This is a genomic window from Amycolatopsis sp. NPDC049691, from assembly GCF_040675005.1.
In the GTDB taxonomy this organism is placed as follows: Bacteria; Actinomycetota; Actinomycetes; order Mycobacteriales; family Pseudonocardiaceae; genus Amycolatopsis.
In genome coordinates this window covers 1-57,671 of the sequence record NZ_JBFANX010000028.1, presented here as the reverse complement: position 1 = coordinate 57,671, position 57,671 = coordinate 1, and the positions used below count along the sequence as shown (strand labels likewise).

43 protein-coding genes and 1 tRNA gene (1 of these 44 running past the window's edge) are annotated in these 57,671 nt (G+C 70.0%); 26 read left to right on the top strand and 18 right to left on the bottom strand.

The window, feature by feature from the left end:
- From AB0J40_RS41460 to AB0J40_RS41445, 4 genes are all read left to right on the top strand, one after another.
- Window positions 1-441, top strand: the 3' end of a protein-coding gene (locus tag AB0J40_RS41460) for an AbfB domain-containing protein (RefSeq protein WP_364465057.1). Its footprint begins 1,593 nt before the window's first position; 441 of the gene's 2,034 nt are visible here — the last part of the coding sequence; its start codon lies off the left edge, out of view; the stop codon is at window positions 439-441.
- Window positions 442-521: 80 nt separating this feature from the next.
- Window positions 522-4,697, top strand: a complete 4,176-nt coding sequence (locus AB0J40_RS41455; protein ID WP_364465055.1) for a polymorphic toxin-type HINT domain-containing protein — start codon at window positions 522-524, stop codon at window positions 4,695-4,697.
- Window positions 4,698-4,762: 65 nt separating this feature from the next.
- Window positions 4,763-5,440 carry a contact-dependent growth inhibition system immunity protein gene (locus AB0J40_RS41450; protein WP_364465053.1) on the top strand — a complete coding sequence of 226 codons (678 nt, stop codon included), beginning with the start codon at window positions 4,763-4,765 and terminating at the stop codon, window positions 5,438-5,440.
- Window positions 5,441-5,537: 97 nt separating this feature from the next.
- Complete coding sequence (locus tag AB0J40_RS41445) at window positions 5,538-6,131, top strand: C39 family peptidase (protein ID WP_364465051.1); 594 nt, start codon at window positions 5,538-5,540, stop codon at window positions 6,129-6,131.
- On the opposite strand, the gene AB0J40_RS41440 is transcribed toward AB0J40_RS41445, so the two are convergent.
- Window positions 6,128-7,399, bottom strand: coding sequence for an alpha/beta hydrolase (locus AB0J40_RS41440; RefSeq protein ID WP_364465049.1), 1,272 nt, complete (start codon window positions 7,397-7,399; stop codon window positions 6,128-6,130). The two genes, AB0J40_RS41445 and AB0J40_RS41440, sit on opposite strands and share 4 nt — an antisense overlap.
- Window positions 7,400-7,412: 13 nt before the next feature.
- Window positions 7,413-7,985 (bottom strand): helix-turn-helix domain-containing protein, encoded by a 573-nt coding sequence (locus tag AB0J40_RS41435; protein WP_364465047.1) that lies wholly within the window; start codon window positions 7,983-7,985, stop codon window positions 7,413-7,415.
- A 116-nt stretch (window positions 7,986-8,101) separates the two neighbouring features.
- Between AB0J40_RS41435 and AB0J40_RS41430 the strand changes: the two genes are divergently transcribed.
- Window positions 8,102-8,920 carry a helix-turn-helix transcriptional regulator gene (locus tag AB0J40_RS41430; RefSeq protein WP_364465045.1) on the top strand — a complete coding sequence of 273 codons (819 nt, stop codon included), beginning with the start codon at window positions 8,102-8,104 and terminating at the stop codon, window positions 8,918-8,920.
- Between the two features lie 13 nt (window positions 8,921-8,933).
- Window positions 8,934-9,116, top strand: a complete 183-nt coding sequence (locus tag AB0J40_RS41425) for a DUF397 domain-containing protein (protein WP_364465043.1) — start codon at window positions 8,934-8,936, stop codon at window positions 9,114-9,116.
- Here AB0J40_RS41425 and AB0J40_RS41420 read toward each other — a convergent pair.
- The 4 genes from AB0J40_RS41420 to AB0J40_RS41405 form a co-directional block, all read right to left on the bottom strand.
- Window positions 9,094-9,597 (bottom strand): hypothetical protein, encoded by a 504-nt coding sequence (locus tag AB0J40_RS41420; protein WP_364465041.1) that lies wholly within the window; start codon window positions 9,595-9,597, stop codon window positions 9,094-9,096. The two genes, AB0J40_RS41425 and AB0J40_RS41420, sit on opposite strands and share 23 nt — an antisense overlap.
- A gap of 87 nt (window positions 9,598-9,684) precedes the next feature.
- Window positions 9,685-12,219, bottom strand: a complete 2,535-nt coding sequence (gene otsB, locus AB0J40_RS41415) for a trehalose-phosphatase (protein ID WP_364465039.1) — start codon at window positions 12,217-12,219, stop codon at window positions 9,685-9,687.
- A gap of 40 nt (window positions 12,220-12,259) precedes the next feature.
- Window positions 12,260-13,699: a trehalose-6-phosphate synthase gene (locus tag AB0J40_RS41410; RefSeq protein WP_364465037.1), complete on the bottom strand. Its 1,440-nt coding sequence runs from the start codon at window positions 13,697-13,699 to the stop codon at window positions 12,260-12,262.
- A gap of 82 nt (window positions 13,700-13,781) precedes the next feature.
- Window positions 13,782-15,113 carry a threonine/serine exporter family protein gene (locus AB0J40_RS41405; protein ID WP_364465035.1) on the bottom strand — a complete coding sequence of 444 codons (1,332 nt, stop codon included), beginning with the start codon at window positions 15,111-15,113 and terminating at the stop codon, window positions 13,782-13,784.
- A gap of 336 nt (window positions 15,114-15,449) precedes the next feature.
- Here AB0J40_RS41405 and AB0J40_RS41400 point away from each other — a divergent pair.
- A tRNA-Thr gene (locus AB0J40_RS41400) sits at window positions 15,450-15,522 on the top strand.
- A 78-nt stretch (window positions 15,523-15,600) separates the two neighbouring features.
- Here the strand turns inward: AB0J40_RS41400 and AB0J40_RS41395 are convergent.
- Window positions 15,601-16,947 (bottom strand): tyrosine-type recombinase/integrase, encoded by a 1,347-nt coding sequence (locus AB0J40_RS41395; protein WP_364465033.1) that lies wholly within the window; start codon window positions 16,945-16,947, stop codon window positions 15,601-15,603.
- Between the two features lie 442 nt (window positions 16,948-17,389).
- Between AB0J40_RS41395 and AB0J40_RS41390 the strand changes: the two genes are divergently transcribed.
- Window positions 17,390-17,866, top strand: a complete 477-nt coding sequence (locus AB0J40_RS41390; RefSeq protein WP_364465031.1) for an NUDIX domain-containing protein — start codon at window positions 17,390-17,392, stop codon at window positions 17,864-17,866.
- On the opposite strand, the gene AB0J40_RS41385 is transcribed toward AB0J40_RS41390, so the two are convergent.
- Together AB0J40_RS41385 and AB0J40_RS41380 are read right to left on the bottom strand one after the other, a co-directional pair.
- The gene (locus AB0J40_RS41385) at window positions 17,854-18,375 is read right to left on the bottom strand and encodes an HD domain-containing protein (protein ID WP_364465029.1); all 522 of its coding nucleotides are present in this window, start codon (window positions 18,373-18,375) and stop codon (window positions 17,854-17,856) included. The two genes, AB0J40_RS41390 and AB0J40_RS41385, sit on opposite strands and share 13 nt — an antisense overlap.
- Window positions 18,376-18,460: 85 nt before the next feature.
- A complete protein-coding gene (locus AB0J40_RS41380; protein ID WP_364465027.1) occupies window positions 18,461-19,699 on the bottom strand; it encodes a hypothetical protein in 1,239 nt (412 codons plus the stop codon).
- Window positions 19,700-20,088: 389 nt separating this feature from the next.
- Between AB0J40_RS41380 and AB0J40_RS41375 the strand changes: the two genes are divergently transcribed.
- Window positions 20,089-20,571 (top strand): hypothetical protein, encoded by a 483-nt coding sequence (locus AB0J40_RS41375; RefSeq protein ID WP_364465025.1) that lies wholly within the window; start codon window positions 20,089-20,091, stop codon window positions 20,569-20,571.
- A 210-nt stretch (window positions 20,572-20,781) separates the two neighbouring features.
- On the top strand, window positions 20,782-21,054 hold the full coding sequence (locus AB0J40_RS41370) for a DUF1883 domain-containing protein (protein ID WP_364465023.1): 273 nt from the start codon (window positions 20,782-20,784) through the stop codon (window positions 21,052-21,054).
- A gap of 30 nt (window positions 21,055-21,084) precedes the next feature.
- On the opposite strand, the gene AB0J40_RS41365 is transcribed toward AB0J40_RS41370, so the two are convergent.
- The gene (locus tag AB0J40_RS41365) at window positions 21,085-21,282 is read right to left on the bottom strand and encodes a hypothetical protein (protein ID WP_364465021.1); all 198 of its coding nucleotides are present in this window, start codon (window positions 21,280-21,282) and stop codon (window positions 21,085-21,087) included.
- A gap of 142 nt (window positions 21,283-21,424) precedes the next feature.
- On the bottom strand, window positions 21,425-21,766 hold the full coding sequence (locus AB0J40_RS41360; protein ID WP_364465019.1) for a hypothetical protein: 342 nt from the start codon (window positions 21,764-21,766) through the stop codon (window positions 21,425-21,427).
- A gap of 300 nt (window positions 21,767-22,066) precedes the next feature.
- Between AB0J40_RS41360 and AB0J40_RS41355 the strand changes: the two genes are divergently transcribed.
- On the top strand, window positions 22,067-22,777 hold the full coding sequence (locus AB0J40_RS41355) for a hypothetical protein (protein WP_364465017.1): 711 nt from the start codon (window positions 22,067-22,069) through the stop codon (window positions 22,775-22,777).
- A gap of 58 nt (window positions 22,778-22,835) precedes the next feature.
- The gene (locus AB0J40_RS41350; RefSeq protein WP_364465015.1) at window positions 22,836-23,558 is read left to right on the top strand and encodes a hypothetical protein; all 723 of its coding nucleotides are present in this window, start codon (window positions 22,836-22,838) and stop codon (window positions 23,556-23,558) included.
- A gap of 76 nt (window positions 23,559-23,634) precedes the next feature.
- On the opposite strand, the gene AB0J40_RS41345 is transcribed toward AB0J40_RS41350, so the two are convergent.
- Both AB0J40_RS41345 and AB0J40_RS41340 read right to left on the bottom strand, forming a co-directional pair.
- The gene (locus AB0J40_RS41345; protein ID WP_364465013.1) at window positions 23,635-24,441 is read right to left on the bottom strand and encodes a serine peptidase; all 807 of its coding nucleotides are present in this window, start codon (window positions 24,439-24,441) and stop codon (window positions 23,635-23,637) included.
- Complete coding sequence (locus AB0J40_RS41340; protein WP_364465011.1) at window positions 24,438-28,397, bottom strand: AAA family ATPase; 3,960 nt, start codon at window positions 28,395-28,397, stop codon at window positions 24,438-24,440. Before AB0J40_RS41340 ends, AB0J40_RS41345 begins: the two co-directional genes overlap by 4 nt.
- 577 nt (window positions 28,398-28,974) lie before the next feature.
- Between AB0J40_RS41340 and AB0J40_RS41335 the strand changes: the two genes are divergently transcribed.
- The 7 genes from AB0J40_RS41335 (at window position 28,975) to AB0J40_RS41305 (ending at window position 41,162) form a co-directional block, all read left to right on the top strand.
- A complete protein-coding gene (locus tag AB0J40_RS41335) occupies window positions 28,975-31,395 on the top strand; it encodes a vWA domain-containing protein (protein WP_364465009.1) in 2,421 nt (806 codons plus the stop codon).
- 10 nt (window positions 31,396-31,405) lie between these two features.
- A complete protein-coding gene (locus AB0J40_RS41330) occupies window positions 31,406-34,585 on the top strand; it encodes a tubulin-like doman-containing protein (protein ID WP_364465007.1) in 3,180 nt (1,059 codons plus the stop codon).
- Window positions 34,582-37,389, top strand: coding sequence for a hypothetical protein (locus AB0J40_RS41325; RefSeq protein WP_364465005.1), 2,808 nt, complete (start codon window positions 34,582-34,584; stop codon window positions 37,387-37,389). Before AB0J40_RS41330 ends, AB0J40_RS41325 begins: the two co-directional genes overlap by 4 nt.
- Before the next feature lie 135 nt (window positions 37,390-37,524).
- A complete protein-coding gene (locus tag AB0J40_RS41320; RefSeq protein WP_364465003.1) occupies window positions 37,525-38,346 on the top strand; it encodes a CPBP family intramembrane glutamic endopeptidase in 822 nt (273 codons plus the stop codon).
- Window positions 38,343-39,509: a histidine kinase gene (locus AB0J40_RS41315; RefSeq protein WP_364465001.1), complete on the top strand. Its 1,167-nt coding sequence runs from the start codon at window positions 38,343-38,345 to the stop codon at window positions 39,507-39,509. The genes AB0J40_RS41320 and AB0J40_RS41315 overlap by 4 nt, the downstream gene beginning before the upstream one ends.
- Complete coding sequence (locus AB0J40_RS41310) at window positions 39,506-40,150, top strand: response regulator transcription factor (protein WP_364464999.1); 645 nt, start codon at window positions 39,506-39,508, stop codon at window positions 40,148-40,150. The genes AB0J40_RS41315 and AB0J40_RS41310 overlap by 4 nt, the downstream gene beginning before the upstream one ends.
- Before the next feature lie 148 nt (window positions 40,151-40,298).
- Window positions 40,299-41,162, top strand: a complete 864-nt coding sequence (locus AB0J40_RS41305; RefSeq protein ID WP_364464997.1) for an alpha/beta hydrolase — start codon at window positions 40,299-40,301, stop codon at window positions 41,160-41,162.
- Window positions 41,163-41,189: 27 nt separating this feature from the next.
- Here the strand turns inward: AB0J40_RS41305 and AB0J40_RS41300 are convergent, their stop codons facing one another.
- Together AB0J40_RS41300 and AB0J40_RS41295 are read right to left on the bottom strand one after the other, a co-directional pair.
- A complete protein-coding gene (locus tag AB0J40_RS41300; RefSeq protein ID WP_364464995.1) occupies window positions 41,190-41,348 on the bottom strand; it encodes a hypothetical protein in 159 nt (52 codons plus the stop codon).
- Between the two features lie 128 nt (window positions 41,349-41,476).
- Complete coding sequence (locus tag AB0J40_RS41295; RefSeq protein WP_364464993.1) at window positions 41,477-43,669, bottom strand: NB-ARC domain-containing protein; 2,193 nt, start codon at window positions 43,667-43,669, stop codon at window positions 41,477-41,479.
- 370 nt (window positions 43,670-44,039) lie between these two features.
- Between AB0J40_RS41295 and AB0J40_RS41290 the strand changes: the two genes are divergently transcribed.
- The 3 genes from AB0J40_RS41290 to AB0J40_RS41280 all read left to right on the top strand — a co-directional run bounded on the left by AB0J40_RS41290 (window position 44,040) and on the right by AB0J40_RS41280 (window position 47,499).
- A complete protein-coding gene (locus tag AB0J40_RS41290) occupies window positions 44,040-45,020 on the top strand; it encodes a hypothetical protein (protein ID WP_364464991.1) in 981 nt (326 codons plus the stop codon).
- A 261-nt stretch (window positions 45,021-45,281) separates the two neighbouring features.
- Window positions 45,282-46,670, top strand: coding sequence for a TIR domain-containing protein (locus AB0J40_RS41285; protein WP_364464989.1), 1,389 nt, complete (start codon window positions 45,282-45,284; stop codon window positions 46,668-46,670).
- The gene (locus AB0J40_RS41280; RefSeq protein ID WP_364464987.1) at window positions 46,645-47,499 is read left to right on the top strand and encodes an ion transporter; all 855 of its coding nucleotides are present in this window, start codon (window positions 46,645-46,647) and stop codon (window positions 47,497-47,499) included. The genes AB0J40_RS41285 and AB0J40_RS41280 overlap by 26 nt, the downstream gene beginning before the upstream one ends.
- Here AB0J40_RS41280 and AB0J40_RS41275 read toward each other — a convergent pair.
- Window positions 47,488-48,177 (bottom strand): TioE family transcriptional regulator, encoded by a 690-nt coding sequence (locus AB0J40_RS41275; protein ID WP_364464985.1) that lies wholly within the window; start codon window positions 48,175-48,177, stop codon window positions 47,488-47,490. The genes AB0J40_RS41280 and AB0J40_RS41275 overlap by 12 nt on opposite strands.
- Window positions 48,178-48,206: 29 nt before the next feature.
- Here AB0J40_RS41275 and AB0J40_RS41270 point away from each other — a divergent pair, with 29 nt between their 5' ends.
- Window positions 48,207-49,172: an erythromycin esterase family protein gene (locus AB0J40_RS41270; RefSeq protein ID WP_364464983.1), complete on the top strand. Its 966-nt coding sequence runs from the start codon at window positions 48,207-48,209 to the stop codon at window positions 49,170-49,172.
- Window positions 49,173-49,195: 23 nt separating this feature from the next.
- Here the strand turns inward: AB0J40_RS41270 and AB0J40_RS41265 are convergent, their stop codons facing one another.
- Complete coding sequence (locus AB0J40_RS41265; RefSeq protein ID WP_364464981.1) at window positions 49,196-51,520, bottom strand: chitobiase/beta-hexosaminidase C-terminal domain-containing protein; 2,325 nt, start codon at window positions 51,518-51,520, stop codon at window positions 49,196-49,198.
- 267 nt (window positions 51,521-51,787) lie between these two features.
- Between AB0J40_RS41265 and AB0J40_RS41260 the strand changes: the two genes are divergently transcribed.
- Together AB0J40_RS41260 and AB0J40_RS41255 are read left to right on the top strand one after the other, a co-directional pair.
- The gene (locus AB0J40_RS41260; RefSeq protein ID WP_364464979.1) at window positions 51,788-53,020 is read left to right on the top strand and encodes a S53 family peptidase; all 1,233 of its coding nucleotides are present in this window, start codon (window positions 51,788-51,790) and stop codon (window positions 53,018-53,020) included.
- A gap of 87 nt (window positions 53,021-53,107) precedes the next feature.
- Complete coding sequence (locus AB0J40_RS41255; RefSeq protein ID WP_364464977.1) at window positions 53,108-53,731, top strand: hypothetical protein; 624 nt, start codon at window positions 53,108-53,110, stop codon at window positions 53,729-53,731.
- Here AB0J40_RS41255 and AB0J40_RS41250 read toward each other — a convergent pair.
- Entirely contained in the window at window positions 53,720-56,527 is a 2,808-nt protein-coding gene (locus tag AB0J40_RS41250; protein ID WP_364464975.1) for an alpha-L-fucosidase, read from the bottom strand. The two genes, AB0J40_RS41255 and AB0J40_RS41250, sit on opposite strands and share 12 nt — an antisense overlap.
- Before the next feature lie 153 nt (window positions 56,528-56,680).
- On the opposite strand from AB0J40_RS41250, the gene AB0J40_RS41245 reads away from it, so the two are divergent.
- Entirely contained in the window at window positions 56,681-57,562 is an 882-nt protein-coding gene (locus tag AB0J40_RS41245; protein WP_364464973.1) for a sigma-70 family RNA polymerase sigma factor, read from the top strand.
- Window positions 57,563-57,671: the final 109 nt, after the last annotated feature.

Sequence of the window (57,671 nt, the reverse complement as noted above, 5' to 3'; positions counted from 1 at the left end):
GACGAGGTGACCGACGGTTCCCTGCGGTACCGCGACTACACGAAGGGCCGGCTCGTCTGGTCCACCGCCACGGGCGCGAAGGAGCTGGAGGGCAACATCCTCGCCAAGTACATCGAACGCGACCTGCCGCACTCGGCCGCCTTCGGCGCGCCGACCATCGATGAGACGTCCACCCCGGCGGGCGGCGGCCGGTACAACCACTTCGCCGGCGGCGGGTCGATCTACTGGACGAGCACGACCGGTGCGCACCCCGTTTCCGGCGGCGTCAAGGACCGCTGGCGGGCACTGGACTGGGAACGCTCCTACCTGGGCTTCCCGGCGGCCGACCCGGCCGAGACGGCCACCGCGATCTGCCAGAACTTCCAGGGTGGCTCGGTCTCCGTCCGGAAGTCCGACGGCGTCGTGACCGACAGCCGCTCGCGCTGTGTCGGAACGGCCTAGCGGCCCGCACTGATCCGTCGACCGAACAGCGGGGCCCGGCACCTCCGGGTGCCGGGCCCCGCGACGTCTTGGGGAGAGCCGTGAACCTGAAGAGATCCGCGGTGGCGGGCGCGCTGGCCGTCACCATGCTGGCCGGGCTGCTGCAGCCGTCCGCCGCCGCGCCGCACCCGCTCGCGGCGGCGCCGGTCGCCGCCCAGGCCGCCGATGACCCGGCGCCGCCGGACGACCACCCGCCCGAGGAGCTGTACCAGCCGTGGGACGGCCAGACCGGCGTGCCGGACTGGGGTGATCCGCGGTTCCGGCAGCTCGTCGCCGACAACGCCGAGCTGGCCGAGGACCTCGAGGTCCGGGACGCCGCGAAAGCCGCGTTGGCCGCGGGCGGCCCGGCGATCATGGCGTTCCTCGACACCGGTCTCGTCGACGCCCAGCACCGCGCCGCCGAGCGCAAGGCCCGCGAAGCCGCGGCCGACCGCGCCCTCATCGAGCCGATGCGCGGCACCGGCGGGCCCTACTTCAACGCCGAAGTCGACCGCGTGCTGGCCGGCAGCGACTCCGACCGCAGGCTCTTCCTCGCCTACGGCAAGGACGTCGCCAAGCAGCGCGACGACCAGGTCAGCCAGGACGCGCAGACCAGGGCGGCACAGAACCGCTCCCGCGTCCAGCTCCTCACCGGCGCCGGCGGACCGGCCGTGAAGGCGGCCGCCGAGCAGGCTCTCCTCGGCGGCGACGCCGCGATCGAAGCCTTCCTGGCGACCGGCTACCTGACCGCGGCCAAGGCCGACGCCGACGCCCGTGAACAGCAGATCGAGGCCGAGCGGGCCCGGATCAAGGCCGCCGAAGACCTCTCCGACCTGGCCAAGCGCGCGGCGCGGGCGGCGCAGGCGCGGCACGACCTGCTCGTCGCGCACGGCAACGGCGTCCACGCGCTCGAGCGGGCCGCCAACGCCCTCGTCTCGGCCGGTACCGAAGCCCGCCGCGCCGAGCAGATCCTGGTGGCGAACAAGGCGGGCGGCCAGCACCCGCCGTCGGCGTTCGACGACGTGAAGAACGAGGTGGCGCGCCAGCTCGGCTACGCCCGGCAGGCCGCGACCGACGCCCAGCAGGCGGCGGCGACCGCGCAGGTCCAGGCGGGCATCCTGGTCGACACCGGCCTGACCTACGGCGTCCAGTGGGCACAGATGGCGACGGGCATGGCGGACGCGGCCCAGGCCGCGGTGTCCGCGTCCGAGACCGCGCAGCACGCGATCGACGCGACGGCCTACACCGACCAGGCCCGCAACGCGCAGGAAGAGGCGGAACGGCACGCCGAGGAAGCGAAGCAGTGGCGGCTGCACGCCGAGGAGCACGCCCGCGCGGCGGCCAAGATCGCCGACGCCGCCAGGGTCCAGGCGGACGCCGCGAAGGACGCGGCCGCCCGCACCAAGGCCGCGCGGGTCGTGGCCGAACAGGCGGAAAGCCAGGCCTGGGCCGCGGCCGAACGGACGAAGAACGCCCGGATCACCGCGGAGCGCGAAGCGGCCAACGCGGCCGCAGCGCGGGCGACGGCCGAACGCGAGCGCGGCAACGCCCACTCGGCCCGCCTCCGCGCGGACCAGCAGGCGGCGACCGCCCACTCGGCGCGTCGCGAAGCCGACCGGCAGGCCGGGATCGCGTCCGACGCGCTCGACGACGCCAACATCCAGGACGGCATCACCGCGGACCTCGAAACCAAGGCTCGCGGCGAAGAGGACAACGCACACCGTGCCCGGGACCGTGCGTACGCGGCCGAAGCGGCCCAGCTGGCCTCGGATGCCCGGGCGGCCGCTCTCGAAGCGGGCGCGGCCGCGGCCCGGGGTGGGGCCTACGAGCAGCCGGCCCGTGACGCGGCGACCCGCGCGCGTCAGGACGCCGGCACGGCCCGGACCGCGGCGACGGCGGCGCGCGGAGCGGCGAACACCGCGACCGGCGCCGCGGCGGGTGCGCGGGCGTCGGCCACCGAAGCGACCCGTGCGGCGGCCCGTGCCCGGGCGGCCGCGCAGGCGGCGCAGGCCGCGGCGGCCCGCGCCGACGCGGCGGCACGCCAGGCCGAAGCCGAAGCCGCGGCGACGCACGCCGCCGCGTTGCGGGCCGAATCCGCGGCGGCGGACGCCACGGCGAACGAGGCCAAGGCGGCCGAGGCCGCCCGGTCGGCCACCGCGTTGGCGGAGCAGGCGTCCGGCGAGGCGATGCAGGCGCTCTTCGCGGCCGACCGCACCAAGGCGGAGGCCGACGCGGCCGCGAACGAAGCCGTGTCCGCGGCCACCCAGGCGAACCTCGCGGTCAACGCCGCGCTGGCCGCCCGCTCGTCGTCGCAGGCCATCACCGACCCGGCCAACACCGCGATCACCGTCGCGACGCCGTTCAGCGGGACCGACATCGCGGCGGACTTCACCGTCCTGGTCGCCCAGCAGGCGAAGCTGGTCGGCGACCAGCAGGCCCAGGCGGCCAAGACCCGCGCGGACGAGGCCCTCGTCGCGGCGCAGGCGGCGGCCGACGCGGCGGCCAGGGCGGCGGGCGAGATCAAGCCGGCCTACGACGCTTCCGCGGCGGCCGCGCGGTCCGCGTCGGCGGCCGCGAACTCGGCGGCCGAAGCCCAGCGGGCCGCCGCGGACGCGGCCGTCGACGGTGCCGCGGCCCGGGCCGCGAGTGGCCGGGCCGCCCAGGCGGACGCGCAGGCGAAGGCCGACGCGGTCCGGGCCAGGACCGCGGCCAACGCGGCGGGCAACGACGCGGCGATCGCGGGCCGGGCGGCTTCGGCGGCGGAAGGTGACGCGGCCGCGGCGCGATCGGCGGCGAGCCGGGCCGAGGGCGACGCCGCGGCCGCGCGGGACGCGGCGAGCCGGGCGGAGGACAGCGCGACCAAGGCGGAAGCGGCGGCCGACGACGCCCGGATCCACGCGGACAACGTCGCGCAGGCGGCGAAGAACGCGCTGGACAGCTCGATCGAGGCCGGGAAGGCGGCCGACCGCGCGGAGGAAGCGAAGCGCAAGGCCGACCAGGACGCGGCGGACAAGGCCGCCGACGAGGCTGCGCAGGGCCGGGTCCCGTTGCCGGGGCCCGATTCGGTCCAGGAGATCGACTACGGGCACGGCCTGGTGCTGTTCGTCGACCCCGAAACCGGCATCTACTACCTGAACGGTGTCGGACTGGGCAAGGACTCGCCCGACCTGCGGAAGCTCATCCCGATCCTGCTGCAGCTGCTGGCCGGCGACGGAGAGAAGTACTTCCCCACCGAGAACCCGTGGGCGGATCCGCGGACGGGCATGTTCTACCTCCTGGTCGACGCCTGCCGGGAGAACTCGGACCTGTGCAACAGCACTTTCGAGGCGGCGGTGCTGGGCATGGGCGCCGGTGGGCCGGATCCCGCGGGCAACGACGACCCGATGGCGTTCCTGCTCCTCGCGTCGTTCGCGGACTTCACGATCGGCCCGGGCGGCAAGTGGAAGGCCAAACCGCCCCGTGGGGTGCCGACCGGCGTCGCGTGCAACTGCTTCCCGGCGGGGACGACCGTCGCCACCGAACACGGTCAGGTGCCGATCGAGCGGGTCGCGGTCGGCGACCGCGTCTGGGCGCGTGATCTCGCGACCGGGCGCTCGGAGCTGCGCGGTGTGGTCGGCCTGTTCTCCAAGCACGCCGACGAGATCCTCACCGTCACCACGACGGCGACATCGCTGCAGGTCACGCCGCAGCACCCGTTCTGGGTGGTCGGAAAGGGCTGGACGGACGCCGGCGAGCTGCGGGCGGGCGACCGGCTGACCACGCTCGGCGGCGAAGAGCAGGCGATCACCGGGATCACGAGCGCCCGGGAACCGACCACGGTCTACAACTTCGAGGTCGAAGGTGATCACAACTACTACATCACCGACGCGCAGCTGCTCGTCCACAACTGCAACCTCAAGTACCACGAAGCCGCCGGCGGCCACGCCATCGAGAAGCACGTGGGCCGCACGGACGCCCAGCTCGCAGCGCGCAAGATCAGCCGATCGTCGACGTTCAACGACCTCCCCACGGCGGAGCGGATCACGCAGAAGAACCTCGACGCGAACGCCGAGAAGATCGCGAACTGGAAGAAGGGCACCGACCCCGACGTGCAGATCACGACATCGGTCGATGGTTCCGAAGGACGGATCCTCCTCAGGAACGGGAGCCGCGAGAAGCCGACGAGAACCATCGCCTGGCTGATCCGGAACCCGAGCCTGCCGGACGGCTACTACATCATGACCAGTTACCTGGACTGACCGCGGTGTTCTGAGAGGGTTGCCGGGACCACCCGGTCCCGGCAACCCGTTCCGATGGAGTTTCGATGATCGTGAAGTGCACCGCCGAGTCCGGCGGGCAGCGGGTGGCGCCCGCCTACGGCTTGACCTACGTCCTGCCGCCGGAGTTCCGGCTGACCAGGGGACGGGAGTACGAGGTCTACGGGTTCGCGCTGTTCGAGAAGGGCCCGGCCGTCCTCGTCCGCAACGACGACCGCTATCCGGAGTGGTACGCGACGAGCGTGGTGGAAGTGCTCGGCAGCGCGGTGCCGGACGGGTGGCGAGCCGGTCGCGGAGCGGGGTACGAGCTGGTCCTCACCTACCCCGAACTGGCCGCTTCCGAGACCGCGATGGCCGAGCTGGTCGAACTGCGGCAGGACGCCCTGCGGACCTTCGCCCGGCAGGTGCAGTCCCGCACGAGTGCGCTCTCGGTGGCGGCGACACCTCCCTTCGCCACGCTCGTCGACCTCGCCGGGCACTTCCACCAGGACTACGACGTGGTCGCCGACACGGTTCTCGGTGTCGTCGACGACTACGCCGCGGGCCGGCCCGAGGCGGTGCGGGCCGTCCTGGCGGAGCTCGACGCCCTGTTCGCCGCCGGGATGGACGAGGTCGTCGCGCACCGGATCTGGCTCGTCGAGGGCTGGGCCAGCTACGACCCCGCCCGCGATGGGCTGACCTGCCTCGAGTGGCTCGGCCAGGTCCGCGACCACCTTTCGGCGTGATCCATCCGGGGTGGGGTGAGAGACGGGCCGCACCCCGCGCCGCAATCATCCTCGTGAGGCGCCAACTCATTGGCGCCACATCTGGGGAAGGATCGTCATGCGTAGATTCCGCGCCGGTTTCGTCGCGCTCGTCGCCACTTTCGGGCTCGTCGGGCTGCCCGCAGTTGCCCAAGCCCGCACCGAAGCCGTCCTCAACATCCAGTACCAGGTCCAGGAAACCGGGTACTGGTGCGGCCCGGCCGCGACGCGGATCGCCATGTCCGCGCGGACTTCGAACCTGCCGAGCCAGGCCACGCTCGCGGCCCAGCTCGGCACCACCACCAACGGCACCGACTGGATCGGGCAGGTCACCGGCGTCCTGAACGCCGACCTCGGCACCTCCTGGTACGAGACCAAGGAAATGCCGAACGACCCGCCCACCCAGGCCCAGCGCGATCTGCTCTGGCGGGACATCACCCTCGACATCGACAACGGCTACGCGATCGTCGCCAACATCGTCGCGCCCGCGAACAACCACCCGCCCGGCTACCCGAACTACACGATCTACCACTACTTCACGGTCATCGGGTACGACAGCTCGGACATGACCGTCAAGATCGCCGACCCGGCGAGCTTCGGCGGGAACCAGATCTACTGGCTCAGCTTCGACCAGCTCGCGACGCTGATCCCGCCGAAGGGCTACTCCGCCTAGATCCCCAGCAGTCCCCAATACAGAGCCCAGGGGATGAACACCACGCCGCCGGCCAGTGCGACGGCCAGGCGTGGGGTTCGGTGCCGCCACCACGTCACCGCCGTGGCGATGGTGGCGGCCACCGCGCCCAGGGACAGCAGCTGCAACGCCAGCCACGGCAGCGGCCGGCCCAGGACGACCGGGCCCAGCCCCTTGCCCATCGTCGTCTGGATCAGCACGTCGACGACCACGAACCCCATCACCGTCAGCAACCCGGTCACGCCCAGCCACCGGGTGCCACGGCGCAGAGCGAAACCGAACGCCACCAGCAAGAACAGCAGCACCGCCAGCTGGAGCCACGTCGACTCGTACCAGGCCAACGGCGTCACCGGAGTGCTCGGACGGTCCTGCGCAGGCGGCGCGTCAGCCGAAGAAGCAGCGGGCAGGTCGTGCACCCACGTGCCCACCAGTTCCAGGTAGCCCGGTGCATAGCCGGGCAGCTTGTCGTAGCCGTCCGTCGTGCGGCGCAGCTGGTGCTGCGCGTCCGGGAAGACCCGCAACGTGTACTTGCCCAGGGACTCCCGGAAGATCCGGACGGCTTCGCCCGGCGGCGTCAGGACGTCTTTCGCGCCCCACAGCCCGAGTACCGGCTGGCGCAGGCTCTTCAGCACCGGCACGGGGTCGTAGTGCGCCTCCGGGAAGATCCCGCCGCCGACGAGCTGGCGCATCATCGTCGACGACGCCATCCGCACCATCGACCCGGTCATGTCGAGCTGCCGCAGCTGGTTCTCGATCGCCCACGCCTGTTGCCGCGACGGCTCGACGCCGTTCGCCCCCAGTGTCACCACGAAAGCCACGTCGGCGGACCGTGAAGCCGCCAGCGGCGCCACCCAGCCGCCTTCGCTCAACCCCCAGACGCCGACCCGCGACGGGTCCACTTCCGGCCGTTTCCGCAACGCCTCGACGGCCGCCAGCGCGTCGTCCGCCAGCGTCGAATACGAGCGCGAGAACTGCGAGTACCCCTCGGTTCGCTTGTCGTAGATGAGTGTCGCTATCCCTTGCCGCGCAAAGGCTTCCGCCTGGTCGCGGTAGTCCTCACGGCTGTGCGCCCCCGAGCCGTGGACCATCACCAGGCCCGGCAGTTTCGTTCCCCCTGGTGGGGCGACGACGCTGCCGTGCAGCGTCACGCCGCCGTTCGTGAAAGTCACGTCCGAGCCGTCGGCGGCCGAAGCCGGCGGCGCGGAAAGCGCCAGGATCACCCCGGCCAGTAGTAGTGCCCCTCTTCGCATGTGAGATCCCCTGTCATGTCGTTTCCCCTGGGTCCGGGAACGCGAGCAGGCGCACGAGCACGCGCCGCGCTTCCGGTGACCGGTCGTCCTCGGGCCGCCAGTACCGGCGGAACAGCTCCATGTAGTCGTCCCAGAACTGCTTCAGTTCGTCGGCGGTGAGCCAGGTGCCGCCACGCGCGTAGAGCAACGCGTCCGGCCAGTCGCCGGGCAGTTCCTCGCGCGTTTCCGCGAACCGGTTCAGCTTGTCGAGGTCGTCCTCGAACCCCTGGCGCTGCATGTCGTCGAACAGCACGCGGGATTCGGCGCTCTGCGAGCTGCGGCGTGGCCAGCGGATGTCCCGCGGCTTCGTCCGCCACCACCGTTCCTTGCCCTTGGCCAGTTCCGGGACGTCCTCGACGAACCCGAACCGCGCCAGCTCCCGCAGGTGGTAGCTGGTCGCGCCGGTGTTCTCGCCGAGCGTCTGCGCGAGCTTCGTGGCTGTCGCCGGCCCCGCGGACAACACTCCGAGTATCCGCCGCCGCAACGGGTGCGTGACGGCCTTGAGGGCGTCCGGGTCCAGTTCTTCCGGTGGTGGAGCGCTGGTCATGACGCCACTGTAGCCGTGCAAAGGAAGTTGTGCAAAGAAATCTATGCACGCGGGAATCCCAGATCGTCGGACCCGGGCCTTACTATCCGTGCCCATGTGGTTCCGAGGGGTCAGCCGTGGGTGAGCCGAACCTGCCCGCCCGGCAGCTGGGGCGTCAGCTGAAGCGCATGCGTGAACGGCTCGGCATGACGCAGGACGAAGCCGGCGCGCCGCTGCGCATGTCGACGAGCAAGATGTCCCGCATCGAGATGGGGTACCTGCCGCCGTACCACGACTTCCGCGCCCTGCTGGACCGGTACGGCGTGATCGTCTCCGACTGGGACGAGTACATCGCCGCCTACGACCGCGCCAAGGAGAAGGGCTGGTGGCACCACTACGGGGTGGGCAATCGCGGCTTCCTGCCCATCGAGGCCGAGGCGAGCGCGGTGAAGGTCTTCCAGTTCGGCTACATCCCCGGGTTGCTGCAGACCGAGGCGTACATGCGCGAGGTCTTCGCGGCGGGGCGGAAGCAGCTTAAGCCGAAGGTGCTGGAGAACGAGGTCGCGGTGCGCCTGCGGCGGCAGCTGCGGCTCACCGAGGAGCCCACCCTCAAGTACCACGCCATCATCGACGAGCACGCCCTCCGGAAGCCGGTCCTCGGGCGGGCGGACCAGGAGGAACAGTTGCGACACCTGGTCGGCCGCGCGCGGCTGCCGAACGTGACCTTGCAGGTGGTTCCGGAAGATGTCGGCGCCTACGACGGGCAGAACGGCAACCTCATCATCGCGAGCTTCGAGGACGCCGAAGAACCGGATGTGGCCTATGTCGAGCACATCTTCGGCTCGATTCACGTTGAAAAGGAGGGGGAGGTATCCGCTGCTAAGCTGGCGTTCAAGGATTTCGCCGATCGGGCCCTGGACGAGGAGGATTCGATCGCGCTGATCGAACGGCTCTGAGCGGGAGGCTGCGGTGTCCACTGTAGACAAGCGGTGGTTCAAGAGCAGCTACAGCACCAGTGGCCAGGGCAGCGACTGCGTTGAAGTGTCCCTCGGCGAGCGAGTGGGCGTGCGGGACTCCAAGGCACCGCACGGCGAACTGCACCTGAGCCCCGCCGCCTGGTCGGCTTTCCTCACCAAATCGGGTGATCACTGAACTTCCGCAGCGTCTGCACCGACGGCCGCACGAAGAACATCCCGGCCACGTAGCCCAACGTGGCGAAGGCGAACGTCGCCACCGTCGTGAGCAGGTCCGGCCGCACTCGGAACACGATCGAGACCGCGAACAGCCCGAGGATCAGCACGAGCGTCAGCGCGTACGTGAACACGAGCGCGGTGCGCGCCGTCGCGGCGGTCGCGACCACCAGGTAGTCACCGCGCAGGCAACGCCGTGCCGAGAGCACCAGCACCGCGATCCCCAGCACACCCAGCGGCGGCAGCACCGCCTCGGCCTTCCCGATCAGCGAGGCCGGCAACGCGTGGCCGTGGGCGAGGCTCTCCAGGAACGCGGTGAGGGCGACCAGCAGGACCATCGCGGCGATCATCGAGCACCCCACGACCACCGAACCCCACCGCACCCGCTCGGCGAACCGGGGCGGCAGCGGGACGAACTCGACCTGACCGGAAGTGCCCTGCATCCACCTCACCTCCGAACGCCGTGAAGGCCACCATAAGGAACTCGCGGTTCCGCACGGTGGCCTTCACGAAGATTCAGACCGAAAGGGCTAACTGGCCGCCAGCAAGTTGGCGCACCGGATCAGCCCGATGTGCGAATAGGCCTGCGGATGATTGCCGAGGGACCGTTCGGCGATGGGGTCGTACTGCTCGGGCAGCAGCCCCGTCGGGCCGGCGGCCGCGACGATCTGGTCGAACAGCTCCTGCGCCTCGGTGCGCCGCCCGGTGAGCAGGTACGCCTCGATCAGCCACGCCGCGCAGATGTGGAAACCGCCCTCACCACCGGGAAGGCCGTCGTCGCGGCGGTAACGGTACACAGTGGACCCACTGCGCAGCTCCGCCTCGATCGCCGTCACCGTCTGCTGGAACCGCTCGTCGGCCGGGTCGATCAGGCCGGTGAGCCCGACGAACAGCGAGGCCGCGTCGAGGTCCGTGCCGTCGTAGGCCGTGGTGAAGGCCTGGACCTCGTCGTTCCACCCGTGCGTGAGGACATCGTGCTTGATCTCCTCGCGCAACCCGTGCCAGTTGCCCGGGATCTCGCGGCCGTACTGCTCGCCGAGCTTGATCGCGCGGTCGATGGTCACCCAGCACATGACGCGGGAGTAGACCCGGTGGCGCGGCACGTGCCGCTCCTCCCAGATCCCGTGGTCGGGCTCGTTCCAGCGCCGCGTCACGGCCTCCGCCATCGCGCGGACCAGCTGCCAGTCTTCGTCGCGCAGGTCGCTGCGCGCCGCGGCCAGCGTGCCGACCAGCTCGACGACCGGGCCGAAAACGTCCAGCTGCACCTGGTGGTTCGCCAGGTTGCCGACGCGAACCGGGCGGGAACCGGCATAACCGGGCAGCGACTCGATGACCGCTTCGGCGCCGATCACGCTGCCCGCCAAGGTGTACAGCGGGTGCAGCCGCTCCGGGCCGGCCAGCGTGGCGAGCACGCCGTGCAGCCACCGCAGGTACCCCTCGGCCTCCTCGATCGAGCCCAGGTGCACGAGCTCCCGCACGGTCATCGCGGCGTCGCGGATCCAGCAGTAGCGGTAGTCCCAGTTGCGGACGCCGCCGATCTCCTCCGGCAGCGACGACGTCGCCGCGGCGAGCACGCCACCGGTGTCGGTGTTGACCAGGCCGCGCAGGGTCAGCGCCGAGCGCAGCACCAGGTCGGTCTGCACCTTGGGCAGCTGCAGCTTCGCCGTCCACTCGCTCCAGTAGCGGCCGGCGCGGTCGCGTCGCTCCACTTCGGACAGTTCGTGCGGCCCGAGGTCCGTGGTGCCGCAGCGCAGCTCCAGCACGACCGGCTGGGTCGGCGTCGGCTGCACCAGCGCGCTCGCCGTGTCGTGCATGCCGTCGGAGGTGATGGTCCACTCGACGCCCGGCGAGTACAGCACGAACGGCTCCGACGTGCCGAGGACCCGCACGCCGCCTTCGACGATCTCCAGCTTCACCGGCACGCCGCCGAACTCGGGGCGCGGCGCGAACTTGACGCTCGCCACCGCCTCGCCCGAGATCACGCGGACGAGGTCGGTCCGGTGCTGCGGGCTCTCCGGCTCGAGGTAGTCGGTGACGAGCAGGCGCGACCAGCGGGTCTCGACCGTCATCGTGTTCGGCAGGTAGCGCTGGCCGAGCGGCAGGCCGTTGCGGTGCGGCTTGATGGAGAAGTGGCCCGCTCCCTCGCCGCCGAGCAGGTCGGCGAACACCGCGGGCGCGTCCGGGCCCGGGTGGCACAGCCAGGTCAGCTTGGCGTCCGGCGTCAGCAGCGCGACCGACCGCTCGTTGGCCAGCATCGACAGCCGCTCGATCGGCGGCGCCGACTCGCCGTAGAGCCAGTTCCGGCGCTCCTCCAGCATGAACGCGAGCACCAGCGCGACGTCGACGGTGTCGGGCACCCGGAAGCCGGCGAGCGTCTCGCCGTCGCCGACCTTGATGCCCAGGTCGGGCCCGGAGAGGCGGGCGAAGGCCTTCTCGTCGGTGACGTCGTCGCCGAGGAAGATCGCCGCGGTGGCGCCGACCTGGTGGCGCAAGATGTCGAGCGCGCGGCCCTTGTCCGTCTGGACGACCGCGAGCTCGACCACCTCCTTGCCGTCGGTGGTCGACACACCCTCCCAAGTGGACGGTCCGGAGTGGACGGCCGCGAGCACGCGGCGCCCGGCCTCGTGCTCGGCGCGGCGCACGTGCACCGCGATGCTGGCCGGCTTGACCTCCAGCGACACGCCCGGGACGTCCAGCACGAGCTGCTCCAGCTCGGCCTCCAGCCGCCGGTGCAGCTCCCGCGCCTTCTCGTCGAGGGCGTGGATGAAGCCGATGTCGAACTCCGAGCCGTGGCTGCCGACGAGGTTCACCTCGGAGGGCAGCCGCGACAGCGTCGCCAGGTCACGCAGGGCACGGCCGGAGATGACCGCGGTCGTCGTCTCGTGCAGACCGGCGAGCGATCTGAGGGCGCCCACGGACTCGGGCAGCGGGCGTGCCTCGTCCGGGTTGAGGGTGATGGGTGCCAGCGTGCCGTCGTAGTCGCAAGCGACCAGCAGGCGCGGCGTGCGGGCGATCTGGACGATCGCACGCCGCAGCTCGGCGGGCAGGGCCTCGGCAGTCAACACTCCTCCTCAGGAGCTCGTGCATGGGGTCGGGGGGACTATGTCAGTCGACCGCCTCCGCGCCCAAGGCCTGGAGGAACGAGCGCGCCCATCGGTCAACGTCATGGGTGAGGACCTGGCGACGCATGGCGCGCATCCGGCGACGGCCCTCGGCCGGGTCGAGCGTAATGGCAGCCACTAGTGCGTCCTTCACCCCGTCCAGGTCGTGTGGGTTGACGAGGAATGCGCTAGAGAGCTCCGCGGCCGCGCCCGCGAACTCGGAAAGCACCAGCGCACCGCCCAGATCGTGCCGGGCGGCGACGTACTCCTTGCACACCAGGTTCATGCCGTCGCGCAGGGGAGTCACGACCATGACGTCAGCAGCCGAGAAGAAGGCGGCCAGCTCGGTGCGGTCCACGGATTGGTGCAGGTAGTGCACGACGGGGTGGCCGACGCGGGAGAACTCGCCGTTGATCCGGCCGACCATCTGCTCGATCTCGCCGCGCATCCGCTGGTAGTGCTCGACGCGCTCGCGGCTGGGGGTGGCGAGCTGGACGAACGTGACGTCGTCCGGCTGCAGCCTGCCCTCGTGCAGCAGCTCGTGCAGCGCCTGCAGCCGCAGGTCGATGCCCTTGGTGTAGTCGAGGCGGTCGACGCCGAGCAGGACCGTCTTGGGGTTGCCGAGGTCGCGCCGCAGCTGCGCGGCCCGCTCCTGGACGCCCTTCGTGCGGGCGAGGGTGTCGAGGCCGGCGGCGTCGATGGAGATCGGGAAGGCACCGACCCGGACGGTCCGGTCGCCGACCTGCATGGTGCCCGGCCGCGACCGCACGCCGACCGCGCCGCGCGTCGACTCGAGGCCGATCAGCTGGCGGCACAGCCACAGGAAGTTCTGCGCGCCGCCGGGGCGGTGGAAGCCGACCAGGTCGGCGCCGGTGAGGCCGCGGATGATCGCCGCGCGCCACGGCATCTGCATGAACAGCTCGACCGGCGGGAAGGGGATGTGCAGGAAGAAGCCGATGCGCAGGTCCGGTCTCAGCTCGCGCAGCATCGCCGGCACCAGCTGCAACTGGTAGTCCTGGATCCACACGGTCGCGCCCTGGGCGGCGACCTCGGCGCTGGCCTTCGCGAACCGCCGGTTCACCTTGACGTAGCTGTTCCACCACGCCCGGTCGAACACCGGGCGCTCGACGACGTCGTGGTAGAGCGGCCAGAGCGTGGCGTTGGAGAAGCCCTCGTAGTAGTCGCGGACCTCGTCGGCGCTGAGCGAGACGGGGTGCAGCACGAGGCCGTCGTCGTCGAACTCCTCGACGTCGACGTCCGGGATGCCCGGCCAGCCCACCCAGGCGCCCTTGCGCGACCGGAGGAACGGCTCGAGCGCGGAGACCAGCCCGCCGGGGCTGGCCGTCCAGCGGCGTTCGCCGTCGGCCGTGCGTTCGAGGTCCACCGGTAGCCGGTTCGCCACTACGACGAAGTCGGCCTGGTTCCCGTTCTCCTTGTCACTCACGTCTGCTGCTCCTCGCGTCCTGGGTCGCGGCCCCAGAGTGAAACCCTATCGCGTGAGCGATGAACAGCCGGTGACCGCAGTGTTACTCCAAGCTTCGTTCGGTCGGTTCGAGCGGACCAGCCATGCGCGGTCCGGCGAACCGCCGCTCGAGCCTGCCCAGGCCGGTCCGCACCGGCTGGGCGAGCCATTCCCCGAGTACCACGCCCGCTGCCAGCGCAAGCCCGATTGCGACGGCCGTCATGAGCGTCGAGATGTCGCCACTGGGCTCGACCCCGATCTGATACAGACCACGGTAGGTCGACAGGCCCGGAAGCAGGGGAGTGATCCCGGACACGGCGACCACCAGTGGAGTAACGCCGAGTCGCCGGGCGAGCACGCCACCGCAGAACCCGACGAGCGTCGCGGCGATGGCGGAGGAGCTGACCCCGTCCAACCGGGCGAGCATGAGCGACCCGTAGACGGCGGCGCCGATGCCCCCGGCGGCCGCGGCGACCAGCATCGCGCGCAGCTTGGAGTAGCTGGCGAGCGCGAAGCAGGCGGCGGCGCCGGCCCCGCCGAGCACGACCATCGGCAGCTGCAGCGCGGTCGACGTCGGCACCTCCGGCAGCGGGGTGCGCGGCAGGCCGAGCATGACGGCGATCCGCAGGGCGAGGACCACCCCGGAGATCAGCCCGGCCGACATGAGCACGGTTTCCATGGTGCGGCCGGCGGCGGTGACGTTGTAGCCGGTGATGGCGTCCTGCACGGCGGAGACGGTGGAGAGCCCGGAGAGCAGCACGGTGACCGCGGCGGCGACGACGAGCGTCGGTTTGTCGGTGGTCATGACGTTGCTGCTGACGATGATCATCGCGGACAGCGTCGCGAACAGGCCCCCGATGACCTGCTGGAAGAAGAACGGCAGGCCGTACCGGTTCACGAACCGCCCGATCCGGTCGATGACGGCGCTGATGACGAAGGCGACGAGCGCGATGTCGAACCCACCGCCGAGCAGCAGCGTGACGAAGGCGGCGACCCCACCCCAGGCGAGCGTCGCGACCCAGCGCGGGTAGGGGTGCGAGGCCTGCGTGATCCGTTCCAGCTCCTGCTGAGCCTGCTCGGCCCCGATGTTCCCGCGCACGATCTGCCGGATGAGCTTCTCGGTCTCGGTGAGCCGGGTGTAGTCGAGGCTCCGGCTCCGCACGACCCGCAGGGCGGTGACGGGCGAGAGGTCACTGCCCCGGTGGCAGGTGACGGTGATCGAGGTGAAGATGACGTCCACCTCGCAGTGCGGCAACCCGAGAGCCCCGGCGATGGCGATGATGGTGGCGGTGACGTCCGAGGCCCCGGCGCCGCTGGCCATCTGGACCTCACCGATGCGCAGGGAGAGGTCGAGCACGAAGTTGACGGTGGCTTCGTCGGGCAGCTGAGGCCCCACGGGCGCCTCGGCGTCAACGGCGGGGAACTCCCCGGTGGGAGCCTCGAGAACGTGCCAGGGGCGGCGCTTGAGGAGGTTCGGGCGGTGAACCCTGGGCTTCTGCTCGGGGGGTTCGAGGAGGGGCCATCTGGTGGTGCTGTGCCCGTTGCTGTCGATCTTCAAGATCCACCTCCTCGCTGTCGCCGTCGTCCTCAGGGTGCATCGACGGGGGTGTGCGCACCGTTGCAGTGGCGTTGACCACGTTGCTCCATAGTGGCCTGGAGCTGCTGATCTTGCCTCTTGACGGGGTGCGGGGAGGGGGCCGATACACTGGGGGTGGCGCTCGTTGGGTGCCAGGCCGCTATAGCTCAGCTGGTAGAGCATCTGTCTTGTAAACAGAAGGTCAGGGGTTCGAGCCCCCTTGGCGGCTCATCTCTGACCAGGGAGTCTCCGTTTTCGGGAGACTCCCTGGTCGCGTTCCGTCTCAGTTCCAGTCTCATTCGGTGCTCTACGCGGGTACTAGCGCGGCCGCCGGCGGCTCTCCGTCGTCGTCTTCCGGCGCCTGCCAGAGCAGCCCACCGAGCTGTGTGGCGATGCCGCGCCGGACCTCGTCGGGCACGTGCTGATAGCGCTGAGCCATCGTGATCTTGGACCAGCCCATGACGTCCATGACGGCTCGTTCGCCGATGCCGAGCACGAGCAGGAACGTCGCTGCGGTGTGGCGAGCGTCGTGCAGGCGCGCTTCCCGGACGCCGGCGGCCTTGAGAACGGCTTTCCACTCGCCGTAGTCCGCTCGCGGGTCAGTGGGCTTCCCGGTGGGCTGCGCGAAGACCCACTGCCCGTCGTGCCACAGGTCGGCGGCGATCTGCCGTTCGGCCTCCTGCTGTTCCCTGTGCGCGAGCAGAGCCAGCACGAGCGGCGGTGGCACGCTGACAACCCGTCGGCCGGCGCGTGACTTCGGCTCGACCAGGACCAGCCCGCCACTGTGCCGCTGGGGGCAGTCAGCACCGCGCTTACGGCCGCAGGGCCGTTCACCGCAACCGTGCTGCCAGGTTTGGCGCTGAAGGGCACGGCGGACAACCAGCAGCCCGGTGACATGCGCGCTCGGGCAGTCTTGCGCCGTGCGCGCGGCGCAGCGCGGCTCCTCGCATCCGTGGTGCCACTCGACCTGAAGATCGGTCCACTTCAAGCCGAGGGCTTCGCCCTGCCGCAGCCCGAGCGCGAGCGCGACTGCCCAGCGCGCACCGTTCCGCAGCGTCCGCGTCGACGCGAAGATCGCTTTTGCGTCGGCGACGGTGAGTGGGTCGATTTCGGTTTCGTCGATCTTGGGTGACCTGACGGCGCTGATGGGGTTCTTGCCGAGGCGGTCTCGCCGATCCGCTTCGTTCAGCGCAGCGCGCAGTGTGATGTGAACCTGTTGTAGGGTGGCCGACTTGGCGCCTTCCTTCCGCAGGCGTGCGTACAACTTCTCGATGTGTTCCGACTCAAGCTTCTTGAGCTTGTGGGCGCCGATTCCGGGGATCAGGTACTTGCTGATCGCTGTCCGGTAGTAGGTCTGTGTCTTGTAGCGGACCGAGGGCACGGCGATGGTTTCGAACCAGTGCAGCAACCAGCGTTCAACTGTCCAGTCCGGCCCGGTCCTCTCAAGCGATCCGGCGTCCCGGGCGCGTTCGAGCTGCCGGACCTTCTTCGTCACCTCCGCTTCCGTCTTCGCTTGGACGTGCCGGCGGTCGGGCTTGCCGTTGTCCTTCACGCCAACGGTCACGCGGCCGTGCCAGTAGCCGTCATTGCCGAGGTAGATGCTGCTGGCCCCATTGGGAGCGCGGGTGCCTTCCGGGCGATTGCGTCGAGACATGTTGGTTCCCTTCGGTCAGGCGGCTGAGTTCTGGGCGGCGGCGTCCGTCACGAGACGCTCTGCGAATTCGCGAACGGCAGAGGCAGGGACGCGGCGCAGGCGGCTGATCTGTACGGATTCGAGCTGACCGGTTTTGACGAGACGGAACGCCAGGGACGCCGGGCGGCTTGGAAGGGCGAGTACAGCTAATGCGCCGCTATCTGGCGGACATCGTCGAGCTTGACGGTGTCGAGGTCCGAACTCATGGTGAGATTTTGTACAACTCGCTTTATCGGTTCGACGATGACCTATTGGTCAACGGTCATACTCTCGGCGCTCTCGCTGGGCAAAGCCCGGTGATGCACTTGCGTCGGCAGTCAAATGGCCAGATGTGGCAGCACTACATGCGGTCATTCGAGCGGAATTGGTCCGCTGGGGTGCCCGAGAAGCCTTCGGAGATCTGATGGGTCGGATTGACTACTTCAATGACCCGAACGCTCCGGTCGCAAACAGCGTGGTTCCATCGGTGACTGTGGCGGTCCGCGACGACGTGGGGCGGATTCTCCTGATTCACAAAATCGACAACGACCTGTGGGCGTTGCCGGGCGGTGGGCACGACGCGGGCGAACGGATCGCCGATACGGCAGTGCGAGAGGTGAAGGAAGAGACGGGGCTACAGATCGATGTCGTCCGCTTGATCGGCACCTACACCGACCCGAACCATGTTATGGCATATGACGACGGCGAGGTTCGGCAACAGTTCTCCCTGTGCTTTGAAGGCCGCTGGATTGGCGGTGAGCCTCGCGAGGATGGGAAAGAAACGAAGGCTGTGCGATGGGTTGCTCCTGAAGATTTGGATGCGCTGAACATTCACCCCTCAATGAGGCTGCGGATTGAGCACGCATTGGACGCGTCGCGGGCGACGCCTTATCTAGGCTGAACCTTGGTAAGCAGTTCCGTTGTGCGGCGCACCGCCTCTTTGAGGATAGGAGCGGCCTTGACCCACGTCCGGTGAACAGGGTCGTCGGCTGGGTATCGCTTCAGAATTTCCGCGATTCGCTCGTCGTAAGTGAGGCGCTCGCCGCTCGGCCCTGTCGTGAGATCTGCTGCGACCAAGGCGTCCAGAACGGGACTGTCGGCGAACGGGAACTCTTCCAGTTGCTCGCTCATTCCGCGTTCCGCTGCCTCGAAGCGGGCCCCGGAATGGTGCGCTACAAGATTCACGATGTCCGCCGGCCAGTCGAGGTTCCGGAGGTGCCGCGCGCCATCGAGGGGATGAAACTTCGTCACGCCGATCTCGGGGGCGTAGCCGATGTCGTGGAGCCACGCCGCCGCCACAAGGCTCTCCGCCTGATCTGGCTGCACCGCTCCGGTCAGCTCGCCCGCGCGCTGCCACAGCTTGCACATGTAACCAGCGTCGCCCGAGCGGGCTAACGAGCTGCTCCGCAAGATGTGCTGCGTCCTCAACGAGTGCGGCCATAAGTCTGGATCCTATCGTCCATCGCGTGATGTGGCACGGGAAGCCGCTGATGGTTCACTTCTCGGACGTTTTTGAGCCATTCTGCGCTAAGGCGACGAGCGTCTTCAATACTTCCTCAAGAGGATGTCCGCTAGAAATGTCGTTTGCGGAAGTGGAGTCAGTTTCGACGAAGAGACGTCGAGCTGCCTGAGCCTTGATATCGAGTCTCTGCTCTTCTGGCAACGTGGCAACGAATGGATCAAGCGCCTTCAAGTCGAGCTGCTTCGATTTTGCGAGGCGCGCTTGCTGGCGATGTTGGGACGATTCGCGTGCAGAGTATAAACCGCCGCCAAGTAGGGCGACTGCTCCAATAATCCTCACGAGGACGTGCTGCCAAAACCCCCCAGAGTCATCTGCGGAGATCAAGTGTCCGAGGAGTAACCAAAGGAAGCTCCCCGAGAAGAAGGTCATGGCGGTAGCTCTGAGTTTATTTGCTGTTTGGGACTGCTCTGTGGCATACTTTCCGTAATCTGTTGCGGTAGCGGTTTGCCCTACCGCTTGCACTAACTCTTCGGCCTTAGCCTTAAGCTCTTCGAGGCGCTCAATCTGATTATCGGCATCGATTTCATGTTTGCCGGCGAGATCGACGAATTGCTCTTGCTTGGCGGCTAAAAACTCCGCAAACTTCTCGGCTCTTTCGGTGTTCTCATCGGTGTATCGCGCAGCGAGGTCGACTAGGGCCGAGTCGATCCTCTGGACTTCTCGCCCGATAGCGTCTTCTGCCTCCTTGGCTCGTTCTGCAAAGCGTGCGCGCACTTGCTCGACTTCCTCAAGCTTAAATTCTGCAAGTTGGTTCGATTCGGCCAGCTTCCGAACGAGGATGTCGACTTTTTCTTCGACATCTTGCACTTTTGATGAAGTTGCATTCTGGAATTGGATAGATGCATTCTGTACTCCCTTAAAGTAGTTATCCTTTAATGGCGGCCAGGGCAGAATGATACTTCCAATATTCGCCGCCTGATTTGCGACTTCTGCGAGATGGTTCTCGCCGTTACCATTTTTCCAGGCGTCACCATGTGCTTGCATGTTTTGCAAGTGACTTAGAATCGTCTGGAGTTGACTTGCCTGGATCAGGGGATTCCAGTTCCTCTGATGTTCCTGCAAGATTGCGAGAACTTCGACAATAAATTCAATGTAGTCCTGGGATGCTTCCGATTTGGAATGGTACTCGTCGAGAAAGCGCTGTTGCAGCTCGCTAGCAAGCGGCCACGCGGGGTGGTCTTCGTACTGCTGCCTGCGCCGTTCCAAGCTCATCAAATTCCGCCTTTCTGCGTCACTCCGTCACAAGATCGCTAGCAGACACGCCTACGTAACAGGCGTGACAGAAAGGTGATCGAGTGTCTCATGGCAGGCTGGAGCACCATCGTCGCTAGCTCGCAGGTGACCCCCTGGCCGGCAGCGCCGCCTACGGCATCGTCTACGAGATGACGCGCTGTCATCCGGTGGCCTGCCTGGCGGACTTGCCGTCTCAGTTGCCGTCTCGTTCGTCGTGGGTCGGGTGCGGACGTCAGGGGCCTCAAAAGGGTCCTGAGCTGCGGAGGGTCGGCCAGAGAACCTTCGTGAACGCTCGACCTGACGGCTTGTAAACAGAAGGTCAGGGGTTCGAGCCCCCTTGGCGGCTCCGCGACGCGTAATGTCCTCGCATGGACTCCGACCGTCTCCACGCAGCGTCCGTTCCAGACCTCCTCGGGCACTACGCGGCGATCCTGCAGGAGCTGCGTCGCCGTGGTGTCGTCAGGACCGGGAACGCCCCACTGGGTGACTACGCGGAGTACCTCGCTGCCCGGGTCTACGGCGGTGAGCTGGCTGCCAACTCGGTCAAGTCCTACGACCTCGAAACTCCCGACGGAACCCGGGTTCAGGTGAAGGCCAGGATCGTCGGCCCGGACACCGGGGCCGGCGCGATCTTCTCCGTGTTCCGCTCCTTTGATTTCGACATTGCCGTCTTGATCGCCTTCGACAGCGCCACCTATGAGGTGATCTGGGCTCGTGAGGTGCCTGCTGCCGACATCGAGGCGGCCGGCCGGTTCTCCTCGCACGTCAACGGGCATCGGATCCGGATTACCGCGGGTGAACGGCTCGGCACGGATGTCACCTCGCGGTTCCGAGCGACATTGTCGGCGTAACGGGACTTGCCTCAGCCGCCTCGGTGCTCAAGGTCGCCCTGACGCCTGCCGACATGGCCGCCGTCGAATTCGGATGTGAATTTCCGACTCGATCGGAATCTGTAACAACGCGATCATCGGCGTCGACTCTGCTTGAACGCAATGCAAATTGCCCAGCCTCCGGTTGAAAAAGCCGAGCGGAGGAGAGAATTCGTCTCCCCGGGGGTCGCGATGGCTGCTGACGCAACGGTGTTCGACCTCGGCTGGCTCACGAGGGCTACCGTCGTGCGGGTCGAACTCGACGTCATGGCGAATGTGCGGCTCATGACGGAAACGAACCTCGCCGCGTACAAGAAGAGAATTGCTTACCGGATGATCGGTGGGGTGGCCACGCAACGGCCCTTCGACATCACCGTGCCCCTCGATGGGCATTGGTACGTCGCCGTGGATACCGAAGGGCTCAACGCGCGGCGGTTCCGGGCCGAGATCACGATCGTCGCGTGATCTGCGGCCCGTCCGCCGGCCGGTCGGGCGTCAGGTGCCCGGGACGATGAGGATGGGGTACTCGCGCGGGACCACGCAGAGGGCCGTCGTGGCCCACATCGCGAGCGAGCTGCCGATGCAGCGCGCTCCCGGTGCGGGTTCCGCCTGCGCTGAGGCGGTTTCGGTCGCTCCGAGGAGGACTCCGGTGGCGAGGGCCAAGGCACCGATCGTGGCAGTGATGCGTCGCATGGCGATTCTCCTGTCCTAGAGCCGGTTTCCGCCGGGGAGTGCCCCGTAAACCGGGCGCGGAACGGATTCGCCGCCGATGGCACCGTCTCGGGTGACACCCGCTGGGGGCGGGCGCCCTCGGTGCCCGCCCCCAAGCCGGGGGTCAGTCGCTCTGGCTGGTGCCGCCGTCGGCGATCTCGCCGGCGGCGCAGTTGCCCGGGTTCTCGCCGCTCGCCTCGTGGTCGCCCGGCGACAGGATCGGCACGCCGATGCCGTTGAGCGAGTCCTGGATCGGGACCTGGACGCCGAGGACGTTGACGTTGTTGCCGCAGACGCCCGGCGTCACGTTGAGGTTGTGCAGGACGTTGGTGTTGTGGAGGTTCACCAGGCCGGCCTCGCCGAACTCGTCGCCGCCGTAGCCGGGGGTGTCGGCGGAAGCGATCCCGCCGGTGAGGAACGCGCCGGCGGCGAGGGCGGCGGTGAGCAGGCCGATCTTCTTGATCATGGAGGATCTCCTCGGATGGGAATGGAAGGGGGAAAGCGTTGTCGGTGCGGAGGGTGCACACCGCGGTCGCGATTCATGCGCGGACCCCTCGATCGTGTTCCGGAAAACCGGCGAAATTCCATGACCTTGTCGCTGGATCGGGCGAGTTTGCGCTGGTCGGCGCCGTGCTTAATGGGGGGTAACGCGGAAGTGGCGAATGGCACTTGGTTATGGTGGAACGCGATTGATCGCCAATGGCGGACGAGTCGGTGAACAGGCGGGATCGCGATCGTGACGAGTGGGACGCGGAGAGGCGGCACGGTGAATGCCGGCCGGATCCTCGTGCGCGCGCTGGTCGTGCTCGGGGGCGCCGCCGCGGCCTGCGTGATCGCGTGGCTGACGGCCACGGCGTCGGCCAGCACCGTCACCGAGGTCACGGACGGGCCGATCGCGTCGGCCGTCCCGGGTGTCGTGACGTCCGTCGGCTCCGTTCCCGCGGTGCGGCAGGCGGCCGCGCCCGTCCTGGGTGAGGTGCGCGGCCTGTCTGGAGCAGCCGCGCACACCGCCCGGCTCGCGACCCGCGTGGTGGCTTCGGTTCCGGCCACCGTCACCGAGGTCGGGCGCACCGCCGTGGCGACGCCGGCGCCGCCGGCCGACAGCCCGCGCGGCCACGTCGAAAAGCCCGCCGCCGGCCCCGACGCCGCCCGGGCGGACGACGTTACGCGCGCGCCGGCGAGCAGCGGCCCGCGGGAACGGGCCGTTTCCCGGCCGATCCCGGTCCACGCGGCGAGCCGGCTGCACGCCGACCACCACGGGGCCGAGCACGGTGAAGGCGGAACCGGCGGGCAATCGTCGCTGCTGTCCTGCGTGGGGCCGGCCAGTGCGGGTTTCACCGCCGGCCACGGCCGAAATTTCGCTGACGCGATCCGGGAAACGGCCGCGGTGCACCCGCAGGCGTCGCACCGCCGGCACGGCGTGTTGCGCGCAACCGTGGCGTCGGCGGAAATCCAGCCCGGCGTCACGCCGGACTGACGCGCGCTCCGATCTTCCGAACTCATTTCCCCCTTTTCTTGTTCAAGGAGTATTTGTCATGCGCATTCAGATGAAGCGGACCCTTCAGGTCGCACTGGTCAGCGGCGGCCTGCTGCTGGTGGGCGCCGGCGGCGCTTCCGCGGCCGACGTCGACACGCTGCCCGCGGCCGCACAGCAGGCCACCCCGGCCACCGAAGCTCCCGCGCCCGCGCCGCTGCTGCACACGGTGCCCGTCCACCTGTTCCAGCAGGAGGTGGCGCCGAGCACCGAGGTCACCGGCGAGCTGCCCGAACACGACCTCAACGCACCGCTGGGCAGCGAGCTGACGGCCACCGAGGTGCCGGTCCTGCCGATCGCGCTCCCGCTGACGGCGACGGCCGACACGACGCCGGACACGACGCCGGACCGGACCACCCTGCCGCTCGAGGGCGGGCTCCCGCTGCACGGGACCGTCACCACGCAGCCCCTCAACCCGACCGCGGGCACCCGGGTCACCGGTCTGAGCACGTCCGACAGCCGACGCGCGGACGCGCCCGCGGCGGGGCTCCCGCTGCTGGGCACGCTGCTGCCGAGCGCCACCGGACTCCTCCCGACGCAGGTGCCGGCGCTGGGTGGGGCGTCCGACGTGACCCAGCTGGCCTCGCTCACCGGGCTGACCAAGCTGGCCGGCAGCACCCCGCTGAACCAGGGCGGCCGCTACAACACGGGCGCGGTCACGTCCCCGGTGACCCAGCAGACCCCGGCAACCCTCAAGTCGGTGACCAAGCTGCTGGGCAAGTAGCCCACCCCCGTCTCAGGGCCGGAAGCGCACGCGCTTCCGGCCCTGACGCGTGAAAGACGCCGCTGTGCCTCGAGACTCACGACAGCAGCTCCTCGAGGTCGACGCAGTCGAGGTACCTGGCCACCTTGTGGAACGCGAAGGTACCGATCGTGGTCTGGCGATCGATGTCCACCGGGAACCGAGTGCTCAGCCAGGGCGGAACGGCGCACAGGTCCCCGGGGTCGGCGAGGTTGACCCAGCGGCCGACGCCCGGGGGACGCGGCATCAGCCCACCGTCCGCGGGCAGGCCCGGTTCGAGCCGGTGCAGCACCGTGTACGGCAGGGCCAACGGAGAGCCGAGCGTGACCAGCAGGTCGATCTTCAGCTCCGGATCCGCGCAGAGAGCTTCGTAGGCCACGACCGACCCCAGTGAGTGCGCGAGCACCACCGAGGGCTGGTGCTTCTTGATCACGGTGGCCACCTGCTCGCGTGCGTCGATCCGTCGTTGCCGGTACCGGCGTCCGAGGTAGAACTGGACCTCCTTGAGGAACAGAAGGATGAACAGCTGCTGGGGCAGGCGCGTGAACGGGCGGCCGGTCATCCGCGCGATCAGGTGCCGGGCCGGCGCGGTCACCCACCCGTGCTCGACGCCGGCCGGTTCGGTCTCGAGCGCGCGTGCCCAGCTCAGAAGCATCTCCAACGCCTCTTCGTCCAGCGATTCCGGTAGGTCGGAGCCGCTGTGGGCCACCGAGCCGCGCAAGTGGTGTGCGTAGTAGGCCATTTCCAGGTCGACGTCCGGCGCGAGCCGTGCGGACCAGATCCGGGCCAGCTGTCCGGCCGCTTCGGGCGGAGTCAGGGCAGGCCGGTGGTTTCCGACACCGTGCACGCCGACGATCTTCGTCACTGGTCGATCTCCTCGAGGTTTCGTACGCGTTCGAAAACCGCTACTTCGTCCTTCGTCTCCACGACCACGAACCGGGAAATGACGGTCGTGGCACCGACCGCGCCGGGAAGTTCGAGCGAGCCGGCAGGCTCGAGCGAGTCGAAGTGCCAGAAGCGGACGACGCCGTCCTCGCCGAAGGTGACGACTTCTCCGTTCAGCAGCGAAACCGTGGTCACGCGTCCGGTGTGGGCGTGGACGACCTGCTCCTCCACGCCGTGCCCGGTCACGACCCGCTTGCACACCGTGCCATCGTCGTTTCCCCGCAAGTGGACCCGGCCGGCCGCGACGACGGTGAAGAACTCGTTGGCCTGACGGGAATCCTGCCTCCCCGGGCACCCCACCTCGGCCGGCGCCAGAGGATCGCCGGTCAACGGGTGCCAGAGCTCTTCGCGGCCGTTGTCGTCGGTGGCCTGGACGACCGCCCAGCCGTCCCAGGAGCGCACCGACGTGGTCCGCACTCGTCGTCCCGCGGCGTGGACGGTCTTCACGCCGACCTGCCCGTCCGGGGTGACGTGCCGGATCTCCAGAGCGTGGTCGTCGGCGCGGACCACGAGCACCACGCCGCCGAAGCCGGGGCCGGCCGCGAACAGCGGGACCCGTTCGTCCGGAGACCTCTCGGGTGCGGCCGCCGCGGCGGCGAACGCCCGGACCGCGCTGCGCGCCGACCAGTTCCGCACCGGGCTCGCCGACGGGAACTCCCAGAGGCCCACCGCGCCCAGCTCGGTGGCCGCGGCCACGATCGGCCGGCCGTCGTGCAGGTACGAAGTCAGCGCGGTCACCTCGCCGGGCAACCGGGCCATTTCCCACTCCCGCCCCCGATCGCCGGCCGGCGGCCAGACCCACAGGTGACCGGCGCGATCACCCGTTACGAAGACCGACGGGGCCGTGGCCGCCACCGCCGTCGACGCACGCACCACCCGGGCGGGGCCGGCTCTCGTGACGAGTGGGTTGCGGGTACCGATGTCGACCACGGTGAGCGTGCCGGTTTCGGCCCAGTGGGCCGCGATCGGCCGGTCGTCCAGGAAGCCGGTCGCGCAGTCGCCGTCGCCGAGCGGGAAGACCCGATGACTGGTTTCGCGGGTGAGGTCGAAGACCGACAGCCATCTTCGCGACCGCACGACGACCCCACCGGTCCCGTCCGGGAGCGTGGCGGGCTCCAAGCCGCGGATGCCGCGGTCGTGCCACGGCCAGCTCTTGAGCCGTCGGCCGGTATCGGCGTCCCAGAGGTGAAGAGCGTGGTCGTCGGCGGTCAGGAGCACGGTGTCCGCGCGCCGGCGGCCCACCGCGACGGCGCGGACCGCACCGTCGTGCCCGGCCAGGACCAGCCGCTGCCGGCCGGGTGCTTCCTGGTCGAGCACCCTGGCCGTGCCGTCGGCGCAACCGACCAGCAGCTCGGCACGGCCCTCGGACCGGAGGACGGCGAGCGCGGTGACCCTCTCCGGCGCCCGGATCACCGGCATCGACGGAGCCGTCGCGGTAGCGGGGTGGAACGTGATGTCGCGTGATCCGTCGATGCCGATCAGGACCGAGTGCGCCGGGCTCGGCCGCGGGACGGCCGCTTGGTGGGTCAGCGGGACGGACAGGATCGGGTAGCACGAGTTGCCGAGCTTGCCGGCCAACGCACGGGCGAGCGGGGCGGCACCGAGCCGGGTCGCCGCCAGCGCCAGGACCGCGATGCGGGCCGATTCGGTCATGGCCGTGCCGAGCTGCTCGTTCTCCTCGGCCACGGCGATCGCGGCCGTGGCCAGTGGGCCCGAAACCGGATCGCCGGCCAGCTCCCGCATCGCGGTCACCGGCTCCGGTGCCGGGCACAGCACGTACTCGGGGTCGCTCAGGACCGCCCTTCGCTGCTCGTCCGACCGGGCATGGTCGAAGACGTGCCGCCGCGCGTACGGCGGAGCGTCCGACCAGTTCCGGCGCCCGTCGGCGGTGACGGCCGTCGACACGAGGACGTCGTGGATGCCGGCGGCGTCGCTCCCCGTCAGCCCCGGCAGCTCGCGGACATACTCACCGAGTTCCGAGTGGAAGAGCTGGTACAGCGCGACCCCCGACTCATCGGGGATGATCGTCAGGTACATCGTGAGCGACTCGAGGACGGCGGCGACGTCCTGCGGTTTCGCCGGAGTTTCGGACCGGTCGAAGATCGCCGCCAGCCGCGGGATGAGCTCGGCGGGGATGCCGTAGCCGCGGGCGTGAGCGACGGCGGCGAGCACGGGCAACGCGTCGTCCCGGTCACCCCGAAGTTTCATGTCCAGCTCGAAGACGCCCTGCAAGGACCTCGGCACGGTGGCACCGAGCGCGCCTGCCGCCGCTTCGCCGGGGGGAAGCAGGTCGTGGTCGATCACGTGCCGGACGTACAGCCTCGCGATGAGGAACTCGCCCCATTGGGGAGGCACGGCCGAGTTCGTCAGGGCCCGCGCCAGCATGGTGGCGAAGGCTCCGCGCGAAGCGGTGTGCTCCCCGGCGTACTTCGAATGCAGCAGAAGCGATTCGGCGAAGGTCTGCAACTCGCGTCTCAGTGTGGTGGGGGCGACTTCGTCCAGATCGACGACGACGGGTTCCGGCAGGTCAAGAGCCGGCAGTTCACGGAGAGCGCCCGGCCGGAGGGCGACGGCGATCCGGCAGTTCCCGGTGGCGAGCAGCGGGCCCAGCAGTTCCGACCAGACGGTCGCCGGTTCCACGGCCTCGTCCATCGCGTCGACGACGATCACGGCGGGCGCCGGTCTGCGGCGCACCCTGGACAGCAACACCTGCGGTGTCCGGACTTCGTGGCGGGCGAACAGCTGGGACCCGATCGAGTCGACGAACCCGCGGACGTCGCGATGCCGGCCGTGGACCGCGGCGAGATCCCGCACGACCTGGGTCGCCGGGCCGGCCACGTGGGCCAGCAGTGGCCTCGCGTGTTCGGCGAGTTCCGGATGGGTCAGGCCGACCAGGGCGCCGAGCAGCGCCGACTTCCCCGACCCCGCACGGCCGGTCACCACCATCAGGCGACCGGATTCCGACCGCGTCCACGTGCCGAGTTTCGCCAGCTGCTCGGTGCGGCCGGCGAAGTCGCTCCCGTGCGGCCCGCAGCCGGCGGAGCGGAGGAAGTGTTCCGCCTCGCGCTGGTCGAAGGCACGCAACGCCGGCACTTTTTCGGTGTCCCTGCCGGGGCGTTCGATCCTGGTGAAGCCGGGATTCTCGAAGAAGGGCAACTGGGAAAAGTCAAAGGTGACCGGCTTGCGGGTGCCGATGACCTGCTGCGGTTCCGTACCGGACCCCGCGACCTCGACACCCACCTGCAGCGCGAAGCCGTTCAGGGAGATGTACTGCTGATCGGACCGCGCGCCGAGGAGGTCGTCGCGGTTGTGGATCCGGCGCAGGACCTCGGTGATGGCTCGCGTGAACCGGGCGTCGTACGCCGGCGCGTCCGCTTCGCTGCCGGCGATCACCCAGATGTGGTCGCTCCGGCCCCGGTCGAAATACGACTGCACGTCCACCGCGACGCCCGAATAGCAGATGTCGAGCAGGAACAGGATGTGGGGTCCGTTTTTCCGGGCCAGGCCGCGCAGCAACCATTCCGCCACGTCGGCCACTTCGCCCTGCTCGCCGTCGGTGCCCAGAACGCGAAGGGAACGCGCCTCGTCGAGTGGCCGGCCGTGAGTCATCACATAGATGATGACCACGTCTCCCGTTTCGTGGTCATCGATCACTTTTCGCACGTAGGCCGTCAAATCGGCGGCCCCGAACCGGGCATTGCCGGTCCTGGTCGGACGGTCGATCAGGTACTCGAAATCGGTGAGCACGCCGGCCAGATCGTCGACTTGGGAGCTGAACGGCAGCGCGGACGGCTGGGCCGGATCGGGCTCGCCGTCTTCGTCGTACAGATCGTCGAAATCGGTGATGTCGACGAGGGCCGCGGTTCGCTTACCCATGAGCCACCCTCCACTTGGGACCGTTTGCCTTGCCGACACGACGGAGGGTTGTCGAGCTGGGCGGAGTTCTCGTTACCGCCGACGAAGGTGCTCACACCTTCGGTGTAGTTGCCGATCCGGCTTGTAACGAAGCGGCGCCATCTGTCGACAACCAGGCCGTCTCGGAGCGCGGCAACGGTGAAGATCGCGTCGCGATCAGTGCCGGTCCGCCTATTTTCGGATGATCACAGCGGGGGAGTCGAGTGACGAGTGCAGCTCAGCAGAGATTCGCGAGCGATGTCGGCCCGCCGATCTGGCCTTTTGTCGTGGACGGGCTGGCTGTGACCGCGTCCGCGGCATTGTTGTGGTTTCCGAGGTGGGTGGGTGGACCGGCCGATATTCACCTCGTCGGCTGGCTTTGTGGTGCAATACTCCCCATTTGCTGCCAGATCGGTTACCGGCTGCAAGACCGGGTGCGGCGGCGGCTGCCGAATTACGTCGTGGCGGTCCACCGGGGAACGCTGTTGGCGGTGCTCACCGCCGTCGGTGTGGGTTTCGGCGGCTGTCACGCTTGGTTGTTCGCCCATTGGTGGGCGTCATGAAACGCGTCATCGTCGTGCTGCTCTCCGCCCTCCTCGCCTGCCCGGTGTTCGTGGCCGGCGCCGCGGCGCCGCCGCCCGCATCGGACGTCGCGAGCCAAGCGGATGTGGCCGGCTGCGTCAGGTCACGTCATCGGCTGGACCTGATGCTCCTGATGGACACTTCGGAAAGCCTCGAAGACACCGACCCGACCTTCAAGCGGGTCACCGCCGCGCGGCTCGCGGTCGACGGGCTGACGCGCCAGCTGGATTCGGGTGGGTTCGGTTCGGATGCCGTCGTCGAGGTGACCGTGGCGGGGTTCGCGGGGGACCTCGACGACAGCCGCTGGCTGAACCTCCGAGACGCTCCGGCGCAGGTTGTGACGGAAGTCGAGACGGTGGGCCACCGCCAGGACGGGAAGGCGACCGACTACGTCGCCGCTTTGCAGGGTGCCGAACGGCGGCTGACGGAACAGGCCGCCGCCGCGACCTCGTCGGGTGGCGAAAAGCCCTGCCAGGCCCTGCTCTGGTTCACCGACGGCAAGAACCAGCCGGACGGCACGAACACGTCGAAGGCGGCCACCGAGGAAGCCGTGGGCGAGCTCTGCCGCCCGGACGGGGTCGTGGACCGCCTCCGGGCCACCGGAGCAGCGTTGCTGACGGTTTCGCTGACCGGCCAGATCCTGGCGGGCGAGCAGGATTTCCTTCGCGAAATCACCGGCGAGCTGCCCGGGTGCGGCACCCGCGCGAGCGCGGGCGGCAGCCGCTTCCTGTCCGCGGACGAGAACACCCTGATCTACAAGATCTTCGAGATCCTCGACCAGCCGGCACCGGGTGTTCTCTGTGACGGCCACGGCAAGCCTTGCGCTTTCACAGTGGACTCGGCGATGAGCCGCTTCTACGTCGTCGTGCAAACCGCGGGGGAGGTCGGAGAGGTTTCCCTCGTGGCGCCCGACGGATCCTCGACGCTGCTGACGAAGCCGGGCTCAGCGCAGCCGCGGCGGGTTTCGGGAGCGATGCTGTCCTGGCAGTGGTTCGACGGTCGTACCCTGCGGATCGACGGACAGCTCCCGGGTGGCGCGGTCGGCGAGTGGGCCGGCGCCTGGCAGGTGGTCGCTCCGGGCGGAACCGCGGACGGCCGGCTTTACGTCTACGGGAGCTTGGACGTCCGGCTGGCCGGCGTCCCGCACTTCGTCCGCGGCGAACCATGGCGGTTCGGCGCGAAGATCGCCGCCGCACCGGACTCCGCGAATCCGGGCGATCTGGCCCGGCTGGCTCCTGCTTTCACGGCAACCGTTTCCGACGGAGACCAAGAACTGCAGGCGGCCGTCTCGCAGCAACCCGGGCGGCCGGACATCGCGCAGTTCTCCTTGAACCCACCCGATTCCTGGCGCTCGGCGGAGGTCGTGCTCAAGGTCCGGCTCGTCCTGCGGACTTCGTCGGGGATCGAGCTGAGCCCGCCGGTGCTGATCGAGCGGGTCCCGGTGGACGCGCCGTTGCTGCTCAAGCCGACCGGGCTCACCGGCCTGCCGTCGGTACACGGGCACGGCACCACCGACGGCACCATCACCGTCGAAGCCAAAGAGGGAACCGGCTGCTTCTGGCTCGCCGGCGACGCGGAACTGAACCCGATGCCCGCCACCGTCGCGTCCACCACGAACCACCCGGAGGCCCGCGGCCCGGGCAGTTGCGTCCCGGTGCGGCCGGGAGCGCCGGGAAAACTGACGGTGCGGTTCACTGTCGAGCACAGCTGGACCGGGACGGCCACCGGATCCGTACCGCTGATGGTCGCGAAGGACGGTCAAGCGGCGGTGCCCTACACGATCCCGGTGTCGTTCACGATGGTCGAGGTGACCGACCGCGAGAAGCTGATCTGGTCGGTCGCCGGGGTCCTCGCGGCCACCCTGTCGCCCCTGTTGTTGTTCCTGCTCGTCAACTGGCTGGGCTTCACCAGGTTCGACAGAGCGCGGGACATCCGCGTCCGCACCCTGCGGATCAGGGTGCGGCCGCGGGGTGGCGACGTCCACATCACGGCCGGCCACGCCGGCTCCGACTGGGCCACGGATGCGCTGGCGCGGCCACCTGGCCGGGCACCGCGGTGGCGATTGGCGGTGGACCGCTTGACGTTCCGCGCCCGGTTTTCCCCGCGCCGGCCGTTCGCGCCACCGACGACGCAGGTGAGCGCGGACGGTCCGCTGCTCGCGACGCCGGCCGCCGGGCCGGCGCCCGTGCTCACCGGGTTGCCGACCTACCTTCCCGGGACCGTCGTCGTGGTGGCGGAAGAACCGCACGCTTCGGGATTCGACGCGACGGTGGTCCACGTCCAGAACCTCGAACCGTTCGTCGGTGAGGCCGTCGAGCGGTTCCGCCAGGCGGTGCACGACGCCGCGGCGCGGCTGGCCACCGCCGCGCCGGAAGTCACGGACCCCACCCACATCTGAGGAGAACGCTGTGCTGCAACCATTTCTGTTCATCGGTGTCGGTGGGTCCGGTGGTGACACGCTGCGTCACCTCTACCGTGAGCTGGAGCGGCGGGTGCACCGCGCCGGCTATTCGCGGATGCCCGCGGGCTGGCAGTTCCTGCACATCGACAGCCGCACGACGGAGGAGCACGACGACGTGCTCCCGGCGTTGCCGAGGGGCGCTTACTACGGGCTCGCCGGCCGCAACGTGAACTACCAGACCGTCGCCCGGTACATGGACCGGCAACCCCCGCGCGTGCACGCGGCGTGCGTGGGCTGGCGGCCCGATCCCGATCTCGTGCACGTGGCGATCGAGGAGGGGGCCGGGCAGTTCCGGGCGATCGGCCGGGCGATCGCCGTCGCGAAGATGTCGGACATCAACGTGAAGGTGCGGGAGGCGGTCGAACGGGTCGAGCACGGCAGGTCCCAAGCCGACCTCGCCGAGCTGGACTTCGCACTGTCGGGCGAGTCGTCCGGCGGCCGGGCGCCGAACCCCGTCGTGATCGTGTTCTCGTCATTGGCCGGTGGAACCGGCTCCGGGATCTTCCTGGACGTGTGCGACCTGCTGCGCGGTCTCGACCGGACCTGGACGAGCAACTCGGTTTCCGTGCTGTACGCGCCGGACGTCTTCGACGGGCTGCGTGACGATCTGAGGCGTGGCGTGCAGGCGAACGCGCTCGCGGCGGTGTCCGAGATGCTGGCCGGGCACTGGTTCGGGCACGTCGGCGCGGATCCGGTGCACGAGGAGGCCGGCGCGGTCTTCCGGGACATGCGCCGGAGCGGCCCGGCTTACTCGTTCCTCGTCGGGACGACCAACGGCGTGCTGACCTTCACCGACCAGCAGGACGTGTTCGGGGTCGTGGCGCGGACCGTCGCGGCCTGGGCCACCAGCCCGGCCATCCAGAAGCAGTTCTCGTCCTACGTCCAAAGCAACTGGCAGCAGGGTGCGGACCGGCCCGATCCTCTCGGGCTGATCCCCAAGCCGGTCGACATGCCGCTTTCGTCGCTCGGCTACGCGAGCGTCGGCCTCGGGCGCGACCTCTTCGGCCGATACGCGGCCCAGTGCCTGGCGAGAGCGACCGCGGAGCGCTTGCTGCACGGTGCGACCGGGGCTCCGGCCGACGAGACCGGTCCGGGACACGACGTCGACACCGTCGTGCGCGAGCGGAGGCAGAAGTTCACGGACGCGCTCCTCGGCTTGGCCGCACAGCCGGAGGACAGCCTCTTCGCCTTGTTCTGCCGCGACCGGGACCGGGTGCTGGCCACGGCGCGAGAGTCGGTCATCGACCTGATCGGCCGGGCGCCCCGCTCGATCAGCGACTGGAACCGGTTGCTTGCCTCGGCGATAGCCGAAAGCCGGAAGGGGTTCCTCGACGCTCGCCGCGCCGAGACGCGGGATCGTGCGGAGCTGTGGCTGAAGGGGGTCCGGGACACGGTTCACCGGGAACTGCGGCGGTCCGTCGCCGCGGACGGCCTGGTCGTCACGCTCCGCTTGGTCCGCGCGGTGATCGACTTCCTGAAACAGGAAGAAGTGCCCGCGCTGGACGCTGGTGCGCTGCAGGACGACGAGTTCGGCCGCAGCTTCGGTCGTGAGGTCGCCGCCGGCCTCGGGCCGGAGCCGGGCGGGATCCTGAGGCGCAAGCGGCTGTTCCCCGCGGAACACGAACGCGTCTCCTTCGCGGTCGAAAACGGTGTCGAAGCGGCGTTCGGCCGCAACTGGGACGCCGAAGTCCGCAGACTGTGCGCGCGGCTGCTCGCCGACTTCTCGGACAATCTCCTGCGACCGCTGCTCACCGAACTCGAGCGCGGGCTGCAAGCACTGCGGCGTGACGCGCTTTCGGCAGGCGACAAGCCGTCGGCGGTCAGCCGATGGCCGCAGGGACCGGCCTACCCCGTTCCGCTGGAACTGCGTCCGGGAAGCACCCAGTTCGTCGTGGACTACGTGGACGACTACCCCGCCAAGTTCGCCGAGCTCATGGGCAAGGCGCTGCACAGCGAAGATGCCGGGATCACGGACGCGGTCGCCGAGGCGATCCGGGCGATCCTGACCGACGACGTCGAGTACCAGGGCAGCCAGGTCCGCCTGTTCGAGCAGCCCGGCACCTGGCAGCCCGCCGCGGTTCGCGATTGGAGCGACCGGGCAAGAGTCGCCCAGGCCGCGAACTTCCGGCTCAACGTGACCGCCGACGACCTCCTGCGCCGGGCCACGGCCTGGCTCGCGCAGGCGGACGGGTTCACGACTTACCTCCAGCAGACACTCGGCGAAGCGCTGGGCGGGCTCCAACCCACGCTGGAGCAACAGGAACGGCTCAACCGCTTCACCGCCCAACTGGAGCAGGCCATCGAAGCCTCGTCTCCGCTGGTGCGGATGGACGCCGCGTACCTGAACCTCCATTCGGGGACCGGTACCGAGTTCCAGCCGCTGATCAGCCCGATCCCGCTCGAGCCGGAGTCGGTGGCCTACCACCGCGCTACCGAGGTGCTGCTGCAGCACACCGGCCTCAGCGAGGAGAAGGTCCGGTCGCAGTTCAGCGCCGCCGGATCCAGCGAGATCGAGTTCACGACGTTCCTCAACGTCCCCTGTCATCCGGTCGCGTTCAACTCCCTCACCCGGCCGATCCGGTCGGATTGGCACGAGAAGCGCGGGCACGCCGACCGGCGAGCGGCCTTCAACCGGTGGCGGCGGGCGAGGCCGTTGCCCCGGGCGGTCCCGCTGCCGAACGACATCAGGCAGCAGATGGTGCGCGGGTGGCTGGTGCTCTTCGCGGCGAGTGAGCTCAGCCTCGCCGAAGGTGGCCAGTACCTGGAGGTCACCACACCCCTGTCCGCGACGCAGCAGTTCCCGCTCATCGGGGTGATGCCGCACGTCGAAGACGTCTTCGACACCATGGCCGCGGCGCTCGAATCGCTGCCCCTGCTGCTCATCGAGCAGGCCGGCGAGGATTCGGGCACGATCCGCGCCTACCGCCACCTGCTCGAGGTCGACGGCATGGCGGACCAGCTCCTCAAGGACGAAGCGGTACGCGACCGGCTCGAAGACATCGTGCGGAAAGCCGAACAGCGCTTGCCGTCGCAGCCGCCGGCCGGCGCGGACCGGATCTGGGACCTCCGCGCCGACATCCTGGACGCGGTGGCGGTCCTCCGCACGAAGCTGGAGACGCTGTCTTGACGGGCGAGGAGAACTTCACGGTCATCGCGGCCGCCGATCCCGAAAAGATCCGCGCCTCCATCGCCGCGTGGACCGCACGGGGATTGCTCGGTCCGTCGATCTGGGTCGACCCGGCCCGGATGGACGAGACGACCACGGTGATGGGGATGCCGGTCCTGCTCGTCGAAGCCGACGGCGTTCAGGAGCTGCCCCTGCGCGAGGTGTTCGGCGACGTCGCCGTGAAGCTGGTCCGCGTGCTGGCCGTGCAGCCGGTCAGGGACGACACGAGCGGGCAGGGCGAGTTCGTCCGGCGCTTGTGGGACTTCGCGCGGCAGCTGGACGGAATGCTCGCCCAGACCACCGTGCTGCAACGGATCAACCTGCTGATCCCGGACAGCGGTGACATCACGGCGAAAAGCCTCTACGAGTCCGACTGCGAGCTGAACGTGGTGGTCTCTCCGGAGGACCGGCCGCACGAAGGAGCCATCGACCACGGGCTCGACCGCGGCGACGTGTTCGACGCGCACTGCGCCTTCGCCTGCGCCACGGTGGGGGCGCTCTGGCGGGCGGCGGGCACCGGCGCGTTCGACCGCTTGGACGGACTACGCGGCGGACGGCGTGGCGCGATCGTCGTCGCGAGAGCCATCGGGCGAGCCATCGACGGCCGGTCGCTCCCCGACAAGATCGTCAATCGGCTCCTGGCGGATGGCGCGGCGTCCCTGCGGAAGTACCGGTCCGAAGAGCCGAACCGGGTGTTCGACGACGACCGGCTGGTCGAGCTCGTCGCGGCCCGGTTCTGCCAGATCGAAGACAAGGTCCTTTCCTACCGCGAGCCCCCTCGCCGGCCGCAGCGGCCCGCGCGGCGCATCCTGCCCAAGACACTGCGTATGCTGGTGCGGTTCTTCCTGCACTTGACCCACCTCAAGCTCGTGGAGTGGCAGCGCGGCACCGTCCCGCACCTGGACCGCGCCGCCGAGGACTGGCTGCGTGACCAGGCACCGGAAAAGCTGACCGGCAGGTCGGTGTGGATGACTCCCGAAGAGCTGCGGGAAGTGGCCGCGACGGCGCCGGCGATGAACCAGGAGGCCGGCCCGCTGATGCCGGCCGTGCCCCCGGTGTACCCCTACCTCTGGCCGCCGTTGCGGCAGGTCTGCCTCGGACTGGTCGACGAGGGGCGGCTGCCCGCCGAACTGCGGGAAGAGTGGGGAAGCCTGGCACCGACGGTGCGGGACCCCGGAGCGATCGCCGCCAACCCCGACGCGATCTTCTCGTTCGAGCCCGGGGAACGGGAAATCCTGCACGAGTACGGGCTTCCGGCGCGTCCCATCCGGCCCGGTGACACCTGTGCGGCGGCCCGCTTGGAGGCCGACCTGGGCAGGCTGACCGACGAGGGCGCCACGAACTTGGCCAGGGCGGACAAGGTCGTGCTCGCCGAGTGCCGGAAACGCCTCGACGACTGGGAAGAGCGGACGAAGTGCGACGATTCCCTCGTCGGCAGGCTCGTGCGGCACGTCAGCGAGCAGGTGGAGCTGGCGCGCGTGGCGTTGAAGAACCGCCGGCGTGACTATCTGCGGGAGGAGGAAGAGTACGCGACGATGCTGGCGCGGCTCGACGCCATCCGGGACCGGCTTTGGCGGTACGTCGGAATCATCATCGCCATGGTGCTGGCGGTGGCGGGCTGGTCGACGACCTTCTTCCTGACCGGTTCGTCCTCCTGGGCCGTGACCGGCCTCCTCGCCGCGGCGGGCGGTACGGCCGGTTTCGTGGCCGGGATGTGCGTGCTCTCCGTCGTGGCGGCCGAAGCGACCGAAATCGAGCAGGAGATCGAGCACATCGAGGCACGACGGCGGCTCACCGTCGCGGCGGTCCGGGAGTGGCCGACAGAGGTGCAGCGCCTGGGCGGACTCTACGAGATCCTGCTGGACTGGGGCGAAGTCATCGGATATCTGCTGCACCGGCCTTTCGGTGCCGTCGGCGAAGTCTCCGCCGAGGACGAGGACCAAGGTCCCCGGCGTCCGGAGGCGTTCAAGGCCGGCCGTGCGGAGTCGTCCGAGGCCGAGTTCGACGACCTCGCGGCCGAAGTGGTCGACGACGTTTTCTCCCCCGGCTGGATCTCCGACCTGTACGGCATCGTCCTCGACGCGCTGGTGCCGGGGCGGGATGAGCCCTTCACCGCCACCGCCGCGAATTCACCGGACCACTCGCCGGGTCCCTTCCGGCCGGAAGACCACACCGAACCGGACGACGCCGACGACTCGGCGCCGTCCGAGGAGAGCGACCAACCGAAACCCCGTGCCGACCGCACTGCGAAGGAGGCCGGCACGAAGACGGAGCCGGAGTCCGAGCAACCGCCCGCGCACGCCCGTGACCGTCTGTTGCGAGGTTTCCGGTCGGGTGCCTACGAACTCCCGGCCCGGATCCACGTGCGTGCGTCAATCCGGACCGCCCTGCTCGACCTTCCTCCGGAGCGGCTGTTTTCGACCGTGGTCGTGCGGAACCAGGCTGACGACGAGGTGAAGGAACTCCCGGCGGCACGGTTCCTGAGCGACGTCCTGCCCGACTGGACGTCCGCCGTGCCGAGCCGGCTGGCTCCGACCGTGTTCAGCGACGCCGGCCGGATCGACAACCGGGAGACTGTGGCGCAGACCCACCTCTGGGGCGTGGTGGACCACCTGGTCCTGCCGGAGGTGCTGCCGTCGCACGTCCGCGTCCATGTCGTCTCGGGCGCGGACGCGGATCCCGAAGATCACCAGTACCAGTTCTCGTTGATCCGCCTCGACGTCTCCGAGGGCTGCGAAGAGAGAGATCTGGTGCTTCCGTCCTGACCGGCTGGCGGCGCTTGTCCCCCTGGCGAGCTACTCGCAACTGTCCACTCCGCGGTGACGTTTCGTGCCGCCGAAATCCCTAGCGTTCTCCACGGCCGCGGCACTCCCGCCGCGGGTTCTCGCTAAGGAGTCGTCGTGCGACTGTTCTTGCAGCTCGTGACCGTCGCCGTGGTTGCCCTCGCCGGCAGCCTGGCCGTCAGCGCCGTGCACTGGAACGCCCCGCTCACCCTCGTCCTCGGGCTCGGCAGCGCCGCCCTCGCCGTGGTCGCCTACCGGTGGACCGTCCGCAGGACCGAACACCGCGTGCCGGACGAAATCACCAAGAACAACGGCGCTCTCGGGCGGGGGCTGGTCATCGGGTTCGTGCTCTTCGGCTGCGTCATCGGGAACATCGCCCTCCTCGGCGACTACGACGTGCTCGGCTGGGGTGCCGTGGGCGGGGCTCTCGCGTTGTTCGGGTTCAGCGCCGCCGCGGCCGTCACCGAAGAGCTCCTCTTCCGCGGCATCCTCTTCCGGTTCGTCGAACGGTGGACCGGCACCTGGCTCGCGCTGACGCTCACCGGTGTGCTGTTCGGGCTCTCGCACCTCTTCAACGCCCACGCCACGTTCTGGGGCGCCCTCGCCATCGCCGTCGAAGCCGGGGGCATGCTCGCCGCCGCCTACGCCGCCACCCGGACCCTCTGGCTGCCGATCGGGCTGCACTTCGCGTGGAACTTCGCCGAAGGCGGCATCTTCGGCACCGGGGTTTCGGGCACCGACGCTCCCCAAGGGCTGCTCCACGGCGTCACGTCCGGCCCGGCCGCGCTCACGGGCGGGGAGTTCGGGCCCGAGGCGAGCGTCTACTCGGTGGTCGCCGGTGTCGTCGCGATGGCCGTCTTCATGGTGCTCGCCCGCCGGCGCGGGAACATCGTTCCCCTTCGCCGTCGCACTGCCGACGCCGCTACTGTCGTCGCGTGATCGACCTCTGGCGGCGGCTCGACGTCACGGTCCGGGATCTCGCGTTCGGCCTGCTGCTCGCCGGCTTGGCGCTGATCCCGGCCCTCGGCGGCTACGGAACCCAGGTCGGCAACCTGCCGACGCGGCCCATGGACGCCTTCGCGCTCGTGGTGGTCGCCGTCGAGTGCCTGCCGCTGGCCCTGCGGCGGCGGTGGCCGGCCGGCTGCCTCGCGCTCGTGTCGGCCGGCTTCGCCGTCGACCAGCTTTGGGGCTACCACACGGTTTCCGGCACCGCGCTGCCGATCGCGCTGCTGAGCGCGGCGGCCTACCTCGAGCGGTACCGGTGGCCGACCGTGGCCGTCGGCTCGGTGGCGTATGCGGCGCTCGCGGCCGCGCTCGCCTCGCGCGGGTCGACCGAAGGCTGGACCGGGTTCGTGACGTTCTACTTCGCGCTCGCCCTCGCGTGGGGCATCGGCGCGTGGCTGCGGCAGTCGCGCGCGGCCGAGGCGGAGCACCGCCGCCACGTCGCCGAGACGACCCGCACCGCCGAACGCACCCGCATCGCGCGCGAGCTCCACGACGTCGTGACCCACCACGTGACGGCGATGGTCGTGCAGACCGAGGCGGCGCGCTACCTGACCGCGGCGCCCGAGCGGCTCGACCAGGCGCTGACCGCGATCACCGACACCGGGCGGCTGGCGATCACGGACCTGCGCCACCTGCTGGACCTGCTCAACCCCGACCACGGCACCGAGCCGCGCACGTCCGGCTCGCTGGAGACGCTCGTCGAGCAGACGCGGCGCGCGGGGCAGCCGGTCGAGTTCACCGAGGTCGGCTCGGCCACGGCGGCGGGGAGCGCGGAGGCGGTGGCGTATCGCGTGGTCCAGGAGGCGTTGACGAACGCGCTCAAGCACGCGCACGGCAGCCGCACCGACGTCCGCGTGGAGCACGGCGCTCGCGAGATCGTCGTGGAGGTGACTTCCGGGGCGCCGAAACCGTCGGTGCCGTCCGGTAGCGTGGAAAACGGGGGCGCCCCCGCGGCCCCGGTGGTGTTGCGCGGAAGCGGGCGAGGGCTGGCGGGGCTGCGCGAGCGCGTCGACGTGCTCGGCGGCGAGTTCACCGCGGAGCGTCGCGAGGGCGGATTCGTCGTGAAGGCAAGGATTCCCGTGGGGAGGGCGTCGTGATCCGGGTGCTGGTCTGCGACGACCAGGCGTTGATCCGCACGGGTTTCGCGACGATCATCGACGCCCAGCCCGACCTCGAGGTGGTCGGCGAATGCGGCGACGGGCGCACGGCGGTCGACCTCGCCGGCTCGTTGCGCCCGGACGTCGTGGTGATGGACGTGCGGATGCCGGTCCTGGACGGCATCGAGGCGACGCGCCTGCTGGCCGGCGCGGGAGTCGCGCAGCCGGTGAAGGTGCTGGTGGTGACGACGTTCAACCTCGACGAGTACGTGTACGAGGCGTTGCGCGCGGGCGCCAGCGGGTTCCTGCTGAAGGACGCCCCGCCGGCACAGCTGCTGCACGGCATCCGCACGGTCGCGACCGGCGCGGCGCTGCTGGATCCCGAGGTGACGCGCCGGCTGGTGGGGAAGTACGCGGCGCGGATCCGGCCGGCTTCGTCGGGTGAGGTCGCTTTGGCGCCGCGGGAACTGGAAGTGCTGCGGCTGATCGCCGACGGGTTGTCCAACAGTGAGATCGCGGCCGCGTTGGTGATCAGCCAGGAGACGGTGAAGACGTACGTGTCGCGGATCCTGACCAAGCTGGACCTGCGGGACCGGGTGCAGGCGGTGGTGTACGCGTACCGCACCGGGCTGGTCAGTTAAGGAGCCGTCCGTCGAGTAATCGGTCCGGGCGGTTTTTCTGCGCTCGTCTTTCACGGCGCGTTCGATTCCCGGACGCGCTGCGGCGGTCCACCGAAACTGTCGGTACCCCCGGCTACGCTCCCCCCAACGTCCGAACAGGGGAGGCAGCATGACCGCGCACACACTGGAAACGCCCGAGGCCGACATCGTCTACGACGTCCACGGCCCGGCGCCCGCCGACAGTCCGCGGCCACCGCTGCTCATGGTCGGGCAGCCCATGGAGGCCACCGGGTTCGCCACCCTGGCGTCCTACTTCCCCGAGCGGACCGTCGTCACCTACGACCCGCGCGGACTCGGGCGCAGCGTCCGGAAGGACGGCCGGGAAGACCACGACCCCGCCACCCAGGCGGGTGACATCCACGGCGTCATCCAGGCGCTCGGCGTCGGCGCGGTCGACGTCTTCGGGAGCAGCGGGGGCGCCGTTGCCGCGCTCGCGCTCGTCTCCGCCCACCCGGAAGACGTCCGCACGCTCGTCGCGCACGAGCCGCCGATCGTCGGGGTGCTGCCCGATGCCGCCGCGGCCGAACGGGCCGGGAAGGCATTCCGCGACGCCTACCAGGCGCGCGGTTTCGGCGCCGGCATGGCGGCCTTCATGGCCATGACCTCGTGGAAGGGCGAGTTCACCGACGACTACTTCGCCCAGCCCGCGCCGGATCCGGCCCAGTTCGGCATGCCCACCGAGGACGACGGCCGCCGCGACGATCCGCTGATGACCGACCGCTCGCTGGCCGTCTCCGCCTACCAGCTCGACGTCGAAGCGCTGACCGCGGCGCCGACGCGGATCGTGATCGCCGTCGGCGAGGAATCCGCCGACGTCATGACCGGCCGCGCCGCCCTCGCCACCGCCGCCCGCCTCGGCCAGGAGGCGACGGTCTTCCCCAGCCACCACGGCGGTTTCCTCGGCGGCGAGTTCGGCTACGCCGGCCAGCCCGAGGCCTTCGCCCGCAAGCTGCGGGAGGTGCTCGAAGGCTGACAGTCACCGCCGACGGCGGAACGGAGGTCAGTGCTCGACGGGTTCGGAGGTGGCCACCGCGGGCCCCTGCCCAGGCGTGCCCGAGGGGGCGCTGGGGCCGTGGAGCGAAAAGCCGGCGACGAGTGCCACCGCGACGAGGAAAAGCGCGGCGCGGAGGAGGGTGGAAAACGAACAGACGACCATCATGATTCGCTCCTCGGGATTTCCCGGTCAAGGGGGTTCGGCGATTCCGGAACTGTATTGATGGTGCGCTTCCGCGGGCCCGGGGAACAAGGCGTTTCCGTTGCCGGAAACGGGTTGTGCGGGGAAACCTCTCAGCCGACCGCCGCGCGGTCCCGGTACTCGGCTTCGCCGAGCACCCGCGGATCCAGCGTGACGCGGTATGCGGCGGCCTCCGCCCACCAGCGGGCCGCCGCCTGCCGGTCGCCGCGGCCGGCCGCCGTGTTGCCCAGCCCCGTCAACGCGCGCGCCTTCTCGTACTCGCTCCCGGCGTCGTCGGCCAGCTCGGCCGCCCGGCGGTAACCGCTCTCCGCCTCGGCCCACTGCCCCGCGCGGAACCGCACCCAAGCCTCGCAGCTGACCGACATGACCCGGTCCACCGGCAGCTGAGCGAGCCGAACCGCCTCCTGCGCACTCGACAAGGCCGCCGGAAACCGTTCCAGCGCGGTCGAAGCGAGCGCGATGCCGCGAAGCGCGATGACGACGTTGCGCGTCCGCCCGGTCCGGCGGTAGACGGCCAGCACCGTCGTCAGATCGGTCAACGTCGCTTCCGCCTCGCCGCGGTACAGGCGCGCCCACGCCAGGCTGGACAGCGCGTCGATCGCGCCGCGGTCGTCGCGGGCCTCGGCGAAACACTCCTGCGCCTGCTCGTGGAAGCGGATCGCCTCGTCGACGCGCCCCGATTCCACGTGCGCCATGCCCAGGTTGTTGAGGATCATGCCGGTCGCGCTCAGGTCGCCGAGCGCGCGCGTCGCTTCGAGGGCGCGTTCGTGCGTCCGGACCCACGGCTCGAACAGCTTCTCGCGGAAGAAGAACGCGCGGAGCACGAACGCGAGCTGCCAGCAGCGATCGTGCAGCCCGTGCCGGAACGCCGAATCGACGATCTCGACGAGCGTCGGCCACTGCGCGCCCAGCCACGCGAGCGCCCCGTCCGCGTCGGCGAACGGGACACCCGTCGCGGGGAGACCGGTGGCCGGGCGGAACCGGTACGGCTCGGCCAGTTCGTCGGCCGCCAGCGTCGTCATGAGCGCGTGGTCGACGAGCCGGCCCATGGCCGACGAGCGGTCCGCCGGCTCGACGCCGGGCAACGCGTGCGTCGAGGCGAACATCCGCATCAGGTCGTGGAGTTCGACGTACCCGCGCTCGTCGCGGACGACCAGGTGGGCGTCGTGCAGCCGGTCGACCAGGCGATCCGCTTCGCCGGGCCCGAGGCCCGCGAGCGCTTCGACGGCCGCGATCTCCGCCGCGGTCGCGGGGTGCAGGGCGAGCAGGCCGAACAGCCGCCGCTGGTCGCCGGGCAGGGATTCGTAGGAGACGGCGAACGCCGTGGCCACGCTGCGCTCGCCGTCGTCCAGCGTGCCGAGGCGGGTCGTTTCGTCGGCGAGCCGGTCGCGCAGCCGCGCCGCCGTCCAGCCGCCCGCGACGAACCGGGCGGCGACGATGCGCACGGCGAGCGGGAGCTGCCCGCAGTACCGGACGATCTCGGTCGCGACACCGTCGTCGCCCGGTGCGTGCGAACCCGCGATGGAGCGCAGCAACCGCACGGCGTCATCGAGCGGCAGCACGTCGACCGGGAAGTGCCAGGCGTCGTCGAGGGCGGGCAGCCGGCCCCGGCTGGTCACCAGGATCCGCGACGACGTCTCGCCCGGGACGATCGCGTGGATCTGCTCGGCGGAGCGCACGTTGTCCAGCACGAGGATCAGCCGCCGGCCGCGCAGCTGGTCGCGGACGAGGTTGGCCAGGCCGTCCTCGTCGGCGGGCAGCTGGTCGGCCGAGACGTCCAGCAGCCGCAGCAGCCGGCCCAGCGCCTCGCCTGCGGACAGCTCGGCCGCGCCGGGCGTGTGCCCCCGGAGGTCGAAGAACAGGCAGCCGTCCGGGAACGACCGCTCGACCCGCCGGGCCGCGGCGACGGCCAGCGCCGTCTTGCCCGCGCCCGCCATCCCGTGCACGACGCCGACCCGGGCGTCGTCCGGGTCGAGCAGCAGCGCGGAAAGCGCGTCGAGTTCGGTTTCCCGGCCGACGAAGTAGCGGCCGGCGTCCGGCAGCCCGGCGATGCCGCCGGCGCTGCGCCGTGCGGGCGATCCCGGTTCCGTGACGAGGGCGAGCAGTTCCCCGCCGGCGCCGAGCGCTTCGTCGCAGGCCTTCGCCAGTTCCCGGTTCACCCGGGTCTTGCCGTTCTCCACCTTGCTCAGGTAGCCCTTGGTGAAATGCACGGCCGCCGCGAGCCCGGTCAGTGACATGCCGACCGAGGTCCGTCGACGTTTCAATTCCGCTCCAAAGTCCGGCATCGGTCAATCATCCTGTATTGGGGGAACGGGGGGAAGGAGTGACCGGCGGCCCGGGCCCGCCGGCCGGTTCCCGGTCAGCCCAGCAGGGAGACCAGCTGGCCCAGCACGATGACGATGTGCGTGTGCATCGCTTTCCCCTTTCCGGATCGGATTCCTCGTTCCGCCGAACGGTTTCGGCGGAACAAGCATCACCCGGTGAATCCGGCGCGGGCAGGTGTTTCCCGTTGCCGGTCAAGGGGAAACGGCGGTCACCGGCTCGGCCTGCGCGGTTTCCCGGTTCCGGAAACCACCTGGAAACGGGGGTGACGGCGCGGGCGCGGCGGAGCACCGTGAGTAGACTTCGCCGCAGCGACCAAGACGGAGGTGCGGCTTGGCTCAGGAGGCGGCCGAAGCGAAGATCAACGCTCTCTCAACGGAGCTGAAACTGCTTCGCAAAGGCCTGGGCGTCCAAGCGAAGAACCTGCCGGGGAACGTCGGCGAAGCGCTGCGCGAGGTGTGCGGCGTCCGCGAGGACGACGCGCCGGGAACGGTCCGCGCGAAAGTGGTCGCCACGCTCGTGTCCTTGATCGAAAAGCTGCCCGATTCGCAGCGGGAAACGGCGCGGATCGTGCTCGGCTTCGGCACCGGCGCGAACGAGCGCTACACCGCGCGCCTCGAGCTGCTGGGCAGCGGGGCCGACCGCAACGTCCGCACGATGCAACGCCGGGCCGACGACGTCCTCTACCTGATCGCCGAAACCGCTTACCGGTCGCCCGCGGCGTTCGGCGGCGTACCGCCGGACAGCCAGGACCCGTGGCACACGTCGGCGCTGGCGGTCCGGCTGACCCTCACCGGGGCCGCGGCCGAGGTCTTCGAAACCCGGCGCATCGTCAGCCACGTCGCCGGGCTCGAGGAGATCGAGCACGGCATCTCCCTCGCCCGGCCGGCCAGCACGACCGCCCCGCCGGACCTCTCCCGGCTCGGCATCGACGTCGTCGCGGGCGGCGAGGTGCATTCCGTGCGGCTGGTGTCGTCCACGCGGGTGGCGTTCCGCCTGCGGCCGCCGCGGCCGCTGGACGCCGGTGACCAGCACGAATTCTTCTTCCGCATCCGGCTGGACGAGCTGCCGGTGCCGTTCTACTGCTGCACGCCGGAGTTCCCGTGTGACAGTTTCGACCTCAACGTCCGGTTCGACCGCGCCGCGCCACCGCAGCGGATCTGGCGCATCGACGGCGACCTCTCCAAGGACGCCGCCGACCCGGTGCCGGCGCGCAAACCCCTGTTCCTCGACAGCGCGGGCGAAGTGCACACCCGGTTCCACGGCCTGCAGCCCGCGCGGTCCTACGGGGTGGGCTGGCAGCCGGCAGGGTGACCCCGTCATGGTCCTCCTCGCCGTGCGTGTCTTCTTCCAGAATGCCGTATCCGGCAGGCGATAGCCGCACCGGACACACGACAAAACCACGACAATTCCCGCGCTCGCCCGCTGACGTCTTTTTCCCCGGATTTCACCGGTGGCTTTTGAACCGGTGACGATCCGGTCAAGAGGCGTGGCGCCGGTAACGTGTCGCGCGAATGCGGCGACGTCCGCGGAAAGAATGATCCGGCGAGGCGCCGTAAACCGCGAGGAGGTTCGATGCGCCCCCATGACGTCTTCCTCAGTTTCACCTGGTCGGACACCGCCGAGGTCAACGCGCTCGAGAACGCTCTGCGAGCCGCCGGGCTGCGGGTTTTCCGGGACCGGGGAATAGACAGGTTCGACGGCGTCACGGAGAGGCTCGTGTCCGCTCTCGCCGAGTCGAAGGTGCTGCTCGCCTACTATTCCCGGCACTTCCCGACGCGGTACGCGTGCCAATGGGAACTGACGTCCGCCTTTCTCGCGGCACAGCGCTTCGGCGACCCCCGCCGCCGGGTGCTGGTGGTCAACCCCGAGCCCGACGGGAACCACATCGCCCCGGTCGAGCTGGCGGACGCCGCGTACTTCGGCCGGCCGCGCACCGAGCAGGACCTGGCCCGCATCGCCGAACGCGTCGCCGAGATGAGCCGGGCGGCGGACACCCCGCTGGGCGCGGTCCGCAGCACGGCGCCGCTGTTGCCCCGGCTGCTGCGGCCCCGGCGGTTCGTGGGCCGGTACCGGCAGCTCTGGGCGGTGCACAGCGCCCTGCACGCGCGCGACCTGCCGGCCACCACGCCGCGGACGTCGGCCGCGCTCGCCGTCGTGCGCGGGCCGGCCGGCCTCGGGAAGACCAGCCTGGCCGAGCAGTACGCGTTCCTCTTCCGGGACGCCTTCCCCGGCGGGGTGCGGTGGCTCGACCTGTTCGGAAAGGACGATCCCGCCGGCGCGCTCGCGCGGTTCCACGCGCACGTCCGCACGATCGCGGCCGACCTCGGCGCCGACGTCGGCGACCGGTCGCCGGAAGAGGTCCGCGACCTGGTCGCCCGGCGCATCGAAGCCGCGCGGAAGCCGCAGCTGTGGGTCATCGACGACGTCCCGCCGGACCTGCCCGCCGCCGTGCTCGACGAGCTGGTGATGCCGACGTCGTACGTCCGGACGGTGCTCACCACCAGGTCCGGCCACCCCGGGTGGCCCGCTCCGGTCGTCGACCTCGGCGGCTTGACCGAGGACGAGGGAACCGAGCTGTACACGGAGATCGCCGGGTCGGCCGACCCCGTCGAGCTCGCGGCCGTGCGCCGGCTCGTCCAGCGGTGCGGCGGCCACCCGATCGTGCTGACGAGCGTGAGCACGGCGCTGCGCGACCGCCGGAGCGCGACCGGCATCGCCGGCGCCCTCGACGCCGTGACCGGCACCGCCGCCGACGTCCTGCGCCAGGCGGCGACCGCACGGGCGCCGGTGCGGCGGCACCGCGCGTGGCGGGCCGAGCCGGTGGGCGAGCTGGTCCGGCACGCCCTGCTGACCCACTTCGGCGGCGACGGGCAGCTCCTGCTCCGCGACACGACGGCGAACCGGCTGATCAAGGCGGTGCGTGCCATCATCGGGCATGGTCACCCTTCGCGATACCCGTGAGCCGGAGCTCAACAGCGGGGTTCTGCCCGGGAACGTGCGGGCCGACGACTGGATCATGCTCGTCCTCGCCGCCGGTTCGGTCGGGTTGCTCGGGTTCATGCTGCTGAGCCCGCCCGCGCGGGACGCCGGCCTGGTGATCTTCTACGTCGACTGCGGGATCTGCGGGGTGTTCCTCCTCGAATTCCTGTGGCGGTGGCGGAAACGGCGGTGGGCCCGGAAGTTCCTGGTGCGCAACTGGTACGAGCTGTTCGCCATGATCCCCGTCGCGCACCCCGCGATGGCCGCGCACAAGTTCGTCAGCGTGGTGCTGCTGCTGGTCCGGATCGGACGGGCCGCGGACCGGGCCGTCGGCGAGCAGTTCACCTACCGCCTCGTCGACAAGCTGTCCGAGCCGATCGTGAAGGCGATCAAGAAGCCGGTGACCATCGCCGTGCTCGACGAGGTCGTCAAGGTGCTCGAAACCGGGAACTACCCGGAAAACCTCGCCAAGTCGCTCAATGCCAACAAGGACGAGCTGCGCACGATCATCGCCGAGAAGATCGCCGAAGACCCGCAGCTCGGGAAGCTCAGGCGGCTGCCCTTCCACGACGAGATCGTGCGGACCGTCGTCGACACGTCGTTCCGCGTGCTGCTCGAGGTCCTCGTCGACCCGCGGATCGACGACTTCTTCTCCGCCGTCGTGCGCGACAACCGCGAGCAGATCCGGCTGGCCGTGCAGCTCGGCCTGCACGAGACCGAGGACGACGACAAGGAGAAGACCCTGCGCGTGCGCACCCAGCACTCGGCCGCGCTCGAGTACGACCGGCTGCACCCGAGGTCACGGCCGTGACCGCAGGTACGCCCCCAGCAGGCCCGCCGCGTCGAGCATCGCGACGCCGCGGGCGGTGAGCTTCTCCCGCCAGGTTTCCAGGGCGTCCACGAGGGACTCCGTGCCGCCGGCGGTGCGGACCTGGCCGACGACCGTGGCGATGTGCTCCAGCGGATAGCCGCCGCGGCGTAGCAGGTGCGTCAGCTCCGCGTCCCGGATGTCGGCGGCGGTGAAGACGCGGTAGCCGGTCGCGGGATTGCGGCGCGGCACGAGGATGCCCGCGCGTTCCCACGCCCGGATGGTCGCCGCCGTGACGTCGAGGCGGTGGGCCAGCTCGCCGATCGACCAGTCCGTGGCCGCCGGCGCGGGTGCCGCTTCGGTGGTCAGGTGGCCGATGGCCGTCCGCACGGTGTTGAGGGTTTCGCGGTCGCGGAGCAGCTGCTCGTGCCCGCGGTCGACGAGCGTCAGGGCGCGGTCGAGGTCGTCGGCGTGCACCGCGATCATGATCCCGCCGGCCGTCGCGTGGCCGTGGGCCGCGACCAGAGCCAGGAACGCACGCAGGGCCGACGCGTGGACCTCGGTGTAGATCCGGTACCCGCTCGGCGTGCGGGCAGCCGGCGGGAGGAAGCCGTCCTGCTCGTAGTTGCGGACCGCCTGCGTGGAGAGGCCGTGCTCGCGGGCGAGGTCAGCCGGTCTCAATCGAGTGTTCAAGGATACGATTCAACCACATGGACCTCACCGACTTCACCGCCGAACTGCTCGCGTTCGGCGAGCCGACGCACTTCGAACCGGCCTTCGCGCGGATCCGCAACGAGCTGTTCGCCCGCCTCGCCGAGCACGGTTTCCGGGCGATCGCGCTGGAGACCGACCGCGTCGCCGCGCTCGACGGCGGGTTCTCGCACGGCTTCGGCGAACAGGACGCCAACCAGCAGCTGCTCGACTGGCTGCGCGAGTACAACGAAACCGCCGCCGAACCGCTGACCTTCCACGGCTTCGACGCCCCGACGGAGATGTTCAGCGCGCCCAGCCCGCGCACCTACCTCGAACACGCCCGCGACTACCTGGGCGTCAACGTCGACATCGCCGCGCTGACCGGGGACGACGAACGCTGGAGCCGCTCCGAGGCGATCCTCGACCCGGCCGCCTCGCCCGGCGCGTCAGCCGAGGCCCGCGAGCTGCGGGTCATCGCGGACGACCTGCTCACAGCCCTCGACGCCCGCATCGAGCCGGCTGCCCGCACCGCCCGGATTTACGCGATCGCCGGGCTTGATCTGCTGCGCTACCACGCGGCGTCGGCGCTGCCCGGCGACCGGGACACGCGCATCGCGCGGCTCGCCGAAGCCCGCGCGGTCATCATGGCCCGGAACCTCTTGGACATCCACGGTTCGCAGCCCGGCCGGACGCTGGTGTTCGCGCACAACGCCCACTTGGGATCGGGCGCGGGCGCGATCGTCGCGTCGCGTCTGGGCGACCGGTACGCGTTCATCGCCGGCAGCCTCGGCCACAGCGAAGCCCTCGGCCTCGGCGAGCCCCACCCCGACACCTACGAAGGCCACCTGCAACGCCGCACCGACGGTTGGCAGCTGACCGCCGACCTCCCGGCCGGCCGCACCCGGGACGACGCCGACTACCGCTACGCCCCGCTCACCCGGGAGTTGCTCGCCGCCGCCGACGCGATCCTGCACGTCGCCTGACCGCACCGGCGGCGGCGGACTGCTTACGGGTAGTTCACCACGTTGACCGGCACCGTGCCCGAAGGCGTGACACCGCCGGTGTCGTTGATGACGTGGGTGATCGTGCCGCGGTAGTTGAGCGACACCGTCAGCAGGCTGTGGAACCGGACGCCGCTGGTGTTCGGCACCTCGAACGCGTGGTAGCTGGACACCGCCGGGTTCGTGTCGAAGAAGCAGTAGCTCCCGAGACCCCACGCCTCATGCGAGGTCACGTTCGACGCGACCTTGTAGGCGGCGTAGCCCGCCACACCGGACGGTGCGTTCCACGACGCCTGGTTCGGCACGTCGTAGGGCATTTCGTTCTGGAAGAAGATCGTCTTCCCGCCCTGGCCGTTCCAGATCACCTGGTACTTCTGGTAGTGCTCGACGAACAGGCCGGTCGCCGTCACGTTCGTGCCGTTCACCACGAGGCCGGTGTCGGCCGTGTTGGTGGTCCAGCCGACCGTGCCCGCGTTGCCGTGGTCCGCGCGCCACGCCCAGATGTGGTCGATGATCGTGTCGGCGCTGTTGACGATCAGGCTGTTCGTCGCCTTGCCGGCGATCTGGCCGCCGATCCGGAAGAACACGTCCTGGACGGTCGTCGGGTTCGAAGCGTGCGACGCCGACGAGCCGGACTGCCCGACGGTCAGCAGCGCCTGCGAGTTCGTCGTGCCGGCGTCGAAGAGCAGGCCCTTGAGCCGCACGCCGTCCACATCGGACACCTGCATCGCGTTGACGCCGTTGTCGGGCACCAGGGTCGGGTAGCCGATGCCGAGGATCGTCGTGTTCGCACGGGTCACGTTGAGCGTCTGGTTCAGGTGGTAGATGCCCGGCGTGAAGAACAGGTTGCAGCCCGCGGCGAGCGCGTTGTTGATCGACGCGGCCGTGTCGCCGGACTTGACGACGTAGAACTGGCTCATCGGCGCCGACGTGCCCGGCGTGCTGCCGTTCGCCCAGCTCGGCCCGGACGCGTTGGTGCGCAGGGAAGGCAGGAAGACGCGGTACTTGCCGGTGCCGTCGACGTAGAGGTAGGGCACGTCACGGGACACGGGCGTGGTCGCCAGCGTGGTCTCCGGCGGGTTCGGGAACGTGGTCGCCGGTGCGCCGCTGGTGCCGGAGAAGACCATGTTCCACACGCCGCCGTTCCAGCTGCCGAGCGCGGAGTCACGGGTGTACCACTGCTGCTGCGACACCGACGCGGCCTGGCCGGACACCTTCGAGTCGGCGATGTAGCCGCCGCTGGCGTAGCCGTAGCTCGCCGGGTACAGCTGCAGCCCGCCGCGGATGTCCATCCGGCGGAACGGCGCGGCCTGCGCCACCGCCCAGCGGTCGTTGCCGCTGGAGGGGTTGACGGCCATGTTCTCGGCCGAGCGCCAGAAGTTCTGCAGCGCGACGCCGTTGTCGGACGCATTGAAGGCGTCCACGGTGATGTCGCCGTTGATCACGACGTCACCGGGGTTCTGGCCGAGGCCCGCCACCGACGTGTAGAAGCCGACGTTGTCGTGCACGCCGTAGGTGCCCGGCTTGAACAGGTGGGCGACGCGCCGCTCGGCGAACTGCGCGGTCAGCGTGTCCTTCTGGTTGTTGAAGTCGGTGTCCAGCTGCGCCTGGATGGTCGCCGCCGACATGCTCGGGTCGAAGATCCGCACGTTCGGCCCGAAGTTCGGGGTGTCGGACTGCGTCGGGCAGCCGGCCTGGGTGCCGATCGTGTAGGTCGCGCTCGACACGGGCGAGTTCGCCGAACCGGACTTGAGCGCGATCGCGTTGACCGTGCGGGAGTTCGGCACGCTGATCGGTCCACTGTAGAGCGTCGAGGAGGCGGTCGGCGTCGAGCCGTCCACTGTGTACCGGATGGTCGCGCCCGCGGTGGCGCTGCTGATCGTCACCGTCTGCGCGCCGGCGTAGGTGCCGCCGGGCGGGCTGAACGTCGGCGCCGCGACCGTCGTCGTGCCGCCGCCGACGGTGTAGCTGAAGTGCGGGGTGTCGTACTGCGGGCCGCTCTTCTCGTAGGTGAACCAGTAGTCGAGGACGTTGCCGCTGCTCAGACCGCCGACCGTGGTCCGCCACGTGCCGGAGCCGTTGGTCATCCGGACGTTCTGCTGGCCGAGGCCCGGGACGCCGGTGTAGTGGACGTCCACGTACAGCGCGGGGGTCGTCGGGGTGAAGTTGATCTGCACCTGGGTCGAGCTCAGCTGGCTGACGCTCTGGGTGTAGTCGTCGGCCGCGAGGGCGGCGGGGGCGGTGAGCCCGCCGCCGAGCAGCAGGGCCGCCGCGGTGAGGGCGACGACGCCGCGCCGGCGCCGTCGAAGCTTGTCCAAGGTCCGGTTCACGCCGTGACACCTCCGCCGTTGGGGATCCACGAGGTATTTGTTGTGATTCACAACAAAGTAGCTCCCGGTCAGCGGTCCCTCGATCACTTTTCGGTAACACTTGTCTGGACCAATAACTCGGCCGGGTGAGAAGGTTCGTCACCGTTCGTCCGGTTCGGCACGCGGTGGGCGAATGACTGAACCGAGAAACACCCGTCAAGCGGGTGACCCCGAACGAGTGACATGCGACGATCCCGTGCCACACCCGGTCCCCTACCGAGGAGTAGCATGGCGCGTTCGCGGCTGTTCCGGTCCCTCATCGTCCTTTCCCTGGTGGCAGCCCCGCTTTCGGTGGCCGTTGCCGCACCTGCCGACGCCGCACCGCTGAAGAGCGGCGGCGTCGTGAACTTCGGCTGTGCCACCTCCGGCAAGTTCCACTGCCTCGGCAAGGCGATCCGGTCGCCGAAGGGCAGCGGCCCGCTGGTGACGTCGACCCCGGTCGGCTACGGCCCGGCCGAGATCCAGGCCGCCTACAACCTCGGCGGGCTGCACGCCAACGGGCGCACAGTGGCCATTGTGGACGCCCAGGACGCCCCGACCGCGGAGGCGGACCTGGCGAAGTTCCGTGCGGCACGGGGACTTTCGCCGTGCACGACGGCCAACGGCTGCTTCAAAAAGGTCAACCAGAACGGCGCGGCGAGCCCGCTGCCCGCGCCCGACTACGGCTGGGCGATGGAGATCAGCCTCGACCTCGACGCGGTGTCCGCGACCTGTCCGGACTGCAAGATTCTTTTGGTGGAAGCGAATTCGCCGGACACCGACCCGCTGATGACGGCGGTCGACACGGCCGCGGCGACACCGGGCGTGGTGGCCATCTCCAACAGCTACGGCGGCACCGAGGACTCGACGATCCTGGCCGCGGACGCCCACCTGAACCACCCGGGCATCGCCGTCACGGCGTCCTCGGGCGACTCGGGCTACGGCGTCAGCTGGCCGGCGTCCTCCCCGTACGTCACGGCGGTCGGCGGCACGACGCTGAAGAAGTCGACGAGCACCACGCGCGGCTGGACCGAGACGACGTGGAAGGGCAGCGGCTCCGGGTGTTCGGCCCTGGAGGCGAAGCCGTCGTGGCAGCACGACACCGGGTGTGCCAAGAGGACGGTCGCGGACGTCTCGGCGGTCGCGGACCCGGCGACGGGATTGGGTGTCTACGACACGTACAACAGCTGCGGCAGCTCGTCGTGGTGCGACCTGCTGCTGTCGCTGGGCCTCGCCCAAGGCGCGGACGGCTGGGTGCAGGTCGGCGGCACGAGCCTGTCGTCGCCGGTGATCGCGAGCGTGTACGCGCTGGCGGGCAACTCGGTGACGTCGGGGTCGTACCCGTACGCGCACACCGGCGGGCTGTACGACGTGACGTCCGGCTCGAACGGCAGTTGCGGCGGGACGTACCTGTGCACGGCGGGTGCCGGGTACGACGGGCCCACCGGACTGGGCACGCCGAACGGCACGTCGGGGTTCTGAGCGCCGCTCCTCGCGCCGCCTCCCACGGACGGGTGACGTTCGCCCGGCGCATTTTCGCTGGTCTCCGCGCGGGGTAAGGATGTCTGCATGCTGGACACCGAAGTCCTCTCGCAGGCGCCTTCGCGGGCGCTCGACGTCCTCACCCCGCTCGGGGACGTGCGGTTCGCCGTCCGCGCCGGTGGCTGGGACGTGCCCGCGAGACCCGAGCTCACCTGGGGGCTCGGGTCGGGCGCGCGGTTGTGCCGGTGGCGGCACCAGTCCGTCCGGCTCGACGTGCTCTCCGGGACCACCGCTTCGGGCGAGCCCGGCGTGACCCGCGAGACCACGATCTTCCGGGTGCTGGCGCGGGAAGACGTCAGCGAGTTCGTCGTCCAGGCCGAGCTGGCCGGCGCGCCGGTGGAAGGACGTGTCTGGGAAAGCGCCTTCACCGCCGAGACCGCCGACGCCGCGGTGAGCGTCGGCGGTCCCGGCGCGGAGGTGCTGCGGCGGTGCTCGCGCGCCGGGCAGCACGTACCGCCGTACTGGTCGCGGCTGCTCGGCGGCGACGCCGTCGAGCGGACCGGCGGCCGGCTCACCTGGCAGCTGCCCGCCGTCCAGCGCGGCGACTACGCCGAGGTCTGGGTGTCCGTCGCCTGGAGCACCGGGGGCGGTGACCCGAGCCGGGCGATCGACGTCGACCCGGCCCGGGTCCTGCGTGAGCTAACCCAGTGAAATCCGGTCCAGATCCGGAGCCCCGGCGCGGTCGTTGCCGATCCGGACGGTGTTGGCGCCCGCGGTCAGCGTCACCGGGACCGAAGTGGTGTACGGCGTGCTGTTGCCGGCGCCGCTGACCTTGACCTCCACCGGCGTGCCGCCGTTGACCGACACGAAGTACGACCGGTCGCCGTTGACGGTGAAGTCGAGGTACAGGGTGTACTGACCGGCGGCGCCGACCGTGACGTCCGGGAACGTCACCGCCGCACCCGCGCTGCCGCCGATGTTGCGCACCTTCTGCCCGCCCGAACACGCCGAGCAGCTGGTGACCCCGGCGTCGCCGATGTCGTTCGCCGAGTCCTCGGCCTCCCGCATGAACACGCGGCCGTCCGGACGCGGCTTCACCTGCACCGGCTTGCTGACCGACTTCGCGCGCCCCAGCGTCGTGAAGTTCGCCGTCACCGGGATGGTGACGTCCTGGGCGGCGGGAGCGGTCACCGTCCACGATCCACTGAGGACCTGGCCGAGCCGCAGGTTCGCCGCGGTCACCGGGGCGCCCTGCAGCGTCCAGCCCGCCGGGACGACCGGGGCCAGCGACGCCTGGCCGATCGGGTCGTCGACGTCCAGGCGCAGGGAAGCAGTGACCTTGATGGACTGCTGCCCGGGCGAAACCCATTGCACACCGGCGGGTTGGACGGTCAGTGTCGTCTTCGGCGTGTACGACTCGGGCGGCAGCGGCGCCACCGCGATCCGGTCGAGAGCGGCCGTGCCGGACACCTTGATGGTGTTGGCGCCGGCGGTCAGCGGCGCGGCGATCGCGGCCGGGGCTTCGACGGTGATCGGCGCGGCGCCGTTCACGCTCACCGAAAGCCGGCCCGGGCCCGCCGTGTCCAGCTGCAGCCGGGACGGCCCCGCGGCCTGGACGTTCCGGAAGACGACGGCACCGCGGTCCAAGCCGGCGACCGCGGCCGTGCCCGAGCACGCCTCGCACCACACCGGGGACGCCTTGCCCTCGAAGCCGTTGCGCCACGACTCCGCCTCCAGGGGTACCTCGCCGCGCGGGTCGGGGTAGCCGTAGGCGACGTCGATCTCGTCGATCGCGAGCTGGTGGAAGAACGGCTTGGCCTGCGGGCCTGACCACGTGTTCAGCACCTCGAGCTTGAGGTAGCGCGCGTGCACCTCGCCGACGTCGACGAACTGGACGCCGCGGGTGCTCGGCAGGGCGCCGGTGCGCACCGGTGCACCCCAGTTCTTGCCGTCGTCACTGGCGTAGACGCGGTAGTCCTTGATCCGCGCGGAATCCTCGGCGCGGCCGAAGGACTCGCGCGCGGCCGTCGGCGACGACTCGCGCTCGTGCACCGCGAGGTAGGCCGTCGACCGCTTCCGGCCGAGGTCGAGCGTCACCGACACCGGCTGCTGACCACCGGCGTCCCAGTAGTTCAGGTAGCTGCCGTCGGTGAGGTTCGACGCGGGGTGCCCGGGTGCCGAGGCCGACGCGGTCGCCTTGATCGTGCTCTTGTCGTAGAAGTACTGCTGCCCGGCGGTGTCCACTTGGAACACGGTGTCGTAGGTGTCCCAGTCCGTGATGTCCAGAATGGACAGGTAGCCGCCGGACTGGGCGAACCGCATCGGCTTCCCGGTGCGCACATCGGACACTCCGGTGACGCGGTAGCCGTTGTCGCGCAGGCGGACCAGGTTCGTCGACGGCCGCGTGACGACGTGCACGTACTGCGTCGCGCCTTTCACGGTGATGACGCCGTGCGCGCCGTCGTTCCAGAAGCCCGGCTGCATCCCGCCGTACATGTAGCCGCCGCCTTCGGTGCCGGCCAGCGTTTTCTTGATCGGCTGGGTCCAGGACGCCATGAAGTTGTTGAACGCTTCCTGCTGTGGCGGGAACTTCCCGTTCAGCATGGCGGTTTCGGCCATCAGCGACTTGATCGACGAGCCCGCGTTCGTGATGTAGCGGCCGGTGGAGAGCCGGAAGTCGACGGCCTGGTCACCGCCGCTGTACCACCAGTCGCCGTTGGTCGGCAGCTTGTAGTCGGCTTCGGTGAGCCGTGGCATCGGCGTGTAGATCGCCTGTGGGTAGTCGTAGGACGGCGTCATGCCGGTCTTCTGCTCGTTGCTGACCGTGTCCATGATCGGCGTGTCCTCGTTGTTGTTGCTCAGCAACCAGGACGGCCGCTTCTCGCGGATGTGCTCGTAGAGCCCGTGCTGCTCCCAGTACTCGTTGTCGTTGTCGATCCAGAAGCCGGCGAGGTCGCTGTAGCGGTCCATGACCTCGTCGAACAGGTCGTAGCTGTACTCGCCGAAGCCCGGGCGGGTGGTGAGGTCGACCGGGTGGCCCTTGTACGCGGAGTAGGCGGCCGAGTCGAGCGACTCGTGGCCGGTTTCGTTGTGCCACTGGGGATCGTCGGTCATGTAGAGCATGACGCGGACGCCTTTGGCCTTACCGGCGGCGATCAGCTCGCCGAGGAAGTCGCGCTGGGTCGAGCAGCTGCCCGGGATCTTCGACGGCCACGGCCGCGCGTAGCCCAGCCGGCTGTGGAAGGTGGTGAGAACGACGTAGGACGCGCCGAGCTTCGTCGCTTCGTCGATCCAGTAGTCCGGCGTCCAGCCGCCGGCGGTGACGTCGTGCTCCCAGGCGGCGCAGTCGGTGTGCCGCGGCGCGGTGAACATGCCCCAGTGCAGGAACAGGCCGGCCGTCGACGCGCGCAGCCAGTCCTGGCGCGGGTGGTACAGCTCGGCGTGCGCGGGGGTGACCAGGGTCGCCAGCAGCACGACGACCGCGGCGAGGCAGGCTCGGACTCTCATGGCCCCTCCTTCGTCGGAGAGGTCCGATGATTGTGGCCTCATATATCGTACGTCAAGGGTAGATACCGCTGAGCGGGATACAGTCGTCAGACCTGTCACAACTCTGTCGTGGGATACGTCAAGGTGGGGACTGCTCGCGAAAGGACCGGCCCCGTGAACGATGAGATCTTGGCCCGCAGCTTCGAGACCCACCGGAGCCATCTGCGCTCGGTCGCCTACCGGATGCTGGGCTCGCTGAGCGAGGCCGAGGACGCCGTCCAGGAGTCGTGGCTGCGGCTGAGCCGGAGCGACACGGCCGCGGTCGAGAACCTCGGCGGCTGGCTGACGACGGTCGTCGGGCGCGTCTGCCTGGACATGCTGCGCTCGCGCAAGGCCCGGCGCGAGGAGCCGTGGGACGTGGTGGTGCCCGACCCGATCGTCAGCCGCGAGGACGCCGGGCCCGAGCACGAGGCGCTGATGGCGGACTCGGTCGGCCTGGCACTGCTGGTGGTGCTCGACACGCTCACCCCGGGCGAGCGGCTGGCGTTCGTGCTGCGGGACATGTTCGCGATGCCGTTCGAGGAGATCGCGCCGATCGTCGGCCGCTCCGAGGCGGCGACCCGCCAGCTGGCGAGCCGCGCCCGGCGCCGCGTCCAGGGTGCGCCGGTCGCCCCGGACCCGGACCTGTCCCGGCAGCGCGAAGTGGTGGAGGCGTTCCTGGCGGCGGCCCGCGGCGGCGACTTCGACGCGCTGGTGTCGGTCCTCGACCCGGAGGTCGTGCTGCGCGCGGACCGCGGCCCGGCGTTGGGCGGCTCGGTCGAGGTCCACGGCCCGGCGGCGGTGGCGAACCAGGCGCTGACGTTCTCGCGGCTGGGCGCGGGCGGCGGCGTGGTCCGCCACGCACTGGTCAACGGCGCGGCGGGCGTGGTGGCCACCCGCGAGGGGAAGCCGTTCTCGGTGCTGGGCTTCACGGTGGCCGGCGGGCGGATCGTGGAGATCGACATCCTCGCCGACCCCGAGCGCCTCGGCCGCCTCGACCTGACCGTGCTCGACTGACCGGCTCGTGAGTGGTGCGGGGGGGGGGGTTAGAGCCCCGCCCCAAAAACACCCCCCCGGCACGGGGGGTTGTCAGGGGTAGGGTCGAGCGAGATGCAGATGAATACAG

What these genes read in the sequence shown, in the direction of transcription:
- AB0J40_RS41450 (WP_364465053.1), top strand. Translation starts at nt 4,763, where the DNA reads ATGATCGTGAAGTGCACCGCCGAGTCCGGCGGGCAGCGGGTGGCGCCC.
- AB0J40_RS41445 (WP_364465051.1), top strand. Translation starts at nt 5,538, where the DNA reads ATGCGTAGATTCCGCGCCGGTTTCGTCGCGCTCGTCGCCACTTTCGGG.
- AB0J40_RS41440 (WP_364465049.1), bottom strand. Translation starts at nt 7,399, where the DNA reads ATGCGAAGAGGGGCACTACTACTGGCCGGGGTGATCCTGGCGCTTTCC.
- AB0J40_RS41435 (WP_364465047.1), bottom strand. Translation starts at nt 7,985, where the DNA reads ATGACCAGCGCTCCACCACCGGAAGAACTGGACCCGGACGCCCTCAAG.
- AB0J40_RS41420 (WP_364465041.1), bottom strand. Translation starts at nt 9,597, where the DNA reads ATGCAGGGCACTTCCGGTCAGGTCGAGTTCGTCCCGCTGCCGCCCCGG.
- AB0J40_RS41395 (WP_364465033.1), bottom strand. Translation starts at nt 16,947, where the DNA reads ATGTCTCGACGCAATCGCCCGGAAGGCACCCGCGCTCCCAATGGGGCC.
- AB0J40_RS41390 (WP_364465031.1), top strand. Translation starts at nt 17,390, where the DNA reads ATGGGTCGGATTGACTACTTCAATGACCCGAACGCTCCGGTCGCAAAC.
- AB0J40_RS41380 (WP_364465027.1), bottom strand. Translation starts at nt 19,699, where the DNA reads ATGAGCTTGGAACGGCGCAGGCAGCAGTACGAAGACCACCCCGCGTGG.
- AB0J40_RS41375 (WP_364465025.1), top strand. Translation starts at nt 20,089, where the DNA reads ATGGACTCCGACCGTCTCCACGCAGCGTCCGTTCCAGACCTCCTCGGG.
- AB0J40_RS41370 (WP_364465023.1), top strand. Translation starts at nt 20,782, where the DNA reads ATGGCTGCTGACGCAACGGTGTTCGACCTCGGCTGGCTCACGAGGGCT.
- AB0J40_RS41365 (WP_364465021.1), bottom strand. Translation starts at nt 21,282, where the DNA reads ATGCGACGCATCACTGCCACGATCGGTGCCTTGGCCCTCGCCACCGGA.
- AB0J40_RS41360 (WP_364465019.1), bottom strand. Translation starts at nt 21,766, where the DNA reads ATGATCAAGAAGATCGGCCTGCTCACCGCCGCCCTCGCCGCCGGCGCG.
- AB0J40_RS41350 (WP_364465015.1), top strand. Translation starts at nt 22,836, where the DNA reads ATGCGCATTCAGATGAAGCGGACCCTTCAGGTCGCACTGGTCAGCGGC.
- AB0J40_RS41340 (WP_364465011.1), bottom strand. Translation starts at nt 28,397, where the DNA reads ATGGGTAAGCGAACCGCGGCCCTCGTCGACATCACCGATTTCGACGAT.
- AB0J40_RS41335 (WP_364465009.1), top strand. Translation starts at nt 28,975, where the DNA reads ATGAAACGCGTCATCGTCGTGCTGCTCTCCGCCCTCCTCGCCTGCCCG.
- AB0J40_RS41305 (WP_364464997.1), top strand. Translation starts at nt 40,299, where the DNA reads ATGACCGCGCACACACTGGAAACGCCCGAGGCCGACATCGTCTACGAC.
- AB0J40_RS41300 (WP_364464995.1), bottom strand. Translation starts at nt 41,348, where the DNA reads ATGATGGTCGTCTGTTCGTTTTCCACCCTCCTCCGCGCCGCGCTTTTC.
- AB0J40_RS41295 (WP_364464993.1), bottom strand. Translation starts at nt 43,669, where the DNA reads ATGCCGGACTTTGGAGCGGAATTGAAACGTCGACGGACCTCGGTCGGC.
- AB0J40_RS41285 (WP_364464989.1), top strand. Translation starts at nt 45,282, where the DNA reads ATGCGCCCCCATGACGTCTTCCTCAGTTTCACCTGGTCGGACACCGCC.
- AB0J40_RS41280 (WP_364464987.1), top strand. Translation starts at nt 46,645, where the DNA reads ATGGTCACCCTTCGCGATACCCGTGAGCCGGAGCTCAACAGCGGGGTT.
- AB0J40_RS41270 (WP_364464983.1), top strand. Translation starts at nt 48,207, where the DNA reads ATGGACCTCACCGACTTCACCGCCGAACTGCTCGCGTTCGGCGAGCCG.
- AB0J40_RS41260 (WP_364464979.1), top strand. Translation starts at nt 51,788, where the DNA reads ATGGCGCGTTCGCGGCTGTTCCGGTCCCTCATCGTCCTTTCCCTGGTG.
- AB0J40_RS41255 (WP_364464977.1), top strand. Translation starts at nt 53,108, where the DNA reads ATGCTGGACACCGAAGTCCTCTCGCAGGCGCCTTCGCGGGCGCTCGAC.
- AB0J40_RS41250 (WP_364464975.1), bottom strand. Translation starts at nt 56,527, where the DNA reads ATGAGAGTCCGAGCCTGCCTCGCCGCGGTCGTCGTGCTGCTGGCGACC.